We start from the raw sequence: 57671 nt of genomic DNA on the forward strand, positions 1-57671 counted from the left end.
CGTTTAGTGATTAAATTCGATATAAAAATTAGTTCACCCATGAAGTAAGCAAATGCAGCAATAAACCTATACCCGTTAAATGTTATTACTGTACTGTACCATGTACACGTTGATACACCTGGGTACACCTTGGTACACCAAAAATTGCAATGAACTAAAAATCAACATATTAAATCATTGCCAAATAAACTAACTATTAAATTAACGTGTTTAGCGATTGAAAATTAAGCTGCAAGCGCATGTTTAATATGGTTAAGGGGCTTGTATAATCGCTAAAAACGTTCAATAATTTATTTTAAACAAAACCTGCATTTGCGGCTTATATTAATATAAATGCAATAAGCTAATGGCAAATAAACCCGTAAAATATAACCCAAATCAAAATAAAGCCGATACCTGGAGGCATAACTGGGAAGTTATGAAGCCTTTTGTATATTTTGGCTTTAAAGCGATGACTTTAATAGCCGGCGCACTAATAGGTATTATTAAATTATTACCATCATTGCTTGAACAGCATAAACATAACGGGCATAAAAAGGATGACAGGGTAATTAAGATATAGTATCCGGCGGGGTCGCCCCGCAGATTGTTTGAGGCTGACTGTTCCAGGCGTTCTACTCACAAAAAACAGAACACTCTGTAGATGGGCGTATACGGCTGTAGCCTGCATCTGCTAACATATAAAATGCTGTTTAGGCAAATACTTCGGCTTTAAAAGCTACCTTTGCCCCCCACGCATGGAAGAAAGAAAATATTTAACAACCTGGAGAAGATACATACCGGTTATACGTTTGCATCTTAAAAGAAGCCTTACCGAAGAGCAAAGCTTTAAATTAAACATTACAGATTTTGAATCAGCGGGCGACCGCGGCAAATCAGGCTACACGTTTAACATCACAATGGAAAACGGCAAGGTAACCAACAACATCAGCGGCTCGGCAGTAGCCCGCGATCTTTTCGAGGCCCTAAAAACCGACGATACTATAAAAACTATGCTGCAAGACAAAAGCATAAAAATAAGTGTTGGCAAATCATTTTTATTAAGTATAAAAACAAGCCATATATCGGCCTATAAAGAGGCATAAAAATAATTTTTTTAAATAAAAACCCGATCAAAAAATTGACCGGGTTTTTTTATTTGATTTTTATAATTTTTTAAAGCAATATGGTTTATTACGTATATATTTAAAACAAACCGGCACCTTTAGGTATTATATATAACTAAATCTTTTAAATAACAACATTGGCTATCACAAAAGCTTATATTACCTTCTTTAATGGCTAAAGCAATCGAAGAGGATACATCAATTAATCAGTTTCCGGTCGTTGGTATCGGTGCCTCGGCAGGGGGTTTGGAAGCCGTGCGTTCATTTTTGAAAGCATTACCGGCTAAACCGGGTATGGCATTTGTTTTTATTCAGCATTTAAGCCCCAAGCATGAAAGTATTTTACCTGGCTTGCTTCAAAAGATAGCCCCCTTCCCTGTTCATCAAATTACTGATAATATACACTTAGAGGTTAATAACTTATACATCATTCCGGAAAATAAAACAGTGACCACTACTGATGGTATACTAAAGCTTGCGCCGTTAGATAAGAAAGCCAAAAGAGGTAATACAATTGATCTTTTCTTTTCTTCGTTAGGTGTTGTGCATCAAAGTTATGCGGTTGGTGTGATATTATCGGGTGCTTTAAGTGATGGCACACTTGGCCTGCAGGTTATTAAATCATACGGTGGATTAACCTTCGCCCAGGATGAAGGATCGGCAGCGTTTGATAGCATGCCAAAAAGCGCAATCAAGGCAGGTGTGGTTGATTTTGTACTGCCGCCAGAAGAAATTGCTAAGCATCTTGTCACTATTAATCACCCTTTTACAGATTATTCATCTGCAGAAATAACAAATACTCTCCCTCAACAGGATAACGAAACCTTTAAACAAATACTAACCGTACTGCGTGTGCGCAGGGGGGTAGATTTCACTTATTATAAAAAAAGCACGCTAAAACGCCGCATAATCAGGCGGATGGCGCTCATTAAAATAGAAAAGCCTGTTGATTATCTTAGCTTTCTGCGCGAAAACAAAGACGAACAGGATGCTTTATATAATGATATGCTAATATCGGTCACAAACTTTTTTCGTGACCCGCAAAGCTTTGAAGTTTTATGCAATACCATATTTCCAAGATTATTAAGAAATAAAACAGATGCTGAGCCATTAAGAATTTGGATAGCCGGCTGCGCTACCGGCGAGGAAGCCTATTCTATGGCTATATGTTTGCAGGAGCAGTTGGGCGATAAGACCGCTGCCATAAAAATACAAATCTTCGCTACTGATATTTCTGAAACAGCTATAGCCAAAGCGCGTACCGGTGTTTATCGCCCAACAGAATTGGTGGGTATTTCACCCTCGCGGCTGCAGCAGTTTTTTACCAAATTGGATGGCAGCTACCAGGTAAGCAAAACCATACGGGATATGTGTGTATTTGCACACCATAATTTATTAAAAGATCCGCCTTTTTCAAAGATAGACCTGGTTAGTTGCCGTAATGTATTAATATACCTGGAACCGGTTTTACAAAAAAAAGCCTTAACTACTTTTCATTACGCATTAAATGAAGATGGTTACCTAATGCTGGGCAAATCAGAAACTATTGGCAGCAATACAGACATTTTCTCAGCATATAACAGTACCGAAAAACTATATCATAGAAAAGGCCCGTTAGGGCGGTTTATGACTGTTAGTTCGCCGGGCAGGGAACAAACCTTCCGTGATATTGATAAAAACGTTCAAAAAGAAAACGCAGGCAGTGATATTTTTAAAATAGCTGATGAAGCCATGCTTGCCAATTTTATGCCTGCGAGTGTGTTGATAAATGAAAAGTTTGATGTTGTACAATTTCGTGGTTCAACAGAACAATGGTTAACGCCGCCAAATGGTAAGCCAAGCTTTAACCTGTTAAAAATGGCACGCGAAGGGTTGGGATTTGAATTGCGTAACATGTTGCACATAGCTAAAAAAACAAATTTACCAACACGTAAGTTCGGTATGTTTTTTAAGATAAATGATCTGCAGCATTTTGTTAATCTGCAAGTTTTGAAGCTTGCAGATGTAGCCGATGAGCATTATTTGGTCATTTTCCAACCTGCATCATCTACCGGTATCCAGCCTATAATGTTTGAGGCCAGCCAGACTGCCGAAGACATGAACTATAACGCATCAGAGATGCGTATTGAACAACTGGAAAGAGAGCTTATACAAACCAGGGCCGATATGCGGATAGTATCTGAGGAGCAGGAAACTGCCAACGAAGAATTACAAAGCGCTAATGAAGAACTGCTTTCGGGCAGCGAAGAATTACAAAGCCTTAATGAAGAACTGGAAACTTCTAAAGAGGAGCTGCAAAGTACTAACGAAGAGATCATGATCGTCAATAAGGAATTGTTGGACAGGAATGAGCAGTTAAATAATATGCGTTTATACGCAGAAGGCATTGTAAGCACCATTCGCGATCCGTTAATTATCCTGAATAGAGAATTGCGCGTAAAGCGTGCCACCGGTGGTTTTTACACAAAATTTAAACTTACAAAAGAAGAAACAGAAGGCTTTTACATATATGAGCTGGGAAACCGGCAATGGGATATCCCCGAGCTAAGAGAATTGCTGGAAGACGTATTACCTGCAAAAAAAGTATTGACTGATATTGAAGTTACCCAGGTATTTCCGGCTTTAGGTAAACGAATTTTGTGCCTAAATGCACGTGAAATTGATAATATAAACGGCGAGAAACTCATTTTACTGGCCATTGAGGACATTACCACTAAGCGTAAAATAGAAGAAGGATTGATTGAGGTAGAACGTTTATTAAGCGAAAGTAAGGAACGGTTAAAATTCGCCGTTGATTCGGCAGGATTAGGCACCTGGGATTACGACCCTCAAATAAAAGAATTAATATGGGACAAACGCTGCAAAGAAATATTTAACCTGGCAGCCAATAGTTCGGTTGGTATAGAAGAGTTTTTTGAGCTGATCCATGCAGAAGACCGGGAACGCGTTAAAAACAGCATTAAAGTAACCTTAAGTAATAATAAAGTAACCTTAAGTAATAATGACTCCGGAGAATTTGATATAGAGTTTCGCACTATAGTTTTTAATGATAGGAGTAAATGGTTAAAGGCTAAGGGACGAGCCTATTTTAATGAAGAAGGTAAGGCTATACGGTTTATTGGTACCTTATTAGATATTACGGTTCAAAAACTTATTGATGAGGCTACCCGCGATCTGTTAAATAAAAAGGATGAATTCATTAGCATTGCCAGCCATGAATTAAAAACGCCTATTACCAGTTTAAAAGCTGCCTTGCAAATGATAGAACGCATAATTATGCACAAGGAGGAAATGAAACCCATGCAGGGTTTTGTACAAAAAGGCATTAAACAAGTTGACAAGCTAATTGAATTAATAAAAGACCTTTTAGAGGTTACTAAAATACAAACCGGAAAGCTTGAACTAAAAAAAACCAAATTTATACTGGATGACCTGGTAAAAGAATGTTGCGAAGACCTTCAAATACAATCCGAGAATCATGAAATTATTATTGAAGGTGAAAAAAATCTTTCCATTTATGCTGATAGAAACCGCATTGAACAAGTTATTGTAAATCTTATATCAAATGCTGTTAAATATTCGCCTAACGGCAAAAAGGTTATTATTATAGTTACAAAAATAGATAATGCTGTAAAAGCGGCTATCACCGACTTTGGCATTGGTATACCAAAAGATAAGCTGGAATTTCTGTTTGAACGCTTTTACCGGGTTGATGATGAATCACAAAGGTATTCAGGACTGGGCCTTGGGCTTTATATTTCGGCAGAGATAGTAAGGCGCCATCAAGGTTATATTGGCGTTGAAAGCACCCGCGGCAAAGGATCAACCTTTTGGTTTACTATTCCCGATGCTTAGCTAACAGATCTCTAATTTTTTATTGAACAAAAAGGCAGATTCCAATTCGCCGTTTGCCAATTAATCCTGTTTATTGCTTTATTTTTTGTGCCTGTATATAGCATCAGGCCGTCAAAAAACTTATTATTACACTTTATTTAATGAATGAAAAATAAAGACAAGCTATTTTATTTATTACTGTTTGTTTTGGCATTGGCTGTTAACGTGGCCGGTATAAATGTTAAATTTTTCACCGACGACCCGGCACTGTATGCATCCATAGCCAAAAACCTTATCTATAAGAAAGAGTTTTTTGAGCTGTTTACCTATAATTACGACTGGCTGGATAAACCGCACCTCCCATTCTGGATGGCGATGTTAAGCTTTAAAATATTTGGCATTAGTGTTTGGGCATACAGGCTGCCCGCGCTGCTTTTCTTTTTACTTAGCGCGAGGTATACTTATTTATTTACCCGTAAATATTATGATACGGAAACAGCCGCCATCGCGGTATTAATATTGATGACAGCGCAATACATCATCATGTCTAACACTGATGTACGCGCCGAGCCTTACCTGATGGCGTTGGTAATAGGCAGTATTTACCATATAGCTTGTTTGGAAGAGCGCTTTACATTTAAAGATCTGTTGCTGGCTGCACTGCTTACCGCCTGTGCCGTCATGACCAAAGGCATATTTGTAATAGTGGCCATATATGGCAGTTTATTGGGCCAGCTTATTTTTAGAAAAAAGGTTGTTAGTCTGTTTAGTATTAGGTTTATAGGGCTGTATTTATTGACAGTCTTATTTACCCTGCCAGAGTTTTATGCCCTATATTTACAATTTGACCTGCACCCCGAAAAGCTTGTTTTTGAGCGGCATAATGTATCGGGCATTAAATGGTTTTTGTGGGATAGCCAATTTGGGCGCTTCGTAAACAGCGGACCAATAAGCAGGAATAAAGGTGGTGATATCACCTTTTATTTACACACCTTGTTATGGGCTTTTGCACCATGGTGCCTATTGTTTTATTATGCCGTTTATAAGCGCTTCTGCGATATTTTTAAAAGGATTAAACTTCCCGAATATTACGCCCTAAGCGGAGGCTTGTTATTGTTAATCTTGTTTTCTTTATCAGGCTTCCAACTGCCTTTTTATACCAATACGGTTTTTCCGTTGTTTGCTGTGATTACGGCGCCGTTTTGCTATAAGCAGTTATCAAATTTTGGCCTTAAATTCAGATTGGTAAGTCAATGGGTATATATCACGCTACTAACGCTTATTGTATTTGTTATCAACTTCTTTTTAAAGCCGGCCAGCTATATATTTTTTATTGTTGATTGCGGCGTGTTTTTCCTGTTGGTATTATTAATAAATAACCTTGTAAAAGAAGGATATAAAAAAACCTTCTTTTTAAGCTGTGCAGCGGCGCTATTTGCTAACTTTTACCTTGCTACAGTACTGTACCCGGTTATAGCGACTTATAATGGGCAAAATGCGGCGGCGGCATATGTTAACCAACAACAGTTTGAGCAATACCATATTTACTCTGCCCGGACAGAAAACAACGTGTTTCAGTTTGAGTGTAAAAAGCACATTGACTATTTACCGGTAGAAAAATTTAAAGACTTTAATACAACAGAAAATGCGGTGTTTTATATGAGCCAATATTCTTTAAATTATCTGATAAATAATCATATCCCTTACCGGGTACTGCAATCGTTTCAAAACTACTCGCAGGAAAGGATATTGCCTGAGTTTATAAATAGCGCAACACGAAACAAGGTATTAGACAAAGTTTATTTGGTAACTAAATAACTTGTAATAATAACGAAGTTGATATTTCTCTACTACTCGCCTCCGCCATTTATCATATCAGATACTATCCCTTTGCTGTCTTTTCTTTCGGCTAAGTAAACACCGGCTAAATGTATTGCAATAAAGCCAAGTATAATATACATGCAAAATCCATGTATATCCTTAACTGAATGCCTGATTGATTTATAGGGCGCAAAGAAATCTTCGAATGCCAGGAATAACCCCGTTATAGCCATTATAATAAGTAATAAATAGAAAATAGCATATATGGTTTTAACCACAAGTTCATGCCTTGCCAGTTCTCTTTGCTTTTTTATTATATAATAATCTTTATACGCGCCCTTGATTTTTCTGATAAATTTTTGATCGGCTAACTGGAAAAACTCTAAAACCAGGCGAAACACCAACAATGTTACCAGCGCATAGCCAAAATATATATGTATTCCCCATACATTATCGCTCATGGCATGTGCTACAGAACCAGCTTGCTTGTCGGTAACTACTGATCCTGCTTTTTGCAGCTCATCTTTCATAAATGCAGCGCTTGACCTATCATCAAGAATGGTTGAATTTATAAGCACGGTTAGCAAAGACCCTGTAATTACAATAGCATTTAACCAATGCCAAAGACGTAAAGAAGACGAATATGTTTTTATTTGATATGGATTATCAATATTTCTTTTAACCGGTTCTATAACGCTCATATATAATATTTAAACTGCATCAAAGTTGATAGTTATTTTTTGAATTTATATGTCTATTTCAAACTTATCGATAGATATTGTAGCAATTTTGTAGCAATTGCCTTTCTTCATATTAGCTACAGAATTTAACTGTAATTTTATATAACTTAAAAGTTGCAACAATGTTTAAAAACTTACTTTTTATTACTTTACTATTTGCATTTACAGCTGTTAAAGCACAAAACAATTACGAAATACAGGTGTATGGATCTGAAACCGTTGAGACGGGGCGCACCATGCTTGAACTGCATAGCAATTATACTGTAAATGGCAGTAAAACCATTGAAGACGGCGTTTTACCAACCAACCATGTTTTCCACGAAACTATTGAGATAACGCATGGCTGGACGCCTTGGTTTGAAACCGGGTTTTACTTTTTTAATACTTTAGGAAGCGACGGACGCAGCGCCTATGTGGGTTCGCATATACGCCCACGCGTAGCAGCGCCCGAGGCATGGCATTGGCCGGTTGGTGTAAGTGTATCATTTGAGTTTGGTTTTCAAAAAGCTGCTTATGACGCCAATACAACCTCTTTAGAGATAAGACCAATTATTGATAAAAAATGGGGAGGATTATACGTTTCTCTAAATCCAACTGTGGACAAAAGTTTTGTCGGACCAGAATCAAATCAAGGCTTTATTTTTTCACCAAATATAAAAGTGAGCTATGATATTAGTAAAGTTGTAGCGTTAGGGCCAGAATATTATGGCAGTACAGGACCATTCTTCCATTATTACAGTTCAACAAATCAACAGCATCAAATATTTTTAGCTACAGATTTGAATTTTAGCCCAAACTGGGAATTTAATGCCGGATATGGTTGGGGACTTACAAACAGTACAGACAAATCTATATTTAAAGTAATTTTAGGGAAGCGGTTTTAATAATTGTTAATATTCTTGAATAAGGATATCAGTCGGAATACTTAACCTTTCATGAAGTTTACGAATCATATCAATTGTCAATTTTCTCTTTTTGTTTAATATTTCACTAACCCTACTCTTAAGCCCAATAACTTTAGCTAAGTCCTTTTGATTATAATTTAGTTGCTCCATTCTAAATTTGATAGCTTCAATGGGATCTGGAAAATCAATTGTATCAAGAGTGTTCTCATAATTATCAATCAAAACGCCTAATATTTCAAGCTCATCTCCCTGGTCGCTTCCAGGTTGTGCATCAAATATAATTTCCAACCTATTTAAGGCTTCCTGGTAATCACTATCTGTTTTTATCGGTCTAATTTTCATATTTTAAATTTTGTTCGCGTCAATTTTATCATATTCTGCATGCGTGCCCACAAAACGTATCCAAATCATTTGATAGGGATAGTTTACAATTACATAATACTAAGTTTCCCAAAAATGGGAAATAATATTTCTATAAATAGCATTAAAAATAGATATGATAACAGACCCTTCTGCTTTGGAGAAGACAAGATAAGACTTTACCCTTTATCCTCTTCCCAATAAATAGTATCTAAAAACATCTTGTTTTCGGTTGCAACTTCGGCCTTTACTTTTTCTAATTCTGTTTTAACATCATCTTCGCTATGATCGCCTTTTATAGTATAGTGATAAATTACGTTGCCGGTCTTACTATTAATGAATTTATAATGTTTTTCGGCGACTTTCATAGTTAGTTTTCTGTTTAAACCTAACGCTTACAAATCTAAATAGTTTGCAGTTATGCTTTATCGTCTTTTATATTATAAACCAGAACAACCACTAATGCGCCTAATAAAGAGATCAATCCAAACGACCAGCGCAAACCGGCTGCCTGGGCAATAAAGCCTATAAACGGTGGCACTATTAAGAAACCCAAATAACCAATGGAAGATATAGAAGCCAATGCTGTGCCGCTGCTCATTGTGGTTGATTTACCCGCCATTTGAAACACCATAGGCACTATGCATGATACACCCAAGCCAACCAATATAAAGCCAAACCCGGCAGTAAGCGGTAATGGAAACAATACAGATAACAGCAAGCCGCTAAAAATAAATATGCCGCTAAATCTTAGCAGGTTTTTAATACCAAACCGGTTTACTGCAAAATCGCCCACAAAACGCCCAAGCGTCATGGCAATCATATAAACCACAAACCCCGCGGTTGCACCGGCTTTAGTTACATGTATCACTTTTTCAAAATAAATGCCGCTCCAGTCATACATCGTGTTTTCGCAAGCCATTGAAGCAAAACAGATAAGCGAAAATGTTATTAATGATTTTTCTGGAAGGGTAAACAACTTTTTCTTTGGCTGAGGCACAGGTGCGGCATAAATAGTACCTTTAATAAACCAAAGTGTAAATACAACAAGCAGTACACTTACACCTAATAAATGATAGGCTGTGCCAATATTATAATATACCATAAAGTACCCCACGGCAGCACCTCCAAAGCCTGCCATACTCCATATACCATGAAAAGTTGCCATGATAGATTTATTGTACAAAGCCTGCACCCCTACCGCCTGCGCATTGGTCGATATGTTAAACAGATTGCGTGATACCCCAAAGCAAAACAGGGCCAATACCAACTGCCATATAGTTACACTAAACCCAATAAGCCCCAGCACAACACTAAAAAACAAACAGCCAAAAAACATAATGCGCCTGCTGCTATGTTTACTTAATAAGTGGCCTGTTACGGGTAAGGTAAGCATTAACCCAATAGGCATGGCAAATAATATGCCGCCTAATTGCGCTTCATTTAAATGCAGCTGATGCTGTATGGTGGGTATGCGAGACGCCCATGAGGCATAACCAAAACCTGAGAGGAAGAAAAATACAGCATTGGCAATACGAAGCTGTTTGGGAGTACGGGGAGCAGTTATTTTATCAGATGGCATCAAGCTGCAAATTTAAACCAAATACAGTTTTAAATAAGGTAATACTTAACTTTTTTAAGACGATGGCTGCTTTAAATATAAAAAGCTTAGGATATATAAACATATCAAACCCAACAAAAACCCGGCAGTTACATCAGTGAACCAATGGGCACCCAAATAAATGCGCGAAAATGGTATGGAAAATATCAATAACAAACTTATTATGGAAACCGGTATCCTGAAATATTTAGAGATGGTTTTAAGTTTATACATCAATAAGGTTAAAAAGCCAAAAAACATTACATAAAAAAGTACATGCCCACTTGGGAAGCTTTGTTGTTGGGTTTTAATTATAATTCTCACTAATGGCTCTGAGGGCCTGGGGCGGTTTATCAATAATTTAATAACTGAGCTTATTAATCCGGATAATAAGGTAAGCGCCAGGAATAACGCTTCTTTTCTGTACTTAAATATTAAAAATATTAATGCTGTACTTAATACCATAATTGGGGCATATGGCATGTATCCAAACAGGCTTATGGCTTTCATGGATGTATCCAGGAATGGATATTGGTGTTCTTGCACCTCGGCAGAAAATTCCCTGTCTATAAAAGATAAAGGAAAAAAACATACAAACACAGTAAGTAAAATAAATCCCAGGGTTATAAATCCCAGTACATACTGTATAATATGTTTTTTTCGCTTATCTAATTGCATTCAAGATTAGTCCTTTTTTATAAAGTTACCTTTCTCATCAAATATCAAATCGCCGCCTTTTATTTCGGCTTCAAACATTGTCTTTCCCGCAGCATCAGTTACCTTACCGGCTTCTTTTATTTTTGCGCCTTTGTACTTTGCAGCAATATAAGGTGCAATATTTTTAGGTAATTCACTAATCGGTATAGCTTTAACAATTTCAACAAATGCACCAGCCGGGGTAAATACTACAGAGTTATCCTCGCCCGATTTACCGCCCCAGTTAGCCTCGTAATTACCTTTTTCTTTTTCCCAGCTTACTTTAGCTGCCTCGGGATATTTACTCATCAATGCAGTTTTAACTACCTGAGGAACATCCTTACTTTTTAAATCCTGCGCTACAACACTACCGGTTGCAATCAGGGCAATGCCCATAATTAATATCTTTTTCATAATCTTGATTTTTACTCAAGTTATAATTATATTCTGTAGTAAACTTGTTCAATTTTTGTATTAAAGTTGAACAAGTTCAAATAAACGTTTTAATTTTCGGGTGGCGCCTGTAAATTGCCATTATCATCTTTTTCCTTTTCTTTATCATTTTTAAATTCAAGCTTGCCAAATTTGTAGCTTAAACTTATCCCGAATGTACGAAAAGGCACCTGGCGCAAACTTGATTGACTGAAGTTTGCCCCTGATGTGGTTGCCAGTTGGTTTACGTATTTGTTAAATGGATCTGTAGTGGTAAAACCTATGCTGGCCTTTTTATTAAGAAACTGCTTACGAAAAGCCAGGTTATACGAGAAAAATGCAGGACGTGTGCCTTGTATAGTTCTTTGCGAAGAATTATAATTACCAAACGCCTCGGCAATAAGGTCATGGCCAAACTGGTAAGTTGTATTTAAGTTGAGCCTATATGTAAATCCGCTAACATTCGGGCTGCCTGGGTTACTGGTTATCCTGTTGGCAAACATGGAGTTTAAACGCAAATTAAGTTTATCTGTTACAGGTACCGAGCCAAACAGGCTAAGGCCTTCTGTAGTTTCGGTTCCGATATTATAACGCTGATTTAAAAATACATTTAAATATTTAGTCCCCCCTACATTTAAAGTATCATATTGTGTGGTATATGATTGTATATCATCGGTATTATAACGGTAAAAAACAGCGACGTAAAAATTTGCACCGCTATTGTATGATTTATTATAGCCTAACTCATAATTATGCCCTATTTCGGGCCTTAAGTTGGGATTACCGGTAGTTATGTTATGCGGATCGCTAATGTTATAAAACGGATTAAGATCGCCATAATCAGGGCGCTCAATACGATAGCTATAACTTAACTTAATAGATTGCGTCGGGTCTATTTTATGCGATATAACAGCAGAGGGTGCTAACGTATTATAGCCCGGGATGTGTGCCCCCGGAAAATCAGAGGTAGTTTTAGTATACTCATCCCTTAAGCCGGCTTTTGCATTTATAAAATTATTAAACAGTGAAAACTGTGCTGATAAATAATAGGCATATACGCTACGCTTATAATTAAACCCATAAGTTTGATTGGCATTTGGTATAAACCCGCCTGCCGAAAGTGTATCGGTAGCAACATTATTATTTATAGTTTCAAAAACACCTTTAGCGCCGGTCTCTAACGTAAAGGTTTTACTAAAAGGATGTGTATAATCAATAGAAATATTTGTTTCTCTATCCTTGCCCGGATTATTACTCATGGCACCGCTTGAAGGGTATCCGCCTGTTGAATAATCCTGCTGTTGAAAAGAATAAGCTGTGTTTTTGCTTTGGCTGGTTGTGTATAAAATATCTAATTCCTGGCCCTCTGTTTTAAAGGTCTTCTTGTAATCAAGGCTATAATCAATTGAATTTGCATTGAATTTACTGTTTGAATTACGCAAAGAAATAAGATCAGAAAGCAGGTTATTGGTAGTAAGGCCCCTTGTTGTTTGGTCCTGGTTAGTTAAGCCATTATTATGATTACCAAAATGATTAAAACCAACGGCACCTGTTAATTCATCATATTTACTAATACTCCAATTTAAACTTAAGCCCGATTTGTATCCGCTTCTTACAAATGCGGTGCTGCCATTCTGGTAAAAATGAGTTAATGTACTTGTTTTATTATCAGTGGTAAAACGGTCATTGGTATTAACTGTAGTAGTGTTTAATTGCTCGTTGCCGCCAAAAAAAGCATTTATGCCAAAGTTTCCTTTACGGGCATTTAAGTTTATTGATCCATTATTTAATCGTGTACCGGCCGATAGATTGATGTTACCATTAAAACCTTGCACCTTACTCTCTTGTAAAATTATATTAATAATACCGCCGGTACCATTTGCGTCATATTTTGCACCGGGGCTTGTTATTACTTCTATACTTTTTATCTGGCTGGCGGGTATTGATTGTAAAGCATCGGCAAGGCTGGCGCCAAAAATGCTTGATGGCTTACCATTAATTAAAAACCTGATGTTGGCATTTCCCTGCAACTCCACATTACCATCTATATCAACTGTTACCTGCGGCACTTTCTTCAATATGTCCAAGGCTGCTCCGCCTTGCGATGTAAGATCGTTGGCGGCATTATAAACCAGTTTGTCTATTTTATTTTCAACAGTGGGGGTCTTGCCTACAATATTTACGGTTTGCAACTGGTTTTGTACCGGGGCAAGCAATAATGTATTTAAAGATACAACAGCAGTGGCATTACTAATAATAACATGATCTATAGTATTAGCCTTATAACCCATAAAATCTACCCTTATGGTATACTCACCATTAGCAATGTTATTGATTGAAAAATTACCCTTAGCATCAGATACTGAGCCATTAAAGGGACTAGCTACCCCGGCTTTAAAAATACTGATAGTAGCATACTCAACAGGCTGCTTAGTTGAAGCGTCAATAATTTTACCGGTAACTTTGCCATTATTTTGTGCTTTAACGGTAACAAAAGAAACAATTAAAAAAATGACGATACAAATTCTTTTCATAAATAATTCAAGCATAATCCGACAAAAATACGTGTCAATGTTGAATTAAATTTGATTTTTTAGCTTGGTAATAAAATCAATACAAATGCTCGCCTACTTATAAACAGCGCTGCAAGGTTGCTTTTAAAAAATCAATACAAATGTTCCGCCTATTATAAGCAGCGCCGCAATGGTAGTTTTTAAAGTAAGCGTTTCGCCCAAAAATACTGCTGCTAAAACAATAGCCAGGGCTACGCTCAATTTATCAACCGGCGCTACTTGCGAAACTTTACCCAACTGCAGCGCTTTAAAGTAACATATCCATGACAGGCCCGTGGCACATCCGGAAAGTATAAGGAACATCCAGTTTTGTTTGGTCAAACTGCCAATGGTACTATTACTTCCTTTAACAAATACAATTGTCCATGCCAGTATAATAATAACCACTGTACGTATGGCCGTAGCCAGGTCGGTATCAACATCTTTGATACCGATTTTTGCAAAAATAGCCGTAAGGGCCGCGAAGAGTGCTGATAGCAAAGCATATATCCACCACATAATAATATTGTTATTTAAATCATTTCTATAAAGGTCAATAACAAATCTGTATAAAACTTGTTGTTTCTATACAACTTTAATACAGAATTATAACTTATTATTGCCGAATAAATATCTATATGTTTTTACGAATGAAGTGGTTTTTTGGCATTATTATTTTTATTAGTTCCTATTCGGTTTCATTGGCACAAACTTATTCTTTGGACCATTATTTGAATATCGCACAAAAAAACAGCCCGCTGTTAAGAGATATACACAACCAGGTAGGTTTAAGCAAATTGGATAGTTTAAGATTAAGAGCCAGCAATAACTTCCAGGTAAATGCATCAAGCGCGGGCTTGTTTGCACCGGTTATAAACGGGTCTGGATATTCGGGTGCCATTACCAATGTACAAACCTTTAATGCTTTATTAGGGGTAAGCAAAACAATAATCGGCCGTGGTAATTTAAATACCCAATATGCGGCTATTCAATTACAAAGAGATTCGCTTATAGCGTTGTCACGTATTTCTGAGCAGGACCTGAGGAAATCAATAATCGCGCAATATATTACCGCGTATGGAAGCGCACAACAATTAAAATTTAATAGCGAAACCATTGAATTGCTTAACCAGGAAGAGGCAATACTTAAAAACTTAACACGCGCAAATGTATACAGGCAAAGTGATTACCTGGCATTTGTGGTGACTTTAAAGCAACAACAATTACAATTATTACAAGCAACGCTGCAATTTAAAAATGATTATGCTACCCTTAATTATTTGGCGGGGATTGCCGATACTTCTATGGCGCAATTGAGCGAACCAATCATTCAAAAAACACAAACTCCGCAAATCTCAAGCAGTATATTCTATCAAAAATTTAAGCTGGATAGCTTAAGATTGATCAACAGTCACCGGTTAATTGATTTTAGCTACAAGCCCAGAGTAAATGTGTTTGGTGACGCCGGCTTTAATTCGGATTTTACCGGGCAGGAATATAAAAACTTTGGTACAAGTGTGGGTTTTAACATTATTGTACCCATATATGATGGGGGGCAGCGCAAATTACTGCATCAACGGCTTGCAATAGAAGAAGACTCAAGATTGAGTTATAAATCGTTTTTTGATGTACAATACCGGCAGCAAATAGCACAGCTAAATCAGCAAATAAGCGAGAGCGACAAAATACTAAACCAGGTAAATGAACAGATAAAGTATACAGAAAGCTTAATAAAAGTAGATACCCAACTTTTACAAACCGGCGATCTTAAAATTGCCGATCTGATACTGGCTGTAAATAATTACCTTACTGCAAAAAACCTGCTTACCCAAACTACTATAAGCAGGCTGCAACTCATCAATCAGTTAAATTACTGGAACAAATAATCATGAAAATATTGAGTGAAACCTATCCCCGCATTAAACCTCTATACTGGGTATTAAGCCTGTTAATATTGCTGGCAGCCTGTAAGGGCAGTGATCCCGCAGCTGCCGGAGCAGATGCAAAAGTTGAGGCCATAACCCCTGTTACCGTAACTACTGTTAATGACAGTACAATGGTTGATTATACCAATCTGAATGCTACGTCGTCTTTCCTTCAAAGAAATATTGTTAAGGCTAATGCCAATGGCTATATACAAAATGTACGTATACAAATAGGGCATTATGTAAATAAAGGCGAGGTATTATTCACTATTAAAACCAAGGAAGCTCAAAGCATTGGCAATACGATTAATATTTTAGATACCACTTTTAAATTTACAGGGGTCAATAAAATTAAAGCGTCCGAACATGGCTATGTAACCCAGTTAAACCATCAAAATGGTGATTACGTGCAGGATGGCGAACAGTTAGCTGTAATAAGCGACCGGGCAAGCTTTGTTTTTGTAATGCAGTTGCCTTATGAACTGCGATCTACCGTAAAAAGCAACCAGGATGTACAGCTTACCTTACCCGATGGAAGAAAGATAAATGGCAGGATATCTTCATTTATGCCAACGGTTGATACGGCAGCCCAAACGCAAGGTGTTGTTATAAAAACAAATGCCGATAACACCATCCCAGAAAACTTGGTGGCTAAAGCCCGGATAGTACGCTCACTAAAACAAAACACGCAATCATTACCAAAAACAGCAGTATTAGCTAATGAAACACAAACAGATTTTTGGGTAATGAAATTAATAAACCCTACAACGGCTGTTAAAACACCGGTAAAAAAAGGCATAGAAAGCGGCGATTATGTGGAAATATTATCCCCTAAATTCTCTGTTCAGGATAAAATTATTATTACCGGCAACTACGGTTTGGCAGATACAGCTAAAGTTAAAATTATAAAATGACACCTAAAACAACAGATACAAGGGTAAGCAAGGTAGAAAACCTTTTTGTTTTTTACAGAAAACCACTAATGCTTGTTTTAGCCCTTATTTTAATGGGGGGCATATTTGCTTATACCAAGTTGCAAACATCGCTTTTTCCAGAAATAACGTTTCCTAAAATAAAGATCATTGCCGATGCAGGCTTACAACCTGTTAACAAAATGATGATCACTATAACCAAGCCTTTAGAAAACGCCATAAAACAAATACCCGATTTACAGGTGGTGCGCAGTACCACCAGTCGGGGCAGCGCAGAAATATCTGCCTATATGGATTGGAATGCCAATATAGATCTAAGCAAACAGCAAATTGAAGCCCAGATAAGTAAAATACAAAACACCCTACCGCCCGAAGTTAGTATATCGGTAGAGAAAATGAACCCCTCTATTTTGCCGGTAAGCGGTTATACATTAGAGAGTCATAACCGTTCGGCTATAGAGTTAAAACAGTTGGCTACGTTTACGGTAAAACCTTTTTTATCGCAGGTAAGCGGGGTGTCAGAAATCAGGATAATTGGCGGTAAAACCAAAGAGTACTGGCTGGTGCTTAACCGTGAAAAAATGACTGCACTGTCATTAACACCTGATATAATAAGCACTGCATTAAGCCAAACTAATTTCATTAAATCAGAAGGTTATCTTTCTGATTATAAAATGCTGTACTTAACGGTAACCGATGCGACCGTAAGCGCCAAAAACCAGTTGGAAAACATGGTGATAAGCAATGACAGCAAAAGGGTTATACAAATTAAAGACATTGCATCTGTACAAATAAGCGAAGGCATAGAATATACCAAGATCAATGCAAATGGGCATGATGGGGTATTAGTTGCGGTAATTAAACAACCCAACTCCAATTTAATTTCCCTATCTACAGATATGGCTACAAAGGTTGCCGCTTTACAAAAGATATTGCCTAAAGATGTAACCATAAAGCCCTATTACATACAAGCCGATTTTGTAAACGATTCGGTTAAAAGTGTTACCGATAGTGTTTGGATAGGCTTATTATTAGCCATTATAGTTGCCATAATTTTTTTACGGTCATTAAAAGCCAGTGCAACCATTTTAATAGCCATACCGGTTACTTTATGCCTTACCTTAATTGTATTATATATTATTGGGTACACCTTTAACATCATGACTCTGGGTGCCATTGCAGCAGCCATAGGCCTTATAATTGATGATGCTATTGTGGTTGTTGAACAAATACATCGCACGCATGAAGAGCACCCGGACGAACCTACCCGCAAATTATTAAAAAAAGCAATCGACTATTTGTTTCCGGCAATGTTGGGCTCATCTATAAGTACCATTGTAATATTTGTTCCGTTTTTGCTAATGACGGGCGTTGCAGGTGCCTATTTTAAAGTAATGACCAATACCATGATCATTACATTGGTTTGCTCGTTTTTTGTAACCTGGATAGGTTTACCCGTAATATATTTATTGCTTACAAAAAACCAGCACAGCCATGGTGCAAATGCGAAAGAAGAAACACATGAAGTAAAAAGACAGCGCTGGGTATCATTTTTTATTCTGCGCCCTGTAATGAGCATTATTATCGTACTGGCACTTGTAGCGGTAATTATATTTATTCCCGGAAGGCTGCAAACCGGCTTTTTACCTAATATGGATGAAGGCAGTATTGTTTTAGATTACAGTTCGCCGCCCGGCACCTCGCTTGAAGAAACCGACAGGATGCTGAGGGAGGTAGAAAAGATAATTACCAAACATCCGGACGTAGCTGCCTATTCACGCAGAACAGGTACACAAATGGGTTTTTTTATTACTGAGCCTAATACAGGCGATTATTTGATTCAACTTAAAAAAAATCACGAAAAAACCACGGAAGAGGTAACAAGTGATATAAGAACCGAGATAGAAAAAACACAACCGGCATTAAGAGTTGATTTTGGCCAGGTAATAACAGACATGCTTGGCGACTTAATGAGCTCTACACAACCTATTGAAATAAAAGTTTTTGGTGATGACCAGCATATACTGCAAGATCTTTCTAAAAAAATTGCTGCCGAAGTATCCGCAGTCAAGGGTACCGCCGACGTATTTGATGGCATTGTTATAGCCGGCCCGTCAGTTAGTATTTTACCTGATTATGCAAAGTTGGCTCAATACCGCATTACCCCTACCAGCTTGCAATTTCAAGCACAAACCGCTTTGGATGGCAATGTGGTAGGTAATTTGTACGAAACGCAACAACTGTCGCCAATCCGCATGGTTTACCCGGGCAACCGTTACCTTAATATATCAGCAATAAAAAAACTTAATATATTTTCCGGCAATGGTAAATTAATCCCTATCAATCAGCTGGCCACAGTAGCTATACAAACCGGCGATGCTGAGATTAACCGGCAGGATCTTCAATCTATGGGTGTAATTACTGCACGGCTTGATAATAGCGACCTGGGTACGGTTATACCCGCCATTCAAAAAAACATAGCAGCGAAAGTTGTTTTACCATCAGGTTATCACGTTGAATATGGAGGAGCCTATGCCGAGCAGCAACAATCATTTAAAGAATTGCTTATCATATTAATTACATCAAGCTTATTGGTGTTTGGTGTAATACTCTTCTTATTCAAGCAATTTAGAATAGCTTTTTTAATATTGATTATTGCGGTATTGGGTATTGCCGGCAGCTTTTTAGCTTTATTTATTACCAATACGCCATTAAATGTGGGCAGTTATACGGGCCTTATCATGATAGTGGGTATAATTGGCGAAAATGCCATATTTACCTTTTTACAATTTAAAGAAAGCGCGCTTGAAAAAAGCGTGGATGAGGCAATTATCTATTCTATTTCTACCCGCCTTCGCCCTAAGTTAATGACAGCACTGGGTGCAATAATTGCATTAATGCCGTTGGCCCTGGGTATCGGCGCCGGGGCGCAGCTGCACCAACCATTGGCTATAGCGGTTATCGGCGGGTTTTTAGTGGCGTTACCCCTGTTATTAATAGTGTTGCCAAGTATGCTGCGTATTTTGTATCGCAAGGGTGGTGTAAATCCGCATACAGAAAATCCGGAAACCGCATAAGTACAAACTTAATACAGAATTACAATTGATATTTAAATCAAAAATATATATAATGAAAAAGATCTTTTTAACAGGCGCGGCATTGCTTTTTGTAGGCCTAACTTATGCGCAAACTTATGTGTTGGATAAAACCATTGCTTTAACCGGGGATGGTGGTTATGATTACCTTTCGATAGACAAGGTAAACAATCGTTTATATGTGTCGCATGGTACAATGGTTAACGTTGTTGATCTGGCTACTGACAAGCAAATTGGCCTGATAGAAAACCTAAAAGGTATTCACGGCATAGCTATTGATAATAAAGCAAACCTTGGTTTTATAAGTGATGGCAAGGCAAATGCGGTGGTGGCTTTTGATTTGAAGACTTTAAAAATAGCTGCAACTATCCCGTTGGATTCAAAAGATGCCGACGCTATTATATACGATCCGTTTTCAGATCGTGTTTATACTTTTAATGGTGAGAGTAATAATTCATGTGTAGTTAACCCTAATACACTTAAACAAGTTGGCACCATAGCTTTAGGTGGTGCGCCAGAGTTTGCGGTAACCGACGGTAAAGGAAAAATATACAATAACCTGGAAGATAAAAACAGCCTTAATGTTATTGATACCAAAACTTTAAAAGTGGTAAAGAATTTTCCGCTTGCGCCAAAAGGTGCGCCTACCGGCATAGCTTTAGATGAAAAAGACAAACGCGCATTTTCCGTATCGCGCGAAAATAACAGCATGGTTGTGGTAGATATTATAACCGGTAAAGTTGTTGCAACCCTACCTATTGGTGCCGGTGTTGATGCAGTTGCTTATGACCCTGAAACCAAACTGATATTCTGCTCGAACGGCGACGGAACCACCACAATTATTAAACAGGAATCGGCTGATAAATACAGTGTTGTACAAACTTTGGCTACCCAAAACCGCGCTAAAACATTGGCATTAGATACCAGGACTCATAAAATTTATTTAAGCGTAACTTCCTTTGAGCCGGGTACCCGAAAAGCTGTACCTAACTCATTTAAGGTATTAGTTTATAAGCAGCAATAAAATCTTTATAACTAATATTTAAATTTTTATAATTATTATTGGGGAATTGAGTTTATAATATATAGCCCTCATAATAACTTAAAATTAAAGATTCTTATAAAATTTTATGACAAAAAAGACTGATTTTGTTTATTCGCAGGTTGCAGAACCTCACCGTGTACGTACAAAGCAAATTTTAAAGCAGTTTCCTAATTTAAGGCATCTGATAGGCAAAAATCCAAATACCATATTCGCGATAATTGGCCTGGTTGCATTTCAATTAGTGTTAGCCTGGTTTTTGCGCGACCAATCCTGGTGGCTTGTATTTGGTGCAGCTTATTTATTAGGGGCCTTTGCAGATCATGCACTGTTTGTGATGATACATGAATGTGCTCACCAGTTACTTTTTAAAAATCGCTCAGCCAACCGCTGGGCAGGTATGTTAGCTAATATGCCGCAAATTTTTCCAAGTTCTATATCGTTCGAGCGCTATCACATTAAGCATCACTCTTTCCAGGGCATACATGAACTGGATGCCGATTTGCCGAATAAATGGGAAGCAAAGCTCATCAACAATTCGTTTTTGGGCAAAGCTTTGTGGTTATTGTTTTACCCGGTATTTCAGATCTTCCGTTTATCAAGGTTAAGAGAGATACAAACTTTTGATATATGGATAGTATTAAACTTAGCTGTACAAATAGTTTTTACTGTTGCTGTATATTATTTTTTAGGCTGGCACTCATTAGCGTTTTTATTACTGAGTTTTTCTTTTTCTGTTGGCTTGCACCCTTTAGGCGCACGCTGGGTACAAGAGCATTACTTAACCCATAGTGTAGAACAGGAAACTTACAGCTATTATGGTGGCTTAAATGTTGTTGCCTTTAACGTTGGCTATCATAACGAGCATCATGACTTTCCGTCTATCCCATGGAACAAGCTACCGCAGATAAAGAAAACCGCGCCCGAATATTATGATACCTTATTTTATCATAAATCATGGACCAAGCTGTTTTTCCGTTTTTTGTTTGATAAGGAAATATCCCTGTTTAACCGGATATTAAGAAAAGAAAGAGGCAAAGTTGCCCTTACCGATATTTCAAAACCTGATGCGGAAATGGTAGCATAACTGACATTTAAAAAGGGCTCAAAAAGGGCCTTTTTTTTGTTATATCCTATAATTTGAATCAGTATTCTTATCTTGTATTAAAATTGGTTGTCATGTCATTATTAAAACAAGAACCATATTATCGAATTGGAAAAAATCAAGAAGCTTCGTGATAAGTCTTCAAATTAAAATCTGATCCAAACCTTATCTGTATAATATCCAGGGAAATCGCGTTTAAAATGCAAACCTATAAATTTGTGGCTAAAGCCATTTCAATCATTGCAATCTAGCCGTTGGCTGAAGCCCAACGGCAATAAATGAAAAAACCAGGTCAAAAACAGTGGCTAAATTCATTGCCGTCCCATTTATGGGGCGGAAGAAACAATTATTAAAAGGGGGCTTTAGCCAAAAAATGACAATGAAATTTTAAAAGCGATTTCCCTGGTATAATATCCTGTATTTATTTCGTTTAAATACAATTGAGTAAATTTGCAAAAACTCAATACCCAAATGAGCAGGACTAAAAAATTAAATATAATTCTACCAATAATCATCATCCTGTTTTTTGGTGCCTACGCCCGGCATAAATACATTAATCATGAAATTATTATACCGGGTTATTTGCAGGATAAGCAAATGAATGAAATTTCGGGCATATCCGCTTCGGGTATAAATACTAACGTTTATTACGTACATAATGATAGTGGCGATACCAGCCGTTTTTTCGCCATATCGCCCGAAGGCAAACTGCTTAGTACTATTTATTATAAAGGCGACCCGACTGAGAAACAAGGCGTTGCCGACTGTGAAGACATAGCGGTAGGCCCGGGCCCTGTCAGCAAAAAAAGCTGTGTATATATTGGTGATATTGGCGATAATTACTCGTTCAGAAAATATATTACCATTTACCGAATGGAAGAGCAAACGGCGTGGTTAAAAGGTGAAATATCTAAAGCAAACGCGGTACCGCTGCATTTAAAATATCCTGATGGGGCAAAAGATGCAGAAACCCTAATGATAGATCCACTGGAAAAACTGATCTATATTGTTTCTAAACGGCATGATACTGTAAGTGTTTATACCACTCCCCTTTCTTACAAACCTAATGATACGCTGGTTTTAACCCCTCGCTGCAAATTGTTTTTTAAAGGTATTAAGCCCTTTAAATGGATAACAGCCGGTGATATATCAAAAGATGGCCGGCAGATATTACTAAAGAGCTATGAAAAGGTTTATTATTGGAAACGTAATGGTAATGAACACATCTGGCAAACTATGCAAAGATCAGCAGATGAACTCAATTATCAGGCAGAGAAACAGGGCGAGGCCATAGGTTTTACTGCCGATGGTAAAGGCTACTATACCACCAGTGAAGGTGTATATTCGCCTGTTTATTTTTATAAAACACCTTAAAGGTGATGTGATGATTTATTTAAATAAAAACTCTATTTTTATTTAAATAAATCATCACAATTATGAAAAGAAAAATCTCAACAACTATCCTGTTATTATGTAGTGTTTTTGTTTGTTTGGCAGCTATTGCTGATCTGACAGGAAACTGGAAAGGCGTAATAAAAATGGGCGATGGTAATGAACTCCCCCTTACCTATGTTTTTAAAGTTGACGGTGAAAAGTTAACCGGTTCTGTAATATCTGCAAATGGTGAAATACCCATGACCGAAGGCAAAGTAAACGGTGCTGATTTTACATTTAAAATTGATGTTAACGGAACAACAATAGTTAACATTGGTAAATATTATGGCGACTCTACAGTGGTAAACTCCGATTTTAATGGCCGGAAACTGCATATTAAGCTTATCAGGGCAGATAAATAAACTTATTAATTCATGAAAAGAAAAATCTCAACAACTATCCTGTTATTATGCAGTGTTTTTGTTTGTTTAGCAGCTATTGCTGATCTGACCGGCAAATGGAAAGGCAACGTAAAAATGGCTGATGGCAACGAGTTCTCCCTTACTTATATTTTTAAGGTTGACGGCGAAAAACTAACCGGTTCAATTTTGTCACCACAAGGCGAATTACCCATGTATGACGGCAAAATAACCAACGGAACGGACTTTAGCTTTAAAGTTAATGTAGATGGAGGCGTTATACCTAACAGCGGTAAATTTTATGGCGATTCGGTTACCGTGGTTGCAGAAATGAACGGCGAAAAACTACATTCTACACTGAAGAGGGCAGATAAATAAACAACAATTTATGATGCCACACTAACGTCTGTAATGACTTAGTTTCTTTTCTTCCTTGCTTTTCGCCTATTCAGCATATACCTTTGCACCAGCATGCTGAATAGGATTACCGCCGTTGTTTTACTTGTTGCGCTGGGTACAGCTAACTACTCGCGTTTTTTTATTTACGCGGGTTTTGAGCTGAACAAGAATTACATTGCCACCAAACTTTGCGAGAACCGCGATAAACCCTGGCTGCATTGTAACGGGCGTTGTTACTTTATGAAAAAAATTAATGCAGCACAGGAAAGCGAAAAAAGCAATGAGCGCCAAACCCAAAAAAATCTTTTCCAGGAAGTATTTTTCTTATCATCAACCAAAATTAAATTCCATACACAATTACTTAATATTATACTAACGCCCTATAATGGCCCATTGGCTATAGCTTTTACAGGTACCGTCTTCCGTCCTCCTCAATTAGGTTAATTTTTCGGGGTCTTAAATTTCAGGCCCTTTCCATCTAATTTTTTTTATTCCGACAATGACCTAACGGCAATATTGCTGGTTATGGCTTTGTCCGCTAAATTTTACTTTTCAATATCATGAAATATCTATATATACTGATAGCAATATTTTTATTGACTACATCCGTCTACGCGCAAAAAACCGGCTGGAAAGAGCTGGACACTTTCCATGAAATGGTTCCAAAGTTACTCCATACCGCTGCCTCTGGCGATTTAATCCCCATTAAAAAAAACAGCACCACTTTATTTAATGCAGCTAAAAAATGGCAATTATCCAAGCTCCCAAAAGGAAGTGATACGCCACAAATTAAAACAGGACTGGATGAATTAACCAAAGACTGCACCGAACTGGACAACGCGGTTAAAGCAGGCAAACCCGATGACGATCTGAAATTAATAGCTGATAAAACACATAAAAGGTTTCATGCAATACTTTCTGAGGTTGTAATTAATAATTAGCAGGTATGAAAAGAATATTTTTTACTTTTTACATGGCAATTATTGCGTTACAAGTATTTGCGCAACAAAGCATCCACGGGAAAATAACAGACAAAGAAACCGGGGCAAGTATACCAGGCGCAACTATTACTATTACTGGCACTACAACAGCCACACAAAGTAATATTAACGGTGTGTTTGAACTTAACTCCGCAACTCCAATTGCCGCTGTTACTATTTCTTATATTGGATATGAAACCTTACAGCTAAAAGTTGGTACTGATGTGCATTTTATCAATATCCGTTTAACAACTAATTCTATTAACCTGAATACAGTTACCGTAACCGGTTATGAAAGCAACCGCAGGTTGCTGGAAACAGCAGGTGCGGTTGCTTTACTTACATCAAGGGATATCCAACGCAATAACAAAAGCGATCTGCTGCCCATTCTAAACACTGTACCCGGTGTAAAGATGGAAGAAGAAGCCCCCGGCGATTTTAAAATATCCCTGCGCGGTAGCGCCCTGCGCGACCCCTATGGTTTGCGCAACATTAAACTGTACTGGAACGATATCCCGCTTACTTCGCCGGATAATTCGGCATCACACTCCTTAAGCGTTGATCCGGAGCAGATTGGCAGTATCGAGATCATTAAGGGCCCTGCCGGCAGCATATACGGCGCGGGCACGGGCGGTGTGGTCCTGCTTAAAAACGATAAGCCACAGTTTGACGAGAATAGTCTGAATGCAGGCTTTACCGGCGGCTCATTTGGCCTGGCGCGATCAAGTATTACTTATAAAACCGGTAGTAATAATTTTAATTTATCGGCCAATTATGTGCATCAAACCTACAATGGTTACCGCCAAAACGAATGGAGTAATAAGGACGCGATAAATGTATTCGGTCAGTTTTATGATGGGCCTAAGCGCACTATCACCGTAATTGCTAATCATGACGAAGGCAATTTTGGCATTGCAGGCAGCGTGGATAGTACCTGGGCCATCAACACACCAAAAAAAGCGGTGCAATTTACTATTGATAATAAGATAGGAGTTAATAAGTATACTTACACCGTAGCGGGTATAGCACAGGATTATAAGTTTAGCGATGTATTTACCAATACAACAAGTATTTACACCGATAACCAAACGCTTAACCACCCTTACGGACAGAGCATTTATTATAATGGCTTTTTAAAATCATCAACCGGGGGATATGGCGGCAGAACAAGGTTCTCTTTTTCACCAAAAATAGGTAATGTGCAAACCCGCTTTACTATTGGCGATGAAGTGCAGGTAGAAAATTTGCTTAACGGAACTTATAATGTAACCAATGACGTACCCGGCACATGGCCCGAGCCCGGTGCGTTGCAAAGCAGTAATCAGATCACATCAAAATCTAACATCCTGTTTGCACAGGCTGAATTTGATCTGCCGGCTTCATTCCTGCTAACCCTAGGCAGCAGCATCAATAACTTATCTTACAACGTAACCGACCTTATACCACAAAGCGCTACCCATAACAATTATACGGGTGTAGTAAATTTCTCTTCCACTATATCACCGCGTGTAGCTTTAGTTAAATTGTTCGGTAAAAATGTGGCTGCACATGCCAGCGTAAGCTATGGATTTTCGCCGCCAACTATATCAGAAGTTAATAATGGCGATGGCACCTTTAACAAAACCCTTAATGCAGAAAAAGGCGTAAATTATGAACTTGGGTTAAGGGGTACTATTTTAAATGAAACCCTGAACTTTGATGCTTCTGTATATCAAATGGATCTGAACAATGCCATCCTGCCCTATTATTTGGCCAATGGCCGTTCTAATTACCGCAATGCCGGTGCAACCAAACAAAAGGGCTTGGAACTGTCTCTGTCCTATTTAGCGATACATGACGCTAACCGGGCCATTACTTTATTAAAGCCGTGGATAACTTATGCCTATAGCGATTATCGTTTTAAAAATTACATCGAAGAAAGCTATATAAGCAACACCATGACTACTATACAAACTGATAATAGCGGCAAAAAAGTAACCGGGGTATCGCCAAATATGTTTAATGCCGGCATAGATCTGGAAACTAAACCGGGTATATATTTCAATGCAGTTTTAAATTACATCAGCAAAACGCCAATTAACGATAAGAATACTTATTACCAGCACGCTTACACATTGCTGGCTTCAAAGTTAGGCTATCATATCCCAATTGGTCAATTTGGCCTGGATGTATTTGGGGGCGTAAACAATATGTTGAACGCTAAGTATTCTTCATGGATAAATTTTAATGCCGATGCCAGCAGTAATCCGCCAACTTTTTATAATCCTTCTTCAGGGATTAATTTTTATGGCGGAGTGATGTTGAAGTATAATTTTAAATAACATTCATTCGCATAACCAACATTTAGATTTGACAACTTTTTAAAAGTTGTCAAATCTTTAAGCAGTCAGCCTTAATTTTACGTTAGCGTTACGCTGGTTTTCAAGCATAAACTAACTTTGTGTTATGAAAATACAGATCTGGAGTGACGTGATGTGCCCGTTTTGCTATATTGGCAAACGCAGGTTCGAGGATGCCTTACAACAATTTGAGCATAAAGATGAGGTGGAAATAGAATGGAAAAGCTTTCAGCTTAATCCTGATTTAAAGACTGATCCTAACCTAAATATCACCCAATACTTAGCTGATATAAAAGGCTGGACATTTGACCACGCCCAACAATTGAACGACCAGGTAACCCAAATGGCTGCCGAAGTTGGTTTAACTTATAATTTTGACAAAGCGGTGGTAGCCAATAGTTTCGACGCGCATCGTTTTGCGCACCTGGCCAAGCAAAATGGTTTAGGCGACGAGGCCGAAGAGAGTTTATTTAAAGCTTACTTTACCGAAGGCAAAAACATTGCCGACTACGATACTTTAGCAGAATTAGGTGAATCAATAGGTTTGGACAAAGCCGAAGTTGAACATACTTTGGCCGGAAACAAATACGCCATCAATGTAAAACAGGACATTGCACAGGCCCAACAGTTAGGTATACACGGCGTTCCGTTTTTTGTAATGGATAATAAATTTGGCGTATCGGGTGCACAGGCTGTGCCGGTGTTTTTGCAAACTTTACAGAAATCATACAGCGAGTGGGCAGCAACCAATAAACAACCAAAGCTTGATGTTATTGAGGGCGATAGTTGCGAGGTTGGCGGCGATTGTTAATTGCTATTCCTCGTTCAAATCTTCTTCATTCGGGTTCAAAATATATTCAAAGTTTTCATGCCCGTTGTGAAAATGAAACTTGAGGCGTGATTTTGGCATATCAATATCCAACGACATTGTACCCAGGGTTTCCGGCAGGTTATCTCTTATCAGTTTAAGGTCGGTAACGTGCGGCATTTCTATATAAATTCCATCCTCTAAAGCTTTAATTTCCCATCCGGGCAGGTTGGTACTGTGCAAAAGGTCCAGCCATTTTTGTTGATATGCGTTCATATATATTATCCTTTATGCAATAGAAAGGATTAAACGCTGCAATGGTTTTATTGTGGCTATAATATTATTTGACTTTATCGTAACACAAACAAGTATACCTTTGTCAAACAAAATATATGTTTAATATTTAGCAGATATCAAACAATATCAATAAGTTTTGTAGAATATATCAGCAATATCTTGTAAAGTAATACCTTTGCCATCATTAATGGATACTGAAAACAGCACAGCTCTTCAACTTAAAAAAAAGGTCAAACCCCGTAAAAGGATCATAAACTTTTTTTTAAGTCTTTATGATATAAATAAATTCATCATCCGGTTTTTCAAAGAAGCTTTTGTGCCGCCCTTTGAATTTAAAGAAATTGTACGCCAATGTTATGAAGTAGGTGTGCGCTCATTTACCTTAATATCATTAACAGGTTTTATAGTAGGATTAATATTTACCAAACAATCGCGCCCGTCATTGGGTCAGTTTGGCGCTACATCATGGCTGCCATCATTAGTATCAATAGCTATAATGCGCGCGCTTGCTCCATTGGTAACTGCATTAATAGCCGCGGGCAAGGTTGGCTCAAGCATTGGTGCCGAGTTGGGCTCAATGCGCGTTACCGAGCAAATTGATGCCATGGAAGTATCGGGCACCAAACCGTTTAAATTTTTAGTGTGTACCCGTGTTTTGGCTACCACATTAACAATTCCAATTTTGGCTACTTATACCGCGCTTATAGCCATATTGGGTGGTTATGTAAACGTAGCAACTAACGAAGGAACCAGCTACAGCACCTATATGCAGCAGGTTTTTGACCCGCTTACATTTGTTGATTTTACAGCATCGCTCATAAAATCAATTGTATTTGGTTTTACAATAGGTATTGTGGGGTGTTACCAGGGTTATAATTCAACAAAGGGTACCGAAGGGGTTGGTAAAGCTGCCAATGGTGCCGTGGTAACTGCCATGTTTTTAATATTTATAGAAGAGATTGTTATTGTACAAATAAGCAGCTGGTTTCGCTAATAAAAATTATGCATAAAGCAAAAGCACCAATAGACTATAATAACGCGGTAATTACTATTAAAGGATTGCAAAAATCTTTTGAGGAGAATGAAGTTTTGCGCGGTATTGACCTGGAGCTTTACCAGGGCGAAAACTTGGTGGTGCTGGGCCGGTCAGGTACGGGTAAATCAGTGCTGATAAAAGTTATATCGGGCCTGTTAAAGGCTGATAATGGTCAAATAAAAGTACTTGGACAGGATATTAATGCAATAACAGACAAACAATTGCAGGAACTGCGCATACGCATTGGCTTTTCGTTCCAAAACAGTGCGTTATATGACAGTATGACCGTGCGTAAGAACCTGGAGTTTCCGCTGGTACGTAATCGCAGAAACTTAACACAAAAAGAAGTAGATAAGGCTGTTGAGACCGTATTAGAAGCAGTAGGCCTGAGCAAAACCATTAACCAGATGCCGTCTGAACTTTCGGGCGGGCAGCGCAAACGTATTGGAATTGCCCGTACGCTGATACTGAATCCGGAAATTATGCTGTATGACGAACCTACAGCCGGGCTTGACCCTATTACCTGTATTGAAATTAATGAGCTGATAAATGAAGTTCAGGAGCGTTATCATACCTCATCTATCATTATTACGCATGATCTTACCTGTGCCAAACAAACCGGCGACAGGATAGCGATGCTGCTGGATGGCCAGTTTCAGCGCCAGGGAAGTTTTGAGGAAGTTTTTGATACTAAGGACGAAAGGGTAAAACCATTTTTTGATTACAATTTTATACAATAGATTTACATAAAATATATGGATTCATCAGATAACAAACGTGCAATAACGGTAGGGCTGTTTTTAGCCCTGGGATTGATTGTATTTATTGTTGGCGTTTTCACTTTAGGCAACCAGTCTAAAAGCTTTGCAAAGAGTATCCACATCAGCGCGGTGTTTGACGATGTATCCGGGTTAAAAACCGGTAACAGCGTTTGGTTCTCGGGCGTTAAGGTGGGCAGCATCAGCAAAATTCGCTTCATAGGCCCATCACGTGTTGATGTGCGCATGAGTATTGATGAAAGCACACAGCAATACGTACATCGCAACGCGGGCGTCCATATCGGATCAGACGGATTAATAGGTAATAAAATTATAGTAATTGATGGTGGTAGTCCGCAGGCACCTATTGTGCAGGATGGTGATGTTTTACAAACCGAAAAACTAACATCAACTGATGATATGCTGAAGGTATTACAGCAAAACAATCAAAATTTACTATCTATAACCGGCGATTTTAAATTATTAAGTCGTAAAATATTACAAGGCAAAGGCACCGTAGGTACTTTAATGGCCGATAGTATGCTGGCTGTACAATTACGTAATTCTATGCGCAATTTTGAAAAAACCAGCGCCAGCACTGCCCGTTTAGCAGATCAGCTGGAACATTTTAGCACTAAAATGAATGCAAAAGGCGGCCTTGCTGATAAGCTGCTTACAGATACTGCAACCTTTAGTCAAATTAAATCGGCAGCAAACCAGTTTCATCAGGCAGCGGTTAACGGGGCCGCGGCCACTGATAATTTGCGGAAAGCAACTGATAAATTTAACCGCACAGATAATGCTATAGGCGTTTTATTGAATGATCCTAAATCTGCGGCACAATTGCAAAGCACTATAGATAATCTTCAAAAAAGTTCTGTTAAGGCAAATGAGGACCTGGAAGCGTTGCAACATAATTTTTTACTTAAAGGGTTCTTTACAAAGAAGGCAAAAGCTAAAGCGGATAGTTTAAAAAAGGCAGGGCAACAAAACTAATTGTCATTTCTCACTATCGTTTGATGACAGGTACGATTAGGTTAATATAAGTGGAAAATACACTTTATCCGTTGGCTGAAAGTCAAACTAACAAGCAACAGCCGTAAACATTTTCCATTTTTCATAGTTTTAATAAATACAGGCTGCCCCCTACCCCTGTAACATTAAATTATTACCAGCTTATGAGAACTCCATCCCAATCTAAATCAACTAAAAAAAATATCGGCACAAAAAAAACTTCATCTCACGAAGAGATAAAAACCGATTTTCCTTTAAGTGAGAAAGATGAAGTAAAAAAGGCTGAAAAAAATTTAAAAGAAGGACAAAAAAAGAAATAGCCAATTTGCAGGTTTATTTATAATTTCGGGATAAAGCTGTATCACTATGTCAAAAAATATCCCGCTAATAATACTTTGTTCAATATTTTTAGTTTCTTGTAAACCCTCTGTAAAACCCGAAGACCTATATGGCAAATGGAAATATATAAGAGTACAAAACCCTAACGCTAATCCGCCGGATAGTGTAAATGCCATGACCTTAAGAGAACAGGCGCCATACATTCAATTCACTATAAAAGATAGTTTATTGATATTTTGGGATGGCAAAGTATTATCGCATGGTACTTTCAGGATGGACGGTCGCAATATCATAGTAAAAGAAATTTTAGCTGATGGAAAGACAAGGGAATTTCCATTTTATGTGGAAGAGCTGACCGATAAACGATTAATATTTTCGACCAAAGGAACGGACGGATCTGAAGTTACAGCAGTTAAACAGTAGGCAGTTTTTATAATTTTTCTTTTTGATGGTTCTTCGTCACTTTTGGTGGTGCTGAAATATGACAATACAATTAATGGTTATAAAAAATGAATATTTAAAGAGGTATGGGGCTGGATGCGTTTAAAGTCTTTATAATTGCAAGTGTACAGGTCGGAACAATATTGTTCGGCAATAGCCGTATGCAGACAATCGTTAAAGTTTTTGTAGCCGATAACCGCCGCTAATCCCATCGCCCGGGTAAATTCAGAACTGCCATACCCAACAGGCAGGGATGATACTAAAGCGCCCAGTTTCGAGGTAATAAATGCAGTAGGCTGGTTCAGTTTGGCTAACACGAATCCTATTTCCTGTATGCTTAACCATGATATTAAAAACCGGTTACTGCTATTAATTTCGTCAATCATATCGATCACTTTTAAGTGCAGGTTGAAATTTTGATTGACCAATGAATGAACTAATACGTCGGTATCAATATAATCCATATCATTACTGATCAGGATACTGAGATTTATCAATAAGGGCGCGAATATCTACATCCGGGGATATGACAGGGGCGTTCGTACGACTTTCCCTAATCATTTCAGCTAATTGATGATTATCCTTAGCATAGTGCTTTTGATCTTTCGGTTTCACAGACTTGATTGTAATTTCAACCTCTTGGCCTGCAAACAGGGTTTTCAGGGACTTCAAAAAAGCCATACTAATCTCTTGTGCCTTTAATCTGTAGGTTGTTTGCATAATAACAAAGATAATTAAAAAATAATACCACCAAAAGTGACGAAGAACCATTATAAGTGAAAAATTGCAGTTTTTTAAAAAAATAAAAATAAAAAGGTGATAGTTTCCCATAATTTTATACATATCTATAAAAAGGACATTTATGCCAGGTATCAGCAACCAAAATCATATAGCCGAAAAGCGGCAAGAGCTTTTCACCGGGCTTTATAAGCAGGCCTTCCCGGTTGTGGCTAAATACATCAGCCGTATGGGTGGCTCGTTTGATGAAGCTAAGGACGTTTTTCAGGACGCGTTGATTATTTATTATGAAAAAGCAATAGCCGCGCAAACCGCATTAAATAATGACACCGCTTATTTGGTGGGCACAGCTAAGTACTTGTGGATAAAGCGATATAAAGAGAACAATCAAAATATCCCTTTGGATAATATTGATTGTTCGGTAGATGAGGACGAATATTTGTCAAGCAACCGCCTGATGCGCTTTTTAGAAACTGCGGGTAAAAAGTGCATGGAACTTTTAAAAGGGTTTTATTACGATAAGCAATCCTTAACAGAATTGGCGAATGAGTTTGGCTACTCGGGCGTACGTTCGGCCACCGTACAGAAGTATAAATGTTTGGAAAAAGTTAGAGAGACCATTAAAGAAAAAGCATTAACGTATGATGACTTCATGGAATGAAACCAGGCAGATAGAGGCGCATTTATTTGGCACCGCAGATACCGGCAGCGCTTTAGTATTTGAGGCCCGATTGATGCTGGACAATGAGTTGGCCGATAAAGTTATATGGCAGCAAAAGGCGTATGATACCATACAGCAATACGGTCGCTGTCAATTAAAAAAAGAAATTGCCCTGGTACATAACAAGCTATTTACCCAACCGGAGCATCTAAGCTTCAGCCAAAAAATATGGCAGCTTTTTAGTAAACAATAAACCAAAAACGATATGAATATTGATAAAAACGAGTTCCGCAAATTCGCGGTGGGGCATTGCCATGTCCAAACAGATCGTGTAGATAATTATATTTCGGGCGTTGAAAGGAGCAGTATTCCTACAGCGATGACGCCTTACATAACCGAAGAACGCGAAATGCGGGTATCGCAAATGGATGTATTTTCACGGCTGATGATGGACCGTATCATATTTATGGGGGCGCCTGTGGAGGCTAATATTGCTAACATTGTACAGGCCCAATTACTGTTCCTGCAATCAACAGACCCAAAGAAAGACATTCACATGTACATTAACTCGCCGGGTGGCGAAGTATATGCCGGGTTTGGTATTTATGATACCATGCAGTTGGTAAGCCCGGATGTAGCCACTATTTGCACAGGGATGGCCCTGTCTTTCGGCGCCATATTGTTATGCGGAGGCGCGGCAGGCAAGCGATCGGCCCTGGCCCATTCGCGGGTTATGCTGCACCAGCCATTGGGCGGTGTGCAGGGCCAGGCATCTGATATTGAAATTACCGCGGTACAGGTATTGAAGGTAAAAAAAGAGCTTTATGATATTATCTCTAAACATAGCGGACAGGATTATCAAAAAGTACATGAAGTATGCGACCGCGACCATTGGTTAATAGCCAGCGAAGCGAAAGAGTTTGGGATAATTGATGAGGTGCTGGTGTGACGTTTTTTTAGTTCTGCTCTTGATAGAGGGACCGTTGCGAAGACCTTTACTAAACGTATGTCATACAAATTCACATCAATAGTATTGCCCGGCGGGGTCGCTCGCAGACATGGCTGAGGCGGTTTGATTTTTTGAAAAAAAGTGTTTCACATCAGGTGTTTCACCCTAAATTTGCAAAAATCAACAAAACAGCATAAACTTCTTATTATAAGCTATTTATGCTGCTTTACTTAAAGCTTTTATACTGTTTCAAAGTGTTTCACTCATTTTGTCAAATTATTAATTATCAATAAGTTAACCTAAAATAGTGTTTCATGTGTTTCATTATTTTGTGAAACACTACATCACCTTTTTTTAATGCGAAAACGTTGTTGATATAAGGATCAATAATGTCAATTGATGGGCTATTACGCTCATTACACAACCCGCTGCTTTTGAGTCTTATCTAATGCGCCATCCCCACTCCTGCCGAAGCCGATACATCTACCTTGTGGGTTATCCGTTTGCGGCCAATAAACAATATCAATAAACCTATTATGGCTGATACCTCCATTATGGAAGCCATTGGCACTGCCGAATGACTATTAAAAATGCTAACGCCCAAAGTAGCCAAAGCCCCTAAACCTAACTGCAAGGCGCCTAACAATGCCGATGCGGTACCCGCATTTTTTGAAAACGGCGCAAGCGACAAAGCCGAAGCGTTAGGGCTGGTTGTACCAACACAGCATAACAGAATGAATATCATACCAATGGTACCGCCCAATCCAAACCAATTGTAAAGGCTGCCTATAAAAAACACTAAGGCTGTAATAACTTGTACAGTTAGAGACACCCAAATGATCTGCTCGCTTTTGTATTTTTTCAACAACAAATTATTCACCTGGCTCGAACCGATGAACCCTACAGACAGCGTGGCAAATATCCATCCGTAAGTTTTGGCGCTCACCTTAAAAACTTCCATAAATACAATGGGCGAAGCCGAAACATAAACAAACAAACCGGCAAACGCGAAAGCGCCTGCAAATGCGTAGGTATAAAATTGAGGTTCTTTAAGCACCAGTAAAAAGCTATTTATAATAGGTTTAGGTTTTAACGAATAGGCCGGATCGGCCTTATAGCTTTCGGGTAAACAAAAAATAACGGTAAGCAATATTAACACTGCCATTGCACCTAATATCACAAATATTAAATGCCATCCAAAAACTACGGTAACATAGCCGCCAACAGTAGGTGCTATCATAGGCGATGCACCCAGGATCAGTATCAACAAGGCAAATATTTTAGCGTTATCCTTTAATGGAAAAATATCGCGCACCATAGCCATTGATGCTACACCCGCCGCGCAGCTACCAATAGCCTGTATAAAACGCAGTAGTATTAAAGCCTCGATGCCGGTTGAAAAATAACAACCTGCCGATGCTATGATGTATAATATCAAACCCACATACAAAGGTTTTTTACGTCCAAACCTATCCAGCAACGGGCCATATAATAATTGCCCGGCAGCTAATCCCACAAAAAAACTGGATAATGAAAGCGAAACCTGGGCAGTGGTTGTGTGGAACGATTTTGCAATAGCAGGAAAGCCCGGCAGGTACATATCAATAGAGAAAGGACCCAGGGCAGTAAGCGCGCCCAATATTAATACAGTGAAAAAGTAACGTTGTTTAGTCATAAAATCAAGAGAAGAAAACGATTCTCTTATTTCGGCAAATATCGCAATTGAAGATTGAAGATTGGCTATTAAAGATTGGTTATTTAATAGTTAAATTATCGTAATTTACTTAATAATTGACCTTAAAAACATACAACTAATTTTTAATAGCCAATGTTTAATCTTTTTTCCAACCTTCATATCTTTTGGCTTATTATTTGATTAGCATTTATTAAATAAATATTAATATCAGATACACATCATGAAAAAGTTAATTGTATATACCGGAATAATTACTTCACTATTGCTTATAACAGGCAATTTTGCACAAGCTCAAGAACAACATAAGGGCATAAGCTCACAAGGCAAGGGTGCTATAATTGGCGGTGCCGGCGGCGCTGTTGCGGGTGGCCTTATTGGCCATAATGTTGGCGGCGCTTTAATAGGAGGTGCAATAGGTGCAGGTGGCGGTTACATTATAGGCAATGAGCACCGTAAACATGAAGAGAAAAAAAGACGCGCTGCTTACCGGGCGGCCTATTATCGTAAACATGGTCATTATCCAAACGCTTACGTTTATCAAAAAAAACATTAATAATAACTCACTAAACTTATTATAGCCTGTAGCTACTGTTACAGGCTTTTATTTTTAATAGCATTTTACTATAAATTTTACCTGCATTAAGATAAACCATGCAACAAAAATTTACGTTAAAGATTAAATGGTTAAAAGGTTACCTGTAGTTATTTTTTTATTTTTATTACCTGTTTTGCTAAAGGCTCAAGCCGATAGCAGTAAGATAAAACACCTAACAGATACCGTTAAAAAAAGCGACCTGATAGATATAGCCGGCTCACTTTTTCACATCAAATCACGCCCGATATCGGACCAGGAAAAAAAGAAGTTTTACTTCTCTATACTGCCTATTTCTTCTTCCGGAGCATCAGATGGTAAAGTATTGATCACATCTACAACTGTTGGTTATTATTTGGGCAATCAGCATACTACCTATCTATCCACAATTAATTTTACACCTTATTTCAATTTTAAAGGGCGTTATGGTTTACCCATACGTTCAAGTATCTGGCTAAATAATAATAGCTACAATATACAGGGCGATACCCGTTTTATGGTATACCCGCAATATACCTGGGGGCTTGGCGGTGACAGGCCGGCTGAAGATAAATATTTAGTTAACTATAAATACCTGCGTTTGTATCAAAGTGCGCTTAAGCGTATAACGTCATACTTCTTTGCCGGTATTGGTTATAACATGGATTATTATATTGATATAGATGGTGCTAATGGCACCAATACTACCCTGCGCCAGTTCACCAATTATAAGTATGGCACCCAAATGGATCAAAATTCATTGTCGGCAGGGGCCAGTGTAAATTTGCTGTATGATACCCGCAATAACCTCATTAACCCTTTGCCGGGTTGGTACGCCAATTTAGTTTACAGGTACAACCCGGTATTTTTAGGTAGCGACAACAACTGGCAGTCATTATATATTGATGTACGTAAATATATCGCGTTAACACATTCGGGCCCTAAAAATATTTTAGCTTTTTGGACATATTACTGGACGGCTATTTCGCCGGGTGTGCCGTACCTAAGTTTACCGGCTATAGGTATGGATCCTTACCAGCGCTCGGGGCGTGGTATTGAACAAAATCGTTATCGTGGCTCAAGCCTCTTTTATTTGGAGGGCGAATACCGGCGCGATATTACCGCCAACGGTTTATTAGGCTTTGTAATATTTGCCAATTTAAACGCTGCTACACAGTTAAACACCCGCAACTTTAAGTACTGGAACCCTGCCGGAGGTAGTGGGTTACGTATAAAATTTAACAAAAAATCAAACACCAATATTGATTTTGACTATGGATTTAGTAAAGATTATTCTGCCTTTTTATTAAATTTGGGTGAGGCATTTTAGTTATTTATTAAAATATTTTAATTTTTATTAAATTTAATGAAACAAAAAAAATAAATTATATTTGTTTTATACTGTCGAAAAATTTTTTCCGCGCCCAAAGGTTAATTTGCACATCTCATTTTTAAAAATTTTCGGATTATTTAATCCTTATCAATGTCAAAACGTATTTTAATATTAGACGATAATCAAGACATACTGGATATTGTTCATGAAACACTTGCCTATGAACAATTTGATGTAAAAGGCACTTCTAATGGAGAAGATGTTATGCCTTTTGTTGAAGAATTTAATCCCGACCTGGTAATATTAGATTACCGTGTTGCGGGTATGAATGGTGGCGAACTTTGCAAGCAAATAAAATGTCATCCTAAATATAAAGATACGCCGGTTATTATATTCTCTGCTTACATCAATCATGATGATGAACTTTTTGATTATGGCTGCGATGCCATTATTAACAAACCATTTGATTTAACCGAACTGGTTGAAAAAGTTAACAGCCTCATCTCTTAACTCATTTCCGATACTATTTTTTTATTTTAATTAAATTTTCACCAGCTTAAAACAATAAAAACATGCATGTGTTACCTGTTATAAAGCATATATAAAATATTCAAATAACACACGCACTATTTTTAATTATAATGCTTACTATTGTTATAACTTAACTAAAATCATTAAATGAAAATTTTTATCGCCAAGCTTCCTTATCAATACCAGGAGGCTGACATTACAGAGTTATTTGCCACGTATGGCGAAGTTGGTTCTGTTAACCTGATCATGGATCGTGAAACCGGCAGAAGCAAGTGCTATGCTTTTGTTGAAATGCCAAATGATGATGAAGCTCAAAACGCGATCACTAATCTGGATGAAAAACAAATACTTGACAAAGCAATTGCTGTAAGCCAAGCCAAAGAAAAGACCGACAGACCAAGCGGTGGCGGCTATGGTGGCGGTGGTGGTTACAACCGTGGCGGAAATAGTGGTGGTGGCTATCGTGGCGGCAACAGCGGTGGTGGCGGTGGTTACAACCGCGATAAAGGCAGCGGCGGCGGAAGCTATCGTGATAAAGGTAATAGCGGTGGCGGAAGCTATCGCGATAGAGGAAACAATAAAGGAAACTCAGATTATTAATCTGCAGCAACTCATTATAAAATAAAAGCCGGCCTTAAAAGAGCCGGCTTTTATTTTATAATCATTTTACATTTTTACACTTAATTATATGTTTTGAATTATGTATTTTTGCATATAAGAGCTTAAAATGGTAATAATAGATTCAACTTTAGAAAAAATCATGCAACTGGATTTTAATTCCAGGGAGATGCTATTGGAGATATTGCAAAAACGACAAATAGAAGCACGTCGTAATAAAATGGCTAAAACAGCTAAACAAACTTTAAAAGAATATCATTCAGGTAAAATACAGCCCCAAACTGTCAACGAGGTACTTGAAAAATTAAATACGCTATAATATCCTATGCCTTCGGAGCGAAAACTGGTATTATCAAAAGCTTTCGAAAAATCTTATCAAAAGTTTACAAACAAAAATCAGGCATTAAAAAACTCAATTGCCAAAGCATTACAAAAATTACAGCATGATGCTTGACCCAACCCTAAGAACACACAAACTAAGTGGAAAGCTGGCAGCATATTTAGCTTGTTCATGTGGCTATGACTGCCGCATTATTTTCACTATTGAAAAAGACAATGTTGAAAATATATTATTGTTAGATATAGGTACGCACGATGACGTATATTAAAAAGGCTTAAGAAAAATCTCTTAAGCCTTTTTAATTCATACAATGGTAAATTAAAACTTAAAGCCTAAACCAAACTGCCAAACCTGGTTACGGTAATCGGGCACGTATGTATTGCCATAATTATCTGTTTGTTGCAGGTCAATAGTATACCTGCCATGTACATCAACCGATCGGTTAATATCAAAGCTTACTCCAATAACTCCATCTAAAAATGATTTGTGTCCATCGTTATTTTCGTAATACTGCTCGCTTGATATGGTAAAGCCATCGTTATAAGTATTTGTAGTAGAGAGCAAATACGACAACTGCGGGCCAATATAAAAGTTAAATGCAGGCCCTACTTTAAATTTAGCCAATAACGGGATATCAATAAAATCAGTACGTTGGGTAAAACTTCCATCTTGCGTAGCAGCAGTATATCCTTTTTGCGAGTACAATACTTCAGGAGCGAAAGATAACGGATAAATTAAAGGCAAATTAAATGTAACACCCGCATTAAGCCCGGCTAAAGTACCAGTGCTATAATTTGAATTATAGGAACTAATTGAGTTTGATATGTTTACACCCACCTCAAAACCTACCGTGGGTTGATAAAAATCACCATTATCGCTTCTGTTGTTGCGCGGAGAATGATAATATCGTTGTGCGCTTACTGAGCCCGCAACCAGCAGGCCGATAGCTAAAAAGAGAATTTTTTTCATTATAGTGTAAGTTGTTTTTAGTTAATACTGATTTTTAGAGTAAAACTGTTTACAAAGGTTTATTTACATGTAACATTTAGTATTAAAATCCATGCAAATTCCTGGTAACATGCGAATTGATTTTTCGTCTTATTTACTTAAACATGCTTTAGCCTTTAAAGGGTTGTTTTATCCACAAAATCACTTTTGATGCCCCCTCCTATTTTTATAGTTAAAATTTTTAAATACATTTATTTTTTAAACCTATAACATGAAACAAAAATTATTATTGATTGGTTTTGTATTGATTGCTTTTGCGTCAAACTTAAAAGCTCAAAGCAAAAGCATTATTACCTGGAAACAAGCTACTTCCGGGGGATACACTTATAAATACGTAACAGGCGACCCTACCCACTCCCGTTTTTATGTTTTAAAAAACGGCTTATCCGTTATTTTAAGTCCTACTAATAAACAGCCGCGCATACAAGCATACATAGCGGTTAAAGCAGGCAGCAAGACCGACCCGGCCGACCATACCGGCCTTGCACATTACCTGGAGCATATGATGTTTAAGGGAACTGATAAATTTGGCACAACAGACTGGACCAAAGAAAAACCATATTTAGATAAGATAGATGCCTTGTATGAGCAATATAACTCTACTAAGGATGAAGCCAAACGAAAAGAGATATATAAAGAAATTGACAAAACATCAGGCGAGGCGGCAAAGGTATCCATAGCCAACGAGTATGATAAAATGATGGCATCCATGGGCGGGCAAAACAGCAATGCCTTTACTTCGTTTGAGCAAACTGTTTATACAGAAGATATCCCAAGTAGTTCTATTGATAAATTTTTGACGATTCAGGCAGAGCGTTTCCGTAATCCCATAATGCGTATTTTCCATACCGAGCTGGAAGCCGTTTACGAGGAGAAGAACCGTACACTGGATGATGATAACCGGAAAGTTAACGAGGCCATGTTTGCTGCCCTGTTCCCTAACAATAACTATGGCAAGCAAACCACTATAGGTACAATTGAGCATTTAAAAAACCCTTCTTTAAATGCTATCCGCAATTATTATTATACTTATTATGTGCCTAATAATATGGGTGTTGTACTTTCGGGTGATTTTAATCCGGATATAGTGATCAAAAAAGTTGATGATCATTTTAGCTACATGAAGCCAAAACCTATTCCTGCTTATACTTTTGAACCGGAAAAAATTATCGTCAGCCCTGTTAAACGTGATGTTTATGGCCCAAATCCTGAAAGCTTAACTATTGCATTTCGTTTTCCGGGCGCCAGCACACGTGATGCCCGCCTGCTCGATCTGATGGGTTCAATGCTTACTAATGGCAAGGCCGGTTTATTTGATCTTGACCTGGTTAAAAAACAAAAACTATTAAGTGCATCGGCCGGTGATTATACTTTAAAAGATTACAGCGTTTTATTATTACGCGGAAATCCGGTTAAAGGACAATCATTAGATGAAGTAAAAGACTTAATGCTTGCTGAAATAAGTAAATTAAGAAAAGGTGAATTTTCGGATGACCTGATCACATCTATAGTAAACAACGCGAAAAAAGACAAGATAGTAGATAATGAAAGTTACATAAACAGGGCTAATAACCTGATGAGCGACTTTACTTCGGGCGTTGATTGGCGTACCGATATTGCTACAATTAATGAACTTTCTAAAATAACCAAAGCGCAAATTGTAGCGTTTGCAAATAAATATCTTAATGAAAATGATTATGTAATTATTTACAAACACCAGGGTGAGGATAAAAATATAATAAAGGTTGAAAAACCGGCTATTACCCCGGTTGAAGTCAACGCTACTTCACAATCTGAATACCTGAAAAAAATTAATTCAATACCATCAACTGCTGTAAAACCGGTTTGGCTTGATTACCAAAAAAATATACAAAGAGCTAAAGCCGGTAATATTGATGTTTTAGCTGTCCAAAATAAAGACAACAGCATCTTCAGGCTATACTATCGTTATGATATGGGTAGCTGGAACAATAAGCTATTACCTATTGCTGCCCAATACCTGCAATTTTTAGGTACCAAAACAAAAACAGCCGAAGACTTTAGCAAAGAGTTTTATAAACTGGCAGCGTCATTTAATCAAAACCAAATTATAACAACCGGTACCGAAATTACACAGGTTAGCTTTAACGGTTTGCAGGAAAACTTTGTAGCAACTGCCAAATTATACGAAGACCTGCTGGCCAATTGCCAGCCTGACGAAAAAGCTTTGGCCGGGCTTAAAACACGTTTAAAAAAAGCAAGAGATAATTCCAAATTAAATAAAGCGACAATTGCAGCCGGGCTTAGAAGTTATGCGCAATATGGCCCGTCTAATCCGTTTAATTATGCGTTAAGCGATGAGGAATTAGATGCCATAACAGCTGATGACCTGGTGAAAATTTTGCATTCACTTAATAATTATAAGCACACTATATTATATTATGGACCGCAAACGGCTATGCAGGCAGCGCTTACTTTATCACAAGTGCATAAAACACCTGCTGTCTTTACTCCTTATCCGGCAAAAAAACAGTTTACAAGAGTAGTTAATACCGGCAACCAGGTATTATTTGCCAACTATGATATGGTACAGGCAGAGATTTACTGGATACGTAATGAAAATGAGTATAATCCTGCTCAAACTCCCGAAGTTGAATTATTTAACAACTACTTTGGTACCAGTGGGTTCACATCAATAGTTTTACAAAATATACGCGAAGCAAAAGGACTTGCTTACTCGGCCTATGCTGTTTATGCGCCACCGGTTAAAAAAGATGATCGTAATTACTTTTTAGGTTATGTAGGTACACAGGCCGATAAATTGAACGATGCAATTAAAGCCATGAATGAATTACTTAATAACTTGCCCGAATCTGAAAAAGGAGTGACCGGCGCAAGGGATAATATCCGTAAATCATTAGAAACCGAACGTATTACGCAGGAAGATATTTTGTTTAATTACCTGGCGGCCCAACGTATGGGTTTAAATTATGATGCTCGAAAAACCATTTTTAACAGCCTGGATAAAATAGATTTTGCAACTATTAAAAATTTCCATAGCACGCAATTAAAAGATAAACCATACACTTACTGTATAGTAGCATCAGACAAACGTGTGAGCGATAGTGACCTTAAAAAATATGGCGAGCTGATAAAACCGGATTTAAAACAAATTTTTGGCTATTAATGACTTATAATGTGCTTAATAACAAGCATTAAATAAATAGTTTACTAAACATACCAGCTAATTTGTGCTAAAATTAATATGTGGTATAGGAATTGTTATCATAACAATAATTCCTATACCTTTTTTATTAAGGGACTTAATACAATACACCCATGCGACGAATATTGGCGGTTGATGACGATAAAGACATATTAGAAATCTTACAATTTATATTGGAAGATTCAGGATATGAAGTAGAAACTTTAGCGGATGGCCACTTTTTATTTGATAGAATAAAAAAGAATCATCCCGATCTTATTATATTGGATATTATGCTGGGCAATATGGACGGGCGCGAATTATGCCGGAATGTAAAAGCAAAAAAAGAAACACATAATATACCTGTTATTTTACTTTCGGCCAGCCACGCGGTTACCGATACCCGCAAACAAAACGGCAACCCCGATGATTTTATAGCCAAGCCATTTGATATAAATGTGTTATTGAGCAGTATAGAAAAACATTTGACCGCTGCATAATTTAGTCATTATAGTCAATCCGGCTGTATCAAAAGTCATTAACAGTAAATAGCAACAAAGTAACCATTGGCCTTTGTGGTCTTTGTGCCTTCTTTGCGGTCTGCGGTAAATTTTTACCCAAAGTGCGCGAAGAAGTCACAAAATAACGTAGAGAGGTATATCCGAAAAATATATTCTGTTTTGATTTTTGTAATACCAATTTTGATACAGCCCCATATATTAATATCATTGGCAAATGACCAATGACGAATGACCAATCACCAATGACCAACCACATAAAAGTTTTCCACATACATACCATCTATTTTCATACTTGCGTTTAAAAAGTGTTTTCCACACATGTTAATTACTATTGTGGATTGCATTTTTGTGTTTAGCTAATTTAGCACCACTATTTTGTACACGCTTTATGATAAAAATCAAATACAGCCTCTTCCTTTTCTTTGTATTTTTCGCTTTCAATTTATTCGCGCAGCAAAACCCATCATTTGATGTTTACCACACCTACCATGCAGCAAACAATCTGTTAGAAAAAGGTAAATATGTTGCCGCTACACAGCAATATAAGCTGGTGATGGATTCTAAATTAAAAACCAGCAATCAGCCGCAATTCGAATCAGAACTTTCATTGTTAAAAGAAAACGCCCAATACTACGTAGCATTTTGCGCGCTTGAATTAGGCAATGATGATGCTGAAAGCCTTTTCTTAAAATTCATTAAAGAACATCCCGAAAACCCGTTAACCAAGTTGGCTTATTTCCAGATAGGCAAATCGTATTCAAAACAAGGAAAATATAAAGAAACACTGCTTTGGTTTAATAAAATAAGCGCTGCCGAGTTAAGCGGAAGCGAAAATACCGAGTATAAGTTTCGTAAGGGATATGCCTATTTTGCTTTAAATGATTACAAAAACGCGCAATTACTGTTTAGCGAAGTAAAAAACCGGCGTTCGCAATTTACTGATGATGCCACTTACTATTTTGCCTATATAGCTTATTTGAACCAGGATTACCATTTAGCACTGGTAAATTTTGAAAAGCTTAAAAATTCAAAAAAATATATCAACAGTTATCCATATTATATAACCGCTGTTTACTTTTTAGATAAACGTTATGATGATGTAATAAGCTATGCGGTACCTATAATTAACAGTACCCATCAGCAAAACGAAACGGAGATGCTGCGTATAATTGGCGCTTCATACTTTGCAAAATCAGATTATGACAACTCGGTTAAATATTACAACCGGTTTGAAGAGCGCGATCTGGGCAAAACCCAAAGCACGCAGGATAGCTATCAAATGGGCTACGCTTACAATAAAATAGGCAACAACGCAAAAGCTGCCAGCGAGTTAGAAAAACTGATTGAACAGAACGATGTTTATAGCCAGAATGGTAACTATATATTAGGCGGTGTTTTCCTGAAGATGGATAACAAGCAAAGCGCGCGTAACGCGTTTTTAGTAGCATCAAAATTAAGCTTTGATAAGCAGCTGCAGGAAGATGGCTTGTATGAATATGCCAAGCTATCCTACGAACTTGATTTTAATACCCAGGCGCTTGATGCTACCCGCTTATACTTAAAAAACTACCCAACCGCGCAACGTACTACAGAGGTTAAGGTTTTATTGGGCGAGGAATTATTGAACTCGCGCAATTATAAAGAGGCTGTTGATATATTGGAGCCTATCCCCAATAAAACACAGAGCGCCAAAATTGCTTACCAAAAAGTTACTTATTATCGCGGCCTTGAGTTTTATAACGAACGCGCGTTCGAAAACGCGATTGGTATTTTCCTGCGCTCATTAAAAGTTCCGGTTGATCCTAAAATAAAAGCGCTAACCACTTACTGGATGGCCGAGGCTATGTACGAAGTGCGTAAATACGGCGAATCGGTATTAACCTTTCAAGACTTTCTGGACCTGTCCGAGGCACAACAAACCCCTGTATACAACTATGCAAATTATGCATTAGCCTACGCAGCTTTTGGTGGCGAAAAATATAAAACAGCAGCCACCTATTTTCAAAAGTTTTTGAATGGCGAGGAAAAAGATAAGAACACTATAAATGATGCTATAACCCGTATTGGCGATAGCTATTTTGTATTAAAAAGCTATGACAGGGCCTTAGAATATTATGATAAAATAATTGCACAGCACAGTAAAGGCGAGGATTACGCGTTGTTTCAGCGGGGGATGATACATGGTTTACGTGGATCGTTAGATTTAAAAATAAGCACCCTCAAGGATGTTTTAGCATCGTTCCCAAATTCTGATTACGCGGATGATGCCGATTTTGAGATTGCCTATACCTACTTTTTAAAGAATGATGGTGTAACTGCAAGAAACAACCTGCAGGCTATGATTCAAAAATACCCGCGCAGCAGTTATATACCACGCGCGCTGGTTACCATTGGTTTGATAGATTACAATGCCGGTAATGATGACCTTGCGATTGAATCATTTAAACTGGTGATAAAAGATTACGCATCCACAGATGAAGCAAAACAGGCCCTTAAACAGATAGAAAAAATATATACCGATAAGGGTGATGCGCAAACTTTCATCGCTTACGCCACCACCACCCCTATCGGCAATTACTCGGCAGCCGAACAGGAAAGCATTATGTACACAGCCGCCAATAACCTTTATTTAAGAGGCGATTGGCAAGGCACAGTTGCTGCTGTTAACGCTTACTTTGATAAGTTTCAAACCAAGCCCATATATGATAAACAATCAAGGTTTATACGTGCGCAAAGCCTGGTTAATTTAAAAAGACCCGATGAAGCAGTTAGCGATTACAATGTGATATTAAATGACTGGACCAGTACCTATACAGAGCAATCATTGATAAGCATGTCTAAACTATACATCGCGCAGAAAAAATATAATGAAGCGGTAGTATTCCTTAAAAAATTGGAAATAACCTCTGAATATAAGGCCGATTATGCCTTCGCTATAAATAACCTGCTATTATGTTATTCGCAAATGCACATGGCTGATGATGTGCTGAACTATGTAAAGCTGGTAAGGCAGAACGAAAAATCGGCACAGGAAGATAAGTTTAAAACCGGCCTGTATGCAGGTTTGGCTTATTTACAAAAGGGTGATACCACAGCAGCTGTAAATGAACTGGATTATACCATGAGCAACACCAAAACAGTTGCCGCTGCCGAAGCTAAATATAACATCGCCAACATTCAATATTTAAAGCATCAGTACAAAACATCGCAAAAAACCTGCTTTGAACTGCAAAAAGATTTTTCGAATTATGATTACTGGGTAGCCAAAACTTTTATTTTATTGGCTGATAATTATGTGAAGCTAAAAGATAATTTTCAGGCAAAAGCTACACTGCAAAGTATAATAGATAATTACAAAGGGGATGATGAAATATTATCAACGGCACAACAAAAGCTTGATAAAATATCACCGCCAAAACCCGCTAAAACACAGGGAGCGGATGAAATGAAACCCGATACTACTCAAAACACAAAACCGGTTAACAAAGGATAAAAGAAGACAAGCACATGAAATTAAAATACACCTACACGCTGTTTACTTTGATCATGGTATTATACTTTGTTCCGGTTAACGCGCAAAAAACCAGTAAGATTAAAAAACCCGCGGCTGCTAAAACAATAAAGAAACAACCTGCAAAAACTATTGCCAGGCCTACAGCCGCTAAAAAACAAACAGACGCCAGGTCGTTGGGTGAAGCTGCAGCAAAAGTGAGCAGTAGGGATACCGTTAAAAAGGGCGGTGGCGGTTCAGGCGCTAATCCTCCTAATGGCGGAAGTCTATCAGAAGAAATTGTGGTAACTACGGCCTATAAACCGGTATTAGCTGATGCGGTTAAAATACGCCGCAACCCCGACCTTGAAGATAAAACACCGTTTAAGGCACCGTTAAATTATGCTCCGTTAGATAAACGCCTGGAACGCAATACAGAAATAAAACAGCTGGATGCCATGAAAATGCCGGCCCAGCAGGATAGCGTACCTTTAAATAATTACATAAAAGTGGGTGCAGGTAACTTAAAAACCACCTTTGCCGAAGGATATTTTGGCAACGGCAAAGATGAAGCGCTACAGGTTGGCGGCTATTTTAAACACATAGCGCAAAACGGCACAGCTTATTACAAGCAAAACACCAGGAAGGACCAAATAGGTGTATTTGGTAAAAGCATTGGCGATGTTAATACTTTAACCGGGCGCATAGATTATACCAATAGCAGCAATTATTTTTATGGGTATGATAAGTATGCACCTCCTGCCGCATTACAATTGGCTCATCAATATTTTAATACCATTAGCGGCGAGGGCGAGATTGCTAAAAACTATAAAGACGTTGAAAATGATTTTACATACGCCTTAAAATTAAAAGGCTACGCGTTTGGTGATAGATTTAAAGCAAGAGAAAATAACCTGGTGCTTTCGGGCTTTTTAAACCAGACCATTAATCAATTTTATACAGGTTTAAGCGCTTCGCTTGACCTGAGTACACAAAAAGACACCTTGTATTCTTATAACAATAGCATTATAAGGGTTAACCCATACATCAAGTTCCAGGGTACCGATTATAAAATTGATGCCGGAATAAATATTGTTGACGAGTTTGGGTTTGCTTCGCGCTTCTCTATATTTCCTGCCGCCAAATTAGAATACCAGGTAATACCCAAATATGTGCGCTTGTTTGTTGAAGCAAAGGGTGATGTAAATAAATCATCCTTACGCGATTTTTTTGGAATTAACCCTTTCCTTGGGCAAAATATCGCCATTAAAAATTCGGTTGACCAGCTTGACCTTACTGCAGGTATAAAAGGCACCCTTGCCCCGGGCCTTGGCTTTAAGGCGTTTGTATTTAGAAACAGTGTTAAAAATATGCCGCTGTTTGTAAACAACTTTAATTTGGCTGCGGGCTATAACCGCTTTATGGTGATTTATGATAATGGTACTTCGCGCGTAAATGGCTTTAATGGCGAGCTGGATTATAAGGCATCTGACGATGTGGATATTTTTGGAAATGTAGTATTTAAAGATTACCACATGGCATCAGAGGCACAGGCATGGAACCTGCCAAAATTTAAGCTAACGGCCGGTACAGCTATCAATATAAATAATAAAGTTAAAATTACAGGTTCGTTATTGTTTCGTGGTTTAGCTTATGACAGAACTATTAGTTCATCAAACTTGCCTAACGCAAACAGCGCTCCTGTTACTACTATTGCAACAATTAGTTCGTTTGCCGACCTAAGCGGCGGCATTGAATATAAGGTGAATAAACAAGTGTCGGTTTTTGGGCACGTAAATAATATTTTAAATACAACAAATCAAAGCTGGTTATATTATCCCGACTACGGATTTAATATATTTGGAGGCGCCAGTTTCAGTTTTTAGTCTGAAGTCAATAGCCTAAAGTGGCAACTACTTAAGGCTATTGACTTTCGACTTACGACTAAACTGTTTGATGTTATATAATTAACCGTTACTTTTAGCAAATGGATGTAGGCTTTTATTTAGGTGAATTTCTAATGCAGCAGGGCGAAGTAAGTGTACCCGGATTAGGTTACTTTGTACGGGCCCGCATAAGTGGTTATTATGATGAAAATGAGGGTAAATTTTATCCACCCTATCATCAGGCACAATTTGATATACAATCATTCGGCATACAATCAATAGATGATGATGCCCTTGCCGAATATATTGCCAATAAAAAAAACATCTCCATCGCATCGGCCAAATATTTCTTTGAAAAATATATTACCGGCTTAAAACAGGATGCGTTAATTGGCGAAGTACCCATTGGTAACTTAGGCTGGTTTTATACCGAGTTAACCAAACTTACCTTCAGACCGGCAAAAAAAATAATTGACGACACCATTTTTTACGGCTTTGAGCCTGTTATAATAAAGAAAACCGCGAACAGTAAACCGGAAGAAGACCCCAATGCAGAGCTGATCTTGCCGCCAAAATTAACTTATCCGCAAGTAACGTCAGAGATACAACCTGAAGAGACACAACTTGAGCCTGTACAAACACCACTGCAGGAAGAGGAAGCAGGAATATCACCTGAGTTTTTTGATGCCGGCGAGGAGGAAAAAAGCAATAGTTGGGTACGTGTATCACTAATAATACTTACGGTTGTTTTACTTTTAGGAACAGGTGTATTTGCTCTTTACAAGTATGAACCTGATACGTTTTATAAATTGGCATTTTGGGAACCTAATGCCGTAGTGATTGCTCCTGTTAAACCAAAAGCAGCGGCACGGGTAGTTGATAGCATAGAAACAGATAGCATTAAAACCGATACCGCATCTGCCAAAACTGCAAAGGATACTCTTGCCAAAACTACAGTTATAACTAAGAAAGGTGAGACAACGGTTCCAAAAACTGTTGTACCTGTTCCAAAAACTACAGTTATAACTGAAAATACAAACACAACAACGCCAAAAGCTATAGCGCAACAGCCAAAAACTAATGTAATAATTCAGAAGCCGGCGGTATCGGCTACAACTAATCCGGGTGCGTTTCAAAAAGCTACGGTGAAGCCTGAAAAAACAGGCGAAATAAACGCGAAACCATCCGACGCTGCAGGCACCAGGCGCTATGAAGTTTATGCATTTACCGGCAGTACCGCTGCCGAGGTTAACGCGGCAATTAAGAAAATGAAAAAAGCAGGTCTTGACCCCACGTTAGTAACCGACGCGCCGGATAAGCTATATCATATATCAATTGGCCATTTTGCAACTAAGCAAGAAGCCACAAATTGTGCAGTTAAAGCGATAGAAGGTGGTAAGGTGCCGGGTGGCAACGCTTACGGAATTGAAATTATACCATAAAAATAACACAACACCATAATGCAAGCAGTTACAGATACCGTTACACACCTAACAGATACCGCCAAACACGCGGCACAGCAGTTGGCAGCCATACCAGATCAGGACCTTCGCTTTGGCGACCTGCTGCTTAAAGGCGGATGGGTAATGCTGCCTATTGGCGTATTAGCCATATTAGGACTGGTTATATTTTTCGAAAGATATTTTACTATTCGTAAAGCTTCAAAAAACGAATCGAACCTGTTGGTGCAAATACGCAGCAGTATTCATTCGGGTAATCTGGAGTCGGCTATGGCTATTTGCCGTAACAGTAATTCGCCGTTGGGCCGTATGCTGCAAAAGGGCTTATTAAGAATTGGCCGGCCAATAAAAGATATTGAAGGCGCCATTGAAAACATAGGTAAAATTGAAGTAGCCAAACTGGAAAAAAACATAGGCATTTTAGGCATAGTGGCGGGTATAGCCCCTATGTTTGGTTTCCTGGGTACTATTGCCGGGGTTATTAAAATATTTTATGATATTTCTAAAACCGATAACATTAGCATGGGTGTAATATCCGGCGGTTTATATGTGAAGATGGTAACATCAGCAGCCGGGCTGTTTGTGGGTATTGTTGCCTACGTGTGCTACCATATTTTAAATATGATGGTGGATAAGGTGATCTTACAATTAGAGACCGATGCCATTGAATTTATTGACTTATTAGAAGAGCCGAGCAAATGAATTTAAGAAAGAAAAAAAGAGGAGCTTCTGCCGAAGTGCATACTTCGGCCATGAATGATATCATGTTTTTCCTGCTTTTGTTTTTCCTTATCGCTTCAACAGTAACCAATCCAAACGTTATTAAACTGCTGCTGCCTAAATCGTCAAGCGGTCAGTCGGTATCAAAAAAAACCATTACGGTATCTATAACCAAGGATCTTAAATACTACGTTGATAAAAAGGAAGTAGCGGTAGCCGACCTGAATACAACGCTGTTGAGCTACAAATCAATAGCTACCGCGCTAACCATAGTTTTGTATGTAGATAAAACCGTAGCCATACAAGATGTGGTACAAGTTATGGACATAGCGCAAAAATTGAATATAAAATTGGTACTCGCGACAGAGCCAAAGGGTTAGTGATTAGAGATTAGTTAATTAGAGATTAGGTTAAGCATGGTTCAGACCGAAGAAAATAACTATCCAAAAGCATTTTTAGCAACAGCCGTTATCCTGGCTGCTGTTATGGCTTTATGTTATTTTATTGTGTTCACCAATCCGCCGCCACCGCAGGACGGCACGGGTGGTATACTGGTAAACTATGGCACTACTGATGAAGGCATGGGTAGCGATTATATGAGTACAGAGCAGCCATCCATATCAGAAAAGGCAAATCATACCAAGCCTGATAAAGTTACCACCGCCCCGCCTACCGAACAAAAAACGCAGGCTGAAAGCAGCGACAAAACGGTTGTAACCCAAAACACCGAAGATGCGCCCGAGGTTGCGGCCAATACCAAAAAGCCAACCAATACTATAGCTACGCAGCCTACCAAAGCGGTTGTCAAGCCTACAGTAAACCAAAACGCGTTATATAAAGGCAAAACCAATAATGGCATTGGCGAAGGCGATGGTACCACCAATACCCCCGGTAACCAGGGCAAGCCAACCGGCAGCACGCTAACCAACAACTATAACGGAACAGGATCTGGCAATGGTGGCAGCCTGATGATGGAGCAGCGCAATTTTACCAGCAAACCCGCCATAAATGATAACGGCCGCCATACCGGTAAAATAATGGTTGATATACGTGTTGATAAAAACGGCAACGTAATATACGCCCGTGCAGGTGCCCGCGGCACCACCATAAGTGATGCCAACCTGCTGCAAAAATGCGAAGATGCCGTAAAAAATTCCAAGCTAAACGCGCTTGAATCTGCCCCCGATCCGCAAATTGGTACGGTGGTGTTTGTGTTTAAGGTGAATTAAAGCGTGTTTTGATAGAACAATTATAAGTAGGCACAAGTACGCCGCACACTTACCACCGCTGCACCTTGCGCCAGCGGGGAGTATAAGATCTCTCACTATCGTTCGAGATGACAATTTTAATCATATTGATAATCAATAACTTACATCACGTCATTGCGAGGAACGAAGACAACCGACCGTAGGGAGCTCATTAATGCCTTTTAAAAACAATTTATAATATTAATAATCTCTACGTAGGACATTCAAACAAGAGTTTGCCGTTTTGAGCAGGGCCTTGAATAACATTTTCACCACTGATTAGCGAGTGCAGAGATTGCTTCGTTCCTCGCAATGACGCGCGGTTTGTTATTTATAACCTCGCTGTCTGTAATGTTTGAAATAATCCATCCCCAGTTGGGACTAAGGTTATTATAGACAGAAATTACTTCATACAAAAATAGAGGCCGATAACAGATAGTATTTGCACACAAACTACTACCGAAAGTTTCTTAAGTCCCTTCATTTTGGAAGGTACAAATACATAAGCCGCAAAGGATAAAAAATATATGGCCATTGCCAACCCTCCAACTATTAAAAGATTTGGGCCTTCAGTATCATTAAAAAAGAAGAACAATGTTCTGGAACAAAGGATGGCCGTTGCGCCCAAAATCACTAACGAAATCTTTTTTGATTTGAAATTCATATTTGTGATGTTATTGTTAGGCATCGGGTAATTATTACTTTTTTCCCTTTTTAGCCTTTACCTTCTTGTCAGCGTCCTTAACTGATATGCTTATCATTTCCTCAAAAGTACCGTCAAAGGATACTTTCTTATCGTATTCCGATGTACGGGGCTTTGTGGCTTTCTTTTTAGCCTGCTTTTGCCATAATATAAAGTTACGAAAATTGTTACAATATATATCAAGCCGATGGCTCTCAGAAGCCGTCTAAAAATGATAAAAAAGGCGTCATTGCGAGGAACGAAGACAACCGACCGTAGGGAGCTCATTAATGCCTTTTAAAAACAATTTATAATATTAATAATCTCTACATAAGCTAATCAGTTATGAAGTATGTTTTATTTAAGCAGGGCTCCTATTTCTATTCCAACAATACGTTTTGTTGATTGTCCTACGTAGAGATTGCTTCGTTCCTCGCAATGACGCGGTTTGTTATTTATAACCTCGCTATCCGTAATGTTTGAAATGATCCATCCGCTGTTCGATTTCTATGAAATCGAACGACTATGTAACGAGGTGATAATGAAGCCAACCTTCATGATTCGTTTGTTTCATCACATTAAAATTAGTCAATTTGTAATCATTTGTTTATCAGTAAATTAAACAAGTATTACCCATAAAAAAGCAGACGAATAAGTTGTTACATTTTGTTTCACCACTTTTTCGTAGTTATTTAATTTTCAATAGGTTAAGTCAAAATCTTGTTTCACTTGTTACATTTTGTTTCACTATTTCGTGAAACAAGCTATTGCGGTGGTTGCGCAAACAACTACGGAGCATCCGCCTATTTATTATATTTGCATAGTAAATGAACTACCAACAAACCATCGATTATATTTACGCACAACTACCGATCTTCACCCGCGTAGGTGCATCTGCTTACAAGGCTGATTTGGGTAATACCATTGAGCTTTGCAATCGCCTTGACAATCCGCAGAACAAATTCAAAACCATACATATAGGCGGCACCAATGGCAAAGGCTCCACCTCGCACATGCTGGCGGCTATTTTGCAGGTGGCGGGTTATAAAACCGGGTTGTACACCTCGCCGCATTTAAAAGACTTTAGAGAGCGCATCCGCATTAATGGCGAAATGATAAGCGAGCAGTTGGTTATTGATTTTGTGGCCCGGCATAAACCCGATTTTGAGGACATCCAACCCTCCTTTTTTGAAATGACCGTTGCTTTGGCCTTTGATATATTCGCTAAGGAAAAGGTGGATATTGCAGTTATAGAAGTGGGTTTAGGTGGGCGGCTGGACTCTACCAATATCATCACCCCGCTCCTATCTGTTATCACCAACATCGGCTGGGACCACATGAATATCCTGGGCGATACTCTGCAACTCATCGCTGCAGAAAAAGCGGGCATTATCAAACCCAACATCCCCGTAATTATTGGTGAGAAGCAGGATGAGGTAGCTGATATCTTCATCCGCAAAGCGAAACAACAAGATGCGCCTATAAGCTTTGCATCAGAACTATTTGAGGTAAAAGGTGATTTTGAGGTAAAAGGTAAAAGGTTAAAGGTTAAAGGTTATGATGAATTATTAGAAGCAGAAATTATACCACTCACTACTCACCACTCACCACTCACCATTCAACTCGACCTTACCGGTAGCTATCAGCTTAAAAACGTAAAAACCGTGCTGTCCGCAGTAAATGAATTACGTGCTCAAGATTTTGTTATTACTGATGAGCATATAAAAACAGCCCTGCGCCAGGTTAAAACACTAACCGGTTTGCATGGGCGCTGGGAAGTTTTAAATAATTTACCTTTAACCATTTGTGATACCGGGCATAATCCCGAAGGTATACAGGAAGTATTGAAAAACATTGCCAATGTAAAGTTTGAGCAATTACATTTTGTTATCGGGGTGGTGAGTGATAAGGATAGCACTAAGGTGTTATCTATGCTGCCCAAAGATGCGATATACTATTTCTGCAAGCCTGATATCCCGCGCGGTTTAGAGGCCGAAAGCTTAAAGGAAAAAGCTGCAGGTTTTAACTTACATGGTGAAGCTTATCCATCTGTAATATCCGCTTTGGCGGCAGCACAGCAAACAGCAGAAGATAACGACCTGGTTTTTGTTGGCGGAAGCACGTTTGTTGTTGCCGAAGTTGTTTGAAATATCCTATTTTTACCCCACGTAAAAATACAACATGAGTACAATTAAATGGGGAATTATTGGTTGCGGTGATGTAACCGAAAAAAAAAGCGGTCCACCGTTGTATAAGGTGCCTAACAGCAGTTTGGTAGCGGTTATGCGCCGCAATGGTGAGAAAGCGGCTGACTATGCCCGCAGGCACAATGTTGCCAAATGGTATAATGATGCAGATAAATTAATGGATGACCCCGAGATCAATTCAGTTTATATCGCCTCGCCCCCGGGGTCGCATTTGGGTTATGCTTTGGCCGCTTTGAAAAAAAACCTGAACGTATACCTGGAGAAACCCATAACCCTAAATGCCGCTGAAGCACGTACCATAGCTGATGCGGTTAAACAAAGCAAAGGCAAGCTGTCTGTAGCACATTACCGCCGCGCGTTGCCTATGTTTTTATATGTAAAAGAATTGATAGACAATGGCAGCATTGGCGATATACGCACCGTGCAGATAAGGCTATGGCAAAGCATAACACCCGAACTGGTTACTCATGTGGAAGATAACTGGCGCATACAAGCCGAACATTCGGGCGGTGGTTATTTTCATGATATGAGTCCGCACCAGCTTGACCTGATGCTATTTTACTTTGGCGAGCCACAATATTACAGCGGCGCATCCTTAAACCAGGGCGGCACCTACAAAGTTGCCGACCATGCTACCGGGCATATCGTTTTTAAAAATAAGGTGGTAGTAAATGGCTCATGGAGCTTTAATGTGGCACCATCAGCAGCGGTCGACCTTTGTGAGATAATTGGCAATAAAGGAACAATAACCTTCCCGTTCTTTAACAAACCACACCTGGTAAAACTGGAAAACGAAGCAGGCGAAAGCACTAAAGAATTTAAGCACCCCGAGCATATATCGCAGTTAATGATTGAAAAGGTGGTGAACTATTTTAATGGCGATGACACTAATAATCCCTGCTCTATTGAGGATGCTATACCTTTGATGGATATTATGGACGCGTTTGGGGAGTGGCACTAATTTAAACTTAGTTTTAAAAACTAAGTTTAAATTATCACTTCTTCTTTGGCACCTTAGCACCTTCTTTTCGTGCTTCTGATAAGCCAATGGCTACAGCCTGTTTTTTACTGGTTACTTTTTGGCCACTGCCGCTTTTTAATTTGCCTTCCTTCATTTCATGCATGGTTTTCTCTACTTTTTCGCCAGCTTTTTCTGAATATTTTGCCATGATATTTAATATTAGTATATGATATTAATGCATGCAAAATATTTGCCAACTTTACGTGGATGAACCAAATAACAGAAACTGATCTTATTTTAAATGCCGATAGCAGCGCCTACCACTTAAACTTGCTGCCGGGTGATATTGCCGATACTATAATTACCGTTGGCGACCCAGACCGTGTAGGCGAGGTAAGCAAGTATTTTGACACGGTAGAATTTAAAAAAGGAAAACGAGAGTTCATAACACATACCGGCCGTATAGGTGGTAAAAGAATAACCGTTCTGTCAACCGGCATAGGTACAGATAATATTGAT

Annotated in this window: 58 protein-coding genes (1 of these 58 running past the window's edge); 42 read left to right on the forward strand and 16 right to left on the reverse strand. The window is 38.4% G+C overall.

Features of this window, described 5'->3' with window-relative positions; translation table 11 throughout:
* Nucleotides 1-346 precede the first annotated feature (346 nt).
* The 4 genes from JWR23_RS14450 to JWR23_RS14465 all read left to right on the forward strand — a co-directional run bounded on the left by JWR23_RS14450 (nt 347) and on the right by JWR23_RS14465 (nt 6758).
* Nucleotides 347-562, forward strand: coding sequence for a hypothetical protein (locus JWR23_RS14450; RefSeq protein WP_299516878.1), 216 nt, complete (start codon nt 347-349; stop codon nt 560-562).
* A 175-nt stretch (nt 563-737) separates the two neighbouring features.
* A complete protein-coding gene (locus tag JWR23_RS14455) occupies nt 738-1085 on the forward strand; it encodes a hypothetical protein (RefSeq protein ID WP_299516879.1) in 348 nt (115 codons plus the stop codon).
* A gap of 192 nt (nt 1086-1277) precedes the next feature.
* A complete protein-coding gene (locus JWR23_RS14460) occupies nt 1278-4961 on the forward strand; it encodes a CheR family methyltransferase (protein WP_299516880.1) in 3684 nt (1227 codons plus the stop codon).
* Between the two features lie 144 nt (nt 4962-5105).
* A complete protein-coding gene (locus JWR23_RS14465) occupies nt 5106-6758 on the forward strand; it encodes a glycosyltransferase family 39 protein (protein WP_299516881.1) in 1653 nt (550 codons plus the stop codon).
* Nucleotides 6759-6790: 32 nt separating this feature from the next.
* Here JWR23_RS14465 and JWR23_RS14470 read toward each other — a convergent pair whose 3' ends face one another.
* Entirely contained in the window at nt 6791-7462 is a 672-nt protein-coding gene (locus JWR23_RS14470; RefSeq protein ID WP_299516882.1) for a cytochrome b/b6 domain-containing protein, read from the reverse strand.
* Between the two features lie 161 nt (nt 7463-7623).
* Here JWR23_RS14470 and JWR23_RS14475 point away from each other — a divergent pair, with 161 nt between their 5' ends.
* Complete coding sequence (locus tag JWR23_RS14475; RefSeq protein WP_299516883.1) at nt 7624-8385, forward strand: hypothetical protein; 762 nt, start codon at nt 7624-7626, stop codon at nt 8383-8385.
* 6 nt (nt 8386-8391) lie between these two features.
* Here the strand turns inward: JWR23_RS14475 and JWR23_RS14480 are convergent, their stop codons facing one another.
* From JWR23_RS14480 to JWR23_RS14515, 8 genes are all read right to left on the reverse strand, one after another.
* Nucleotides 8392-8748 carry a helix-turn-helix domain-containing protein gene (locus JWR23_RS14480; RefSeq protein ID WP_299516884.1) on the reverse strand — a complete coding sequence of 119 codons (357 nt, stop codon included), beginning with the start codon at nt 8746-8748 and terminating at the stop codon, nt 8392-8394.
* A gap of 3 nt (nt 8749-8751) precedes the next feature.
* A complete protein-coding gene (locus JWR23_RS14485) occupies nt 8752-8838 on the reverse strand; it encodes a type II toxin-antitoxin system HigB family toxin (RefSeq protein WP_299517047.1) in 87 nt (28 codons plus the stop codon).
* Nucleotides 8839-8945: 107 nt separating this feature from the next.
* Nucleotides 8946-9134: a hypothetical protein gene (locus tag JWR23_RS14490; protein ID WP_299516885.1), complete on the reverse strand. Its 189-nt coding sequence runs from the start codon at nt 9132-9134 to the stop codon at nt 8946-8948.
* A gap of 50 nt (nt 9135-9184) precedes the next feature.
* On the reverse strand, nt 9185-10348 hold the full coding sequence (locus JWR23_RS14495) for an MFS transporter (RefSeq protein WP_299516886.1): 1164 nt from the start codon (nt 10346-10348) through the stop codon (nt 9185-9187).
* A 54-nt stretch (nt 10349-10402) separates the two neighbouring features.
* The gene (locus tag JWR23_RS14500; RefSeq protein WP_299516887.1) at nt 10403-11044 is read right to left on the reverse strand and encodes a phosphatase PAP2 family protein; all 642 of its coding nucleotides are present in this window, start codon (nt 11042-11044) and stop codon (nt 10403-10405) included.
* Nucleotides 11045-11050: 6 nt separating this feature from the next.
* The gene (locus JWR23_RS14505) at nt 11051-11476 is read right to left on the reverse strand and encodes a PepSY-like domain-containing protein (protein WP_299516888.1); all 426 of its coding nucleotides are present in this window, start codon (nt 11474-11476) and stop codon (nt 11051-11053) included.
* An 89-nt stretch (nt 11477-11565) separates the two neighbouring features.
* Nucleotides 11566-14028, reverse strand: coding sequence for an outer membrane beta-barrel family protein (locus JWR23_RS14510; RefSeq protein WP_299516889.1), 2463 nt, complete (start codon nt 14026-14028; stop codon nt 11566-11568).
* A 123-nt stretch (nt 14029-14151) separates the two neighbouring features.
* Complete coding sequence (locus JWR23_RS14515; RefSeq protein WP_299516890.1) at nt 14152-14565, reverse strand: EamA family transporter; 414 nt, start codon at nt 14563-14565, stop codon at nt 14152-14154.
* Nucleotides 14566-14696: 131 nt separating this feature from the next.
* On the opposite strand from JWR23_RS14515, the gene JWR23_RS14520 reads away from it, so the two are divergent.
* The 12 genes from JWR23_RS14520 to JWR23_RS14575 all read left to right on the forward strand — a co-directional run bounded on the left by JWR23_RS14520 (nt 14697) and on the right by JWR23_RS14575 (nt 28467).
* Complete coding sequence (locus JWR23_RS14520; protein ID WP_299516891.1) at nt 14697-15932, forward strand: TolC family protein; 1236 nt, start codon at nt 14697-14699, stop codon at nt 15930-15932.
* Nucleotides 15933-15934: 2 nt separating this feature from the next.
* Nucleotides 15935-16885: an efflux RND transporter periplasmic adaptor subunit gene (locus tag JWR23_RS14525; protein ID WP_299516892.1), complete on the forward strand. Its 951-nt coding sequence runs from the start codon at nt 15935-15937 to the stop codon at nt 16883-16885.
* Nucleotides 16882-19980 carry an efflux RND transporter permease subunit gene (locus JWR23_RS14530; protein ID WP_299516893.1) on the forward strand — a complete coding sequence of 1033 codons (3099 nt, stop codon included), beginning with the start codon at nt 16882-16884 and terminating at the stop codon, nt 19978-19980. Before JWR23_RS14525 ends, JWR23_RS14530 begins: the two co-directional genes overlap by 4 nt.
* A 52-nt stretch (nt 19981-20032) precedes the next feature.
* Nucleotides 20033-21022 carry a YncE family protein gene (locus JWR23_RS14535; protein ID WP_299516894.1) on the forward strand — a complete coding sequence of 330 codons (990 nt, stop codon included), beginning with the start codon at nt 20033-20035 and terminating at the stop codon, nt 21020-21022.
* Nucleotides 21023-21128: 106 nt separating this feature from the next.
* Nucleotides 21129-22127, forward strand: coding sequence for a fatty acid desaturase (locus tag JWR23_RS14540; protein ID WP_299516895.1), 999 nt, complete (start codon nt 21129-21131; stop codon nt 22125-22127).
* 489 nt (nt 22128-22616) lie between these two features.
* A complete protein-coding gene (locus tag JWR23_RS14545) occupies nt 22617-23519 on the forward strand; it encodes a hypothetical protein (protein ID WP_299516896.1) in 903 nt (300 codons plus the stop codon).
* Nucleotides 23520-23581: 62 nt separating this feature from the next.
* Nucleotides 23582-23941, forward strand: a complete 360-nt coding sequence (locus JWR23_RS14550) for a hypothetical protein (protein ID WP_299516897.1) — start codon at nt 23582-23584, stop codon at nt 23939-23941.
* Nucleotides 23942-23953: 12 nt separating this feature from the next.
* Nucleotides 23954-24316, forward strand: coding sequence for a hypothetical protein (locus JWR23_RS14555; protein WP_299516898.1), 363 nt, complete (start codon nt 23954-23956; stop codon nt 24314-24316).
* A gap of 93 nt (nt 24317-24409) precedes the next feature.
* Complete coding sequence (locus JWR23_RS14560; RefSeq protein WP_299516899.1) at nt 24410-24781, forward strand: hypothetical protein; 372 nt, start codon at nt 24410-24412, stop codon at nt 24779-24781.
* A 116-nt stretch (nt 24782-24897) separates the two neighbouring features.
* Nucleotides 24898-25278 (forward strand): hypothetical protein, encoded by a 381-nt coding sequence (locus JWR23_RS14565; RefSeq protein WP_299516900.1) that lies wholly within the window; start codon nt 24898-24900, stop codon nt 25276-25278.
* A 5-nt stretch (nt 25279-25283) separates the two neighbouring features.
* Entirely contained in the window at nt 25284-27638 is a 2355-nt protein-coding gene (locus JWR23_RS14570) for a TonB-dependent receptor plug domain-containing protein (RefSeq protein WP_299516901.1), read from the forward strand.
* A gap of 124 nt (nt 27639-27762) precedes the next feature.
* On the forward strand, nt 27763-28467 hold the full coding sequence (locus JWR23_RS14575; protein ID WP_299516903.1) for a DsbA family oxidoreductase: 705 nt from the start codon (nt 27763-27765) through the stop codon (nt 28465-28467).
* A gap of 3 nt (nt 28468-28470) precedes the next feature.
* Here the strand turns inward: JWR23_RS14575 and JWR23_RS14580 are convergent, their stop codons facing one another.
* Nucleotides 28471-28740, reverse strand: coding sequence for a hypothetical protein (locus JWR23_RS14580; RefSeq protein ID WP_299516904.1), 270 nt, complete (start codon nt 28738-28740; stop codon nt 28471-28473).
* A 208-nt stretch (nt 28741-28948) separates the two neighbouring features.
* Between JWR23_RS14580 and JWR23_RS14585 the strand changes: the two genes are divergently transcribed.
* The 5 genes from JWR23_RS14585 (at nt 28949) to JWR23_RS14605 (ending at nt 32331) form a co-directional block, all read left to right on the forward strand.
* Nucleotides 28949-29755, forward strand: a complete 807-nt coding sequence (locus JWR23_RS14585; RefSeq protein WP_299516905.1) for an ABC transporter permease — start codon at nt 28949-28951, stop codon at nt 29753-29755.
* A gap of 8 nt (nt 29756-29763) precedes the next feature.
* Nucleotides 29764-30537, forward strand: coding sequence for an ABC transporter ATP-binding protein (locus JWR23_RS14590; protein WP_299516907.1), 774 nt, complete (start codon nt 29764-29766; stop codon nt 30535-30537).
* A gap of 15 nt (nt 30538-30552) precedes the next feature.
* Complete coding sequence (locus JWR23_RS14595) at nt 30553-31551, forward strand: MlaD family protein (protein ID WP_299516908.1); 999 nt, start codon at nt 30553-30555, stop codon at nt 31549-31551.
* A 182-nt stretch (nt 31552-31733) separates the two neighbouring features.
* Nucleotides 31734-31889 carry a hypothetical protein gene (locus tag JWR23_RS14600; protein WP_299516909.1) on the forward strand — a complete coding sequence of 52 codons (156 nt, stop codon included), beginning with the start codon at nt 31734-31736 and terminating at the stop codon, nt 31887-31889.
* 46 nt (nt 31890-31935) lie between these two features.
* Nucleotides 31936-32331, forward strand: a complete 396-nt coding sequence (locus tag JWR23_RS14605; protein ID WP_299516911.1) for a hypothetical protein — start codon at nt 31936-31938, stop codon at nt 32329-32331.
* A 77-nt stretch (nt 32332-32408) separates the two neighbouring features.
* Here the strand turns inward: JWR23_RS14605 and JWR23_RS14610 are convergent, their stop codons facing one another.
* Together JWR23_RS14610 and JWR23_RS14615 are read right to left on the reverse strand one after the other, a co-directional pair.
* The gene (locus JWR23_RS14610; RefSeq protein ID WP_299516912.1) at nt 32409-32846 is read right to left on the reverse strand and encodes a PIN domain-containing protein; all 438 of its coding nucleotides are present in this window, start codon (nt 32844-32846) and stop codon (nt 32409-32411) included.
* A complete protein-coding gene (locus JWR23_RS14615; RefSeq protein WP_299516913.1) occupies nt 32818-33180 on the reverse strand; it encodes a hypothetical protein in 363 nt (120 codons plus the stop codon). Before JWR23_RS14615 ends, JWR23_RS14610 begins: the two co-directional genes overlap by 29 nt.
* Nucleotides 33181-33211: 31 nt before the next feature.
* Here JWR23_RS14615 and JWR23_RS14620 point away from each other — a divergent pair, with 31 nt between their 5' ends.
* From JWR23_RS14620 to JWR23_RS14630, 3 genes are read left to right on the forward strand one after another with little or no spacing between them, the layout of a single operon-like run.
* Nucleotides 33212-33748: a sigma-70 family RNA polymerase sigma factor gene (locus JWR23_RS14620; RefSeq protein WP_299516915.1), complete on the forward strand. Its 537-nt coding sequence runs from the start codon at nt 33212-33214 to the stop codon at nt 33746-33748.
* The gene (locus JWR23_RS14625; protein WP_299516916.1) at nt 33729-34001 is read left to right on the forward strand and encodes a hypothetical protein; all 273 of its coding nucleotides are present in this window, start codon (nt 33729-33731) and stop codon (nt 33999-34001) included. Before JWR23_RS14620 ends, JWR23_RS14625 begins: the two co-directional genes overlap by 20 nt.
* Nucleotides 34002-34013: 12 nt before the next feature.
* Entirely contained in the window at nt 34014-34697 is a 684-nt protein-coding gene (locus JWR23_RS14630) for an ATP-dependent Clp protease proteolytic subunit (RefSeq protein ID WP_299516917.1), read from the forward strand.
* A gap of 445 nt (nt 34698-35142) precedes the next feature.
* Here the strand turns inward: JWR23_RS14630 and JWR23_RS14635 are convergent, their stop codons facing one another.
* Complete coding sequence (locus JWR23_RS14635) at nt 35143-36372, reverse strand: multidrug effflux MFS transporter (protein ID WP_299516918.1); 1230 nt, start codon at nt 36370-36372, stop codon at nt 35143-35145.
* Nucleotides 36373-36613: 241 nt separating this feature from the next.
* Between JWR23_RS14635 and JWR23_RS14640 the strand changes: the two genes are divergently transcribed.
* The 6 genes from JWR23_RS14640 (at nt 36614) to JWR23_RS14665 (ending at nt 40054) form a co-directional block, all read left to right on the forward strand.
* Nucleotides 36614-36946 carry a glycine zipper domain-containing protein gene (locus JWR23_RS14640; protein ID WP_299516919.1) on the forward strand — a complete coding sequence of 111 codons (333 nt, stop codon included), beginning with the start codon at nt 36614-36616 and terminating at the stop codon, nt 36944-36946.
* Between the two features lie 127 nt (nt 36947-37073).
* On the forward strand, nt 37074-38294 hold the full coding sequence (locus tag JWR23_RS14645; protein WP_299516920.1) for a BamA/TamA family outer membrane protein: 1221 nt from the start codon (nt 37074-37076) through the stop codon (nt 38292-38294).
* Between the two features lie 153 nt (nt 38295-38447).
* Complete coding sequence (locus tag JWR23_RS14650; RefSeq protein WP_299497724.1) at nt 38448-38807, forward strand: response regulator; 360 nt, start codon at nt 38448-38450, stop codon at nt 38805-38807.
* Between the two features lie 168 nt (nt 38808-38975).
* The gene (locus tag JWR23_RS14655; protein WP_299516921.1) at nt 38976-39428 is read left to right on the forward strand and encodes an RNA-binding protein; all 453 of its coding nucleotides are present in this window, start codon (nt 38976-38978) and stop codon (nt 39426-39428) included.
* Nucleotides 39429-39588: 160 nt separating this feature from the next.
* A complete protein-coding gene (locus JWR23_RS14660; RefSeq protein ID WP_299516922.1) occupies nt 39589-39765 on the forward strand; it encodes a hypothetical protein in 177 nt (58 codons plus the stop codon).
* 97 nt (nt 39766-39862) lie between these two features.
* Nucleotides 39863-40054: a hypothetical protein gene (locus tag JWR23_RS14665; protein ID WP_299516923.1), complete on the forward strand. Its 192-nt coding sequence runs from the start codon at nt 39863-39865 to the stop codon at nt 40052-40054.
* A gap of 50 nt (nt 40055-40104) precedes the next feature.
* On the opposite strand, the gene JWR23_RS14670 is transcribed toward JWR23_RS14665, so the two are convergent.
* Entirely contained in the window at nt 40105-40755 is a 651-nt protein-coding gene (locus JWR23_RS14670; RefSeq protein WP_299516925.1) for a porin family protein, read from the reverse strand.
* A 250-nt stretch (nt 40756-41005) separates the two neighbouring features.
* Here JWR23_RS14670 and JWR23_RS14675 point away from each other — a divergent pair, with 250 nt between their 5' ends.
* The 8 genes from JWR23_RS14675 to JWR23_RS14710 all read left to right on the forward strand — a co-directional run bounded on the left by JWR23_RS14675 (nt 41006) and on the right by JWR23_RS14710 (nt 53284).
* Nucleotides 41006-43960 (forward strand): pitrilysin family protein, encoded by a 2955-nt coding sequence (locus JWR23_RS14675; RefSeq protein WP_299516927.1) that lies wholly within the window; start codon nt 41006-41008, stop codon nt 43958-43960.
* Between the two features lie 152 nt (nt 43961-44112).
* The gene (locus JWR23_RS14680; RefSeq protein ID WP_299516929.1) at nt 44113-44478 is read left to right on the forward strand and encodes a response regulator; all 366 of its coding nucleotides are present in this window, start codon (nt 44113-44115) and stop codon (nt 44476-44478) included.
* Between the two features lie 409 nt (nt 44479-44887).
* A complete protein-coding gene (locus JWR23_RS14685; protein WP_299516930.1) occupies nt 44888-47992 on the forward strand; it encodes a tetratricopeptide repeat protein in 3105 nt (1034 codons plus the stop codon).
* A gap of 14 nt (nt 47993-48006) precedes the next feature.
* Complete coding sequence (locus JWR23_RS14690; protein ID WP_299516932.1) at nt 48007-49875, forward strand: hypothetical protein; 1869 nt, start codon at nt 48007-48009, stop codon at nt 49873-49875.
* Nucleotides 49876-49976: 101 nt separating this feature from the next.
* Nucleotides 49977-51317 carry an SPOR domain-containing protein gene (locus JWR23_RS14695; RefSeq protein ID WP_299516933.1) on the forward strand — a complete coding sequence of 447 codons (1341 nt, stop codon included), beginning with the start codon at nt 49977-49979 and terminating at the stop codon, nt 51315-51317.
* An 18-nt stretch (nt 51318-51335) separates the two neighbouring features.
* A complete protein-coding gene (locus JWR23_RS14700; RefSeq protein ID WP_299497732.1) occupies nt 51336-52037 on the forward strand; it encodes a MotA/TolQ/ExbB proton channel family protein in 702 nt (233 codons plus the stop codon).
* Complete coding sequence (locus tag JWR23_RS14705) at nt 52034-52435, forward strand: biopolymer transporter ExbD (protein ID WP_299516934.1); 402 nt, start codon at nt 52034-52036, stop codon at nt 52433-52435. The genes JWR23_RS14700 and JWR23_RS14705 overlap by 4 nt, the downstream gene beginning before the upstream one ends.
* 36 nt (nt 52436-52471) lie before the next feature.
* On the forward strand, nt 52472-53284 hold the full coding sequence (locus tag JWR23_RS14710; protein ID WP_299516935.1) for an energy transducer TonB: 813 nt from the start codon (nt 52472-52474) through the stop codon (nt 53282-53284).
* Between the two features lie 421 nt (nt 53285-53705).
* Here JWR23_RS14710 and JWR23_RS14715 read toward each other — a convergent pair whose 3' ends face one another.
* Nucleotides 53706-53966 carry a hypothetical protein gene (locus JWR23_RS14715; RefSeq protein WP_299516936.1) on the reverse strand — a complete coding sequence of 87 codons (261 nt, stop codon included), beginning with the start codon at nt 53964-53966 and terminating at the stop codon, nt 53706-53708.
* A gap of 845 nt (nt 53967-54811) precedes the next feature.
* Here JWR23_RS14715 and JWR23_RS14720 point away from each other — a divergent pair.
* Nucleotides 54812-56131, forward strand: a complete 1320-nt coding sequence (locus JWR23_RS14720; RefSeq protein WP_299516937.1) for a folylpolyglutamate synthase/dihydrofolate synthase family protein — start codon at nt 54812-54814, stop codon at nt 56129-56131.
* Nucleotides 56132-56165: 34 nt separating this feature from the next.
* Nucleotides 56166-57152, forward strand: coding sequence for a Gfo/Idh/MocA family oxidoreductase (locus JWR23_RS14725; RefSeq protein WP_299516938.1), 987 nt, complete (start codon nt 56166-56168; stop codon nt 57150-57152).
* 34 nt (nt 57153-57186) lie between these two features.
* Here the strand turns inward: JWR23_RS14725 and JWR23_RS14730 are convergent, their stop codons facing one another.
* The gene (locus JWR23_RS14730) at nt 57187-57360 is read right to left on the reverse strand and encodes a DUF6496 domain-containing protein (RefSeq protein WP_299497543.1); all 174 of its coding nucleotides are present in this window, start codon (nt 57358-57360) and stop codon (nt 57187-57189) included.
* A 59-nt stretch (nt 57361-57419) separates the two neighbouring features.
* Between JWR23_RS14730 and JWR23_RS14735 the strand changes: the two genes are divergently transcribed.
* Nucleotides 57420-57671: the start of a nucleoside phosphorylase gene (locus JWR23_RS14735; RefSeq protein ID WP_299516939.1), read on the forward strand. 624 nt of this gene lie beyond the right edge of the window; only the first 252 of its 876 coding nucleotides appear in the window; it begins with the start codon at nt 57420-57422; its stop codon lies off the right edge, out of view.

It is taken from the genome of Mucilaginibacter sp. (assembly GCF_028288205.1).
GTDB lineage: Bacteria > Bacteroidota > Bacteroidia > Sphingobacteriales > Sphingobacteriaceae > Mucilaginibacter.

What these genes read in the sequence shown, in the direction of transcription:
- JWR23_RS14450 (WP_299516878.1), top strand. Translation starts at nt 347, where the DNA reads ATGGCAAATAAACCCGTAAAATATAACCCAAATCAAAATAAAGCCGAT.
- JWR23_RS14455 (WP_299516879.1), top strand. Translation starts at nt 738, where the DNA reads ATGGAAGAAAGAAAATATTTAACAACCTGGAGAAGATACATACCGGTT.
- JWR23_RS14460 (WP_299516880.1), top strand. Translation starts at nt 1,278, where the DNA reads ATGGCTAAAGCAATCGAAGAGGATACATCAATTAATCAGTTTCCGGTC.
- JWR23_RS14465 (WP_299516881.1), top strand. Translation starts at nt 5,106, where the DNA reads ATGAAAAATAAAGACAAGCTATTTTATTTATTACTGTTTGTTTTGGCA.
- JWR23_RS14470 (WP_299516882.1), bottom strand. Translation starts at nt 7,462, where the DNA reads ATGAGCGTTATAGAACCGGTTAAAAGAAATATTGATAATCCATATCAA.
- JWR23_RS14475 (WP_299516883.1), top strand. Translation starts at nt 7,624, where the DNA reads ATGTTTAAAAACTTACTTTTTATTACTTTACTATTTGCATTTACAGCT.
- JWR23_RS14480 (WP_299516884.1), bottom strand. Translation starts at nt 8,748, where the DNA reads ATGAAAATTAGACCGATAAAAACAGATAGTGATTACCAGGAAGCCTTA.
- JWR23_RS14490 (WP_299516885.1), bottom strand. Translation starts at nt 9,134, where the DNA reads ATGAAAGTCGCCGAAAAACATTATAAATTCATTAATAGTAAGACCGGC.
- JWR23_RS14495 (WP_299516886.1), bottom strand. Translation starts at nt 10,348, where the DNA reads ATGCCATCTGATAAAATAACTGCTCCCCGTACTCCCAAACAGCTTCGT.
- JWR23_RS14500 (WP_299516887.1), bottom strand. Translation starts at nt 11,044, where the DNA reads ATGCAATTAGATAAGCGAAAAAAACATATTATACAGTATGTACTGGGA.
- JWR23_RS14505 (WP_299516888.1), bottom strand. Translation starts at nt 11,476, where the DNA reads ATGAAAAAGATATTAATTATGGGCATTGCCCTGATTGCAACCGGTAGT.
- JWR23_RS14510 (WP_299516889.1), bottom strand. Translation starts at nt 14,028, where the DNA reads ATGAAAAGAATTTGTATCGTCATTTTTTTAATTGTTTCTTTTGTTACC.
- JWR23_RS14515 (WP_299516890.1), bottom strand. Translation starts at nt 14,565, where the DNA reads ATGTGGTGGATATATGCTTTGCTATCAGCACTCTTCGCGGCCCTTACG.
- JWR23_RS14520 (WP_299516891.1), top strand. Translation starts at nt 14,697, where the DNA reads ATGAAGTGGTTTTTTGGCATTATTATTTTTATTAGTTCCTATTCGGTT.
- JWR23_RS14525 (WP_299516892.1), top strand. Translation starts at nt 15,935, where the DNA reads ATGAAAATATTGAGTGAAACCTATCCCCGCATTAAACCTCTATACTGG.
- JWR23_RS14530 (WP_299516893.1), top strand. Translation starts at nt 16,882, where the DNA reads ATGACACCTAAAACAACAGATACAAGGGTAAGCAAGGTAGAAAACCTT.
- JWR23_RS14535 (WP_299516894.1), top strand. Translation starts at nt 20,033, where the DNA reads ATGAAAAAGATCTTTTTAACAGGCGCGGCATTGCTTTTTGTAGGCCTA.
- JWR23_RS14540 (WP_299516895.1), top strand. Translation starts at nt 21,129, where the DNA reads ATGACAAAAAAGACTGATTTTGTTTATTCGCAGGTTGCAGAACCTCAC.
- JWR23_RS14545 (WP_299516896.1), top strand. Translation starts at nt 22,617, where the DNA reads ATGAGCAGGACTAAAAAATTAAATATAATTCTACCAATAATCATCATC.
- JWR23_RS14550 (WP_299516897.1), top strand. Translation starts at nt 23,582, where the DNA reads ATGAAAAGAAAAATCTCAACAACTATCCTGTTATTATGTAGTGTTTTT.
- JWR23_RS14555 (WP_299516898.1), top strand. Translation starts at nt 23,954, where the DNA reads ATGAAAAGAAAAATCTCAACAACTATCCTGTTATTATGCAGTGTTTTT.
- JWR23_RS14560 (WP_299516899.1), top strand. Translation starts at nt 24,410, where the DNA reads ATGCTGAATAGGATTACCGCCGTTGTTTTACTTGTTGCGCTGGGTACA.
- JWR23_RS14565 (WP_299516900.1), top strand. Translation starts at nt 24,898, where the DNA reads ATGAAATATCTATATATACTGATAGCAATATTTTTATTGACTACATCC.
- JWR23_RS14570 (WP_299516901.1), top strand. Translation starts at nt 25,284, where the DNA reads ATGAAAAGAATATTTTTTACTTTTTACATGGCAATTATTGCGTTACAA.
- JWR23_RS14575 (WP_299516903.1), top strand. Translation starts at nt 27,763, where the DNA reads ATGAAAATACAGATCTGGAGTGACGTGATGTGCCCGTTTTGCTATATT.
- JWR23_RS14580 (WP_299516904.1), bottom strand. Translation starts at nt 28,740, where the DNA reads ATGAACGCATATCAACAAAAATGGCTGGACCTTTTGCACAGTACCAAC.
- JWR23_RS14585 (WP_299516905.1), top strand. Translation starts at nt 28,949, where the DNA reads ATGGATACTGAAAACAGCACAGCTCTTCAACTTAAAAAAAAGGTCAAA.
- JWR23_RS14590 (WP_299516907.1), top strand. Translation starts at nt 29,764, where the DNA reads ATGCATAAAGCAAAAGCACCAATAGACTATAATAACGCGGTAATTACT.
- JWR23_RS14595 (WP_299516908.1), top strand. Translation starts at nt 30,553, where the DNA reads ATGGATTCATCAGATAACAAACGTGCAATAACGGTAGGGCTGTTTTTA.
- JWR23_RS14600 (WP_299516909.1), top strand. Translation starts at nt 31,734, where the DNA reads ATGAGAACTCCATCCCAATCTAAATCAACTAAAAAAAATATCGGCACA.
- JWR23_RS14605 (WP_299516911.1), top strand. Translation starts at nt 31,936, where the DNA reads ATGTCAAAAAATATCCCGCTAATAATACTTTGTTCAATATTTTTAGTT.
- JWR23_RS14615 (WP_299516913.1), bottom strand. Translation starts at nt 33,180, where the DNA reads ATGGGAAACTATCACCTTTTTATTTTTATTTTTTTAAAAAACTGCAAT.
- JWR23_RS14620 (WP_299516915.1), top strand. Translation starts at nt 33,212, where the DNA reads ATGCCAGGTATCAGCAACCAAAATCATATAGCCGAAAAGCGGCAAGAG.
- JWR23_RS14625 (WP_299516916.1), top strand. Translation starts at nt 33,729, where the DNA reads ATGATGACTTCATGGAATGAAACCAGGCAGATAGAGGCGCATTTATTT.
- JWR23_RS14630 (WP_299516917.1), top strand. Translation starts at nt 34,014, where the DNA reads ATGAATATTGATAAAAACGAGTTCCGCAAATTCGCGGTGGGGCATTGC.
- JWR23_RS14635 (WP_299516918.1), bottom strand. Translation starts at nt 36,372, where the DNA reads ATGACTAAACAACGTTACTTTTTCACTGTATTAATATTGGGCGCGCTT.
- JWR23_RS14640 (WP_299516919.1), top strand. Translation starts at nt 36,614, where the DNA reads ATGAAAAAGTTAATTGTATATACCGGAATAATTACTTCACTATTGCTT.
- JWR23_RS14645 (WP_299516920.1), top strand. Translation starts at nt 37,074, where the DNA reads ATGGTTAAAAGGTTACCTGTAGTTATTTTTTTATTTTTATTACCTGTT.
- JWR23_RS14650 (WP_299497724.1), top strand. Translation starts at nt 38,448, where the DNA reads ATGTCAAAACGTATTTTAATATTAGACGATAATCAAGACATACTGGAT.
- JWR23_RS14655 (WP_299516921.1), top strand. Translation starts at nt 38,976, where the DNA reads ATGAAAATTTTTATCGCCAAGCTTCCTTATCAATACCAGGAGGCTGAC.
- JWR23_RS14660 (WP_299516922.1), top strand. Translation starts at nt 39,589, where the DNA reads ATGCAACTGGATTTTAATTCCAGGGAGATGCTATTGGAGATATTGCAA.
- JWR23_RS14670 (WP_299516925.1), bottom strand. Translation starts at nt 40,755, where the DNA reads ATGAAAAAAATTCTCTTTTTAGCTATCGGCCTGCTGGTTGCGGGCTCA.
- JWR23_RS14675 (WP_299516927.1), top strand. Translation starts at nt 41,006, where the DNA reads ATGAAACAAAAATTATTATTGATTGGTTTTGTATTGATTGCTTTTGCG.
- JWR23_RS14680 (WP_299516929.1), top strand. Translation starts at nt 44,113, where the DNA reads ATGCGACGAATATTGGCGGTTGATGACGATAAAGACATATTAGAAATC.
- JWR23_RS14685 (WP_299516930.1), top strand. Translation starts at nt 44,888, where the DNA reads ATGATAAAAATCAAATACAGCCTCTTCCTTTTCTTTGTATTTTTCGCT.
- JWR23_RS14690 (WP_299516932.1), top strand. Translation starts at nt 48,007, where the DNA reads ATGAAATTAAAATACACCTACACGCTGTTTACTTTGATCATGGTATTA.
- JWR23_RS14695 (WP_299516933.1), top strand. Translation starts at nt 49,977, where the DNA reads ATGGATGTAGGCTTTTATTTAGGTGAATTTCTAATGCAGCAGGGCGAA.
- JWR23_RS14700 (WP_299497732.1), top strand. Translation starts at nt 51,336, where the DNA reads ATGCAAGCAGTTACAGATACCGTTACACACCTAACAGATACCGCCAAA.
- JWR23_RS14705 (WP_299516934.1), top strand. Translation starts at nt 52,034, where the DNA reads ATGAATTTAAGAAAGAAAAAAAGAGGAGCTTCTGCCGAAGTGCATACT.
- JWR23_RS14710 (WP_299516935.1), top strand. Translation starts at nt 52,472, where the DNA reads ATGGTTCAGACCGAAGAAAATAACTATCCAAAAGCATTTTTAGCAACA.
- JWR23_RS14715 (WP_299516936.1), bottom strand. Translation starts at nt 53,966, where the DNA reads ATGAATTTCAAATCAAAAAAGATTTCGTTAGTGATTTTGGGCGCAACG.
- JWR23_RS14720 (WP_299516937.1), top strand. Translation starts at nt 54,812, where the DNA reads ATGAACTACCAACAAACCATCGATTATATTTACGCACAACTACCGATC.
- JWR23_RS14725 (WP_299516938.1), top strand. Translation starts at nt 56,166, where the DNA reads ATGAGTACAATTAAATGGGGAATTATTGGTTGCGGTGATGTAACCGAA.
- JWR23_RS14730 (WP_299497543.1), bottom strand. Translation starts at nt 57,360, where the DNA reads ATGGCAAAATATTCAGAAAAAGCTGGCGAAAAAGTAGAGAAAACCATG.